The organism is Micromonospora sp. NPDC005163 (genome assembly GCF_053599835.1).
Genome location: NZ_JBSFYP010000026.1, coordinates 57,672 through 103,443 on the forward strand (window position 1 = coordinate 57,672; position 45,772 = coordinate 103,443).

General features: G+C 73.6%; 35 protein-coding genes, 2 pseudogenes and 1 riboswitch (1 of these 38 running past the window's edge). Of the genes and pseudogenes, 27 read left to right on the forward strand and 10 right to left on the reverse strand.

The window, feature by feature from the left end; genetic code table 11:
• Together dapA and ACWD6N_RS19430 are read left to right on the forward strand one after the other, a co-directional pair.
• Positions 1-236, forward strand: the 3' portion of a protein-coding gene (gene dapA, locus ACWD6N_RS19425) for a 4-hydroxy-tetrahydrodipicolinate synthase (protein WP_387325396.1). 691 nt of this gene lie to the left of the window's left edge; only the last 236 of its 927 coding nucleotides appear in the window; its start codon lies beyond the left edge, outside the window; its stop codon occupies positions 234-236.
• A gap of 52 nt (positions 237-288) precedes the next feature.
• On the forward strand, positions 289-1,977 hold the full coding sequence (locus tag ACWD6N_RS19430; protein ID WP_354963216.1) for a ribonuclease J: 1,689 nt from the start codon (positions 289-291) through the stop codon (positions 1,975-1,977).
• 56 nt (positions 1,978-2,033) lie between these two features.
• On the opposite strand, the gene ACWD6N_RS19435 is transcribed toward ACWD6N_RS19430, so the two are convergent.
• Both ACWD6N_RS19435 and ACWD6N_RS19440 read right to left on the reverse strand, forming a co-directional pair.
• On the reverse strand, positions 2,034-3,674 hold the full coding sequence (locus ACWD6N_RS19435) for a YbjN domain-containing protein (protein WP_354963215.1): 1,641 nt from the start codon (positions 3,672-3,674) through the stop codon (positions 2,034-2,036).
• The gene (locus tag ACWD6N_RS19440) at positions 3,671-4,141 is read right to left on the reverse strand and encodes a type III secretion system chaperone family protein (RefSeq protein WP_354963214.1); all 471 of its coding nucleotides are present in this window, start codon (positions 4,139-4,141) and stop codon (positions 3,671-3,673) included. Before ACWD6N_RS19440 ends, ACWD6N_RS19435 begins: the two co-directional genes overlap by 4 nt.
• Positions 4,142-4,254: 113 nt before the next feature.
• Here ACWD6N_RS19440 and ACWD6N_RS19445 point away from each other — a divergent pair.
• Positions 4,255-8,181: pseudogene (locus tag ACWD6N_RS19445) on the forward strand (DNA translocase FtsK 4TM domain-containing protein); the annotation flags it as partial.
• Positions 8,182-8,254: 73 nt separating this feature from the next.
• On the opposite strand, the gene ACWD6N_RS19450 reads toward ACWD6N_RS19445, so the two are convergent.
• Positions 8,255-8,500: a hypothetical protein gene (locus ACWD6N_RS19450; RefSeq protein ID WP_387325392.1), complete on the reverse strand. Its 246-nt coding sequence runs from the start codon at positions 8,498-8,500 to the stop codon at positions 8,255-8,257.
• A 91-nt stretch (positions 8,501-8,591) separates the two neighbouring features.
• The gene (gene sugE, locus ACWD6N_RS19455) at positions 8,592-8,906 is read right to left on the reverse strand and encodes a quaternary ammonium compound efflux SMR transporter SugE (protein WP_354963213.1); all 315 of its coding nucleotides are present in this window, start codon (positions 8,904-8,906) and stop codon (positions 8,592-8,594) included.
• Between the two features lie 60 nt (positions 8,907-8,966).
• Positions 8,967-9,034, reverse strand: a riboswitch (guanidine-III (ykkC-III) riboswitch).
• Positions 9,035-9,135: 101 nt separating this feature from the next.
• Between sugE and ACWD6N_RS19460 the strand changes: the two genes are divergently transcribed.
• The 9 genes from ACWD6N_RS19460 (at position 9,136) to pspM (ending at position 18,225) form a co-directional block, all read left to right on the forward strand.
• Positions 9,136-10,059: an ornithine cyclodeaminase family protein gene (locus ACWD6N_RS19460; RefSeq protein WP_387325530.1), complete on the forward strand. Its 924-nt coding sequence runs from the start codon at positions 9,136-9,138 to the stop codon at positions 10,057-10,059.
• Positions 10,060-10,205: 146 nt separating this feature from the next.
• Positions 10,206-10,772 (forward strand): LemA family protein, encoded by a 567-nt coding sequence (locus ACWD6N_RS19465; RefSeq protein WP_354963211.1) that lies wholly within the window; start codon positions 10,206-10,208, stop codon positions 10,770-10,772.
• 2 nt (positions 10,773-10,774) lie between these two features.
• Positions 10,775-12,664, forward strand: coding sequence for a DUF2207 family protein (locus ACWD6N_RS19470; protein ID WP_450005008.1), 1,890 nt, complete (start codon positions 10,775-10,777; stop codon positions 12,662-12,664).
• A gap of 108 nt (positions 12,665-12,772) precedes the next feature.
• Positions 12,773-14,308: a 30S ribosomal protein S12 methylthiotransferase RimO gene (rimO, locus tag ACWD6N_RS19475; protein ID WP_387325385.1), complete on the forward strand. Its 1,536-nt coding sequence runs from the start codon at positions 12,773-12,775 to the stop codon at positions 14,306-14,308.
• A 77-nt stretch (positions 14,309-14,385) separates the two neighbouring features.
• Positions 14,386-14,976: a CDP-diacylglycerol--glycerol-3-phosphate 3-phosphatidyltransferase gene (pgsA, locus tag ACWD6N_RS19480; protein ID WP_354963316.1), complete on the forward strand. Its 591-nt coding sequence runs from the start codon at positions 14,386-14,388 to the stop codon at positions 14,974-14,976.
• Positions 14,977-15,129: 153 nt separating this feature from the next.
• Positions 15,130-15,723, forward strand: coding sequence for a CinA family protein (locus ACWD6N_RS19485; protein WP_449936265.1), 594 nt, complete (start codon positions 15,130-15,132; stop codon positions 15,721-15,723).
• A 152-nt stretch (positions 15,724-15,875) separates the two neighbouring features.
• Positions 15,876-16,334 carry a helix-turn-helix domain-containing protein gene (locus ACWD6N_RS19490; RefSeq protein WP_089017185.1) on the forward strand — a complete coding sequence of 153 codons (459 nt, stop codon included), beginning with the start codon at positions 15,876-15,878 and terminating at the stop codon, positions 16,332-16,334.
• 200 nt (positions 16,335-16,534) lie between these two features.
• A complete protein-coding gene (locus ACWD6N_RS19495; protein WP_354963208.1) occupies positions 16,535-17,416 on the forward strand; it encodes a PspA/IM30 family protein in 882 nt (293 codons plus the stop codon).
• Between the two features lie 23 nt (positions 17,417-17,439).
• A complete protein-coding gene (pspM, locus tag ACWD6N_RS19500; protein ID WP_354963207.1) occupies positions 17,440-18,225 on the forward strand; it encodes a phage shock envelope stress response protein PspM in 786 nt (261 codons plus the stop codon).
• 59 nt (positions 18,226-18,284) lie between these two features.
• Here pspM and ACWD6N_RS19505 read toward each other — a convergent pair whose 3' ends face one another.
• Both ACWD6N_RS19505 and ACWD6N_RS19510 read right to left on the reverse strand, forming a co-directional pair.
• Positions 18,285-21,989 (reverse strand): hypothetical protein, encoded by a 3,705-nt coding sequence (locus tag ACWD6N_RS19505; protein ID WP_354963206.1) that lies wholly within the window; start codon positions 21,987-21,989, stop codon positions 18,285-18,287.
• A 169-nt stretch (positions 21,990-22,158) separates the two neighbouring features.
• The gene (locus tag ACWD6N_RS19510; RefSeq protein WP_354963205.1) at positions 22,159-22,986 is read right to left on the reverse strand and encodes a DNA-formamidopyrimidine glycosylase family protein; all 828 of its coding nucleotides are present in this window, start codon (positions 22,984-22,986) and stop codon (positions 22,159-22,161) included.
• A 109-nt stretch (positions 22,987-23,095) separates the two neighbouring features.
• Here ACWD6N_RS19510 and ACWD6N_RS19515 point away from each other — a divergent pair, with 109 nt between their 5' ends.
• A complete protein-coding gene (locus tag ACWD6N_RS19515; RefSeq protein WP_387325376.1) occupies positions 23,096-24,346 on the forward strand; it encodes a hypothetical protein in 1,251 nt (416 codons plus the stop codon).
• A 7-nt stretch (positions 24,347-24,353) separates the two neighbouring features.
• Here ACWD6N_RS19515 and ACWD6N_RS19520 read toward each other — a convergent pair whose 3' ends face one another.
• On the reverse strand, positions 24,354-24,614 hold the full coding sequence (locus ACWD6N_RS19520) for a CPCC family cysteine-rich protein (RefSeq protein ID WP_354963203.1): 261 nt from the start codon (positions 24,612-24,614) through the stop codon (positions 24,354-24,356).
• Positions 24,615-24,778: 164 nt separating this feature from the next.
• On the opposite strand from ACWD6N_RS19520, the gene ACWD6N_RS19525 reads away from it, so the two are divergent.
• The gene (locus tag ACWD6N_RS19525; RefSeq protein ID WP_387325373.1) at positions 24,779-25,333 is read left to right on the forward strand and encodes a hypothetical protein; all 555 of its coding nucleotides are present in this window, start codon (positions 24,779-24,781) and stop codon (positions 25,331-25,333) included.
• A 140-nt stretch (positions 25,334-25,473) separates the two neighbouring features.
• Here the strand turns inward: ACWD6N_RS19525 and ACWD6N_RS19530 are convergent, their stop codons facing one another.
• Positions 25,474-30,042, reverse strand: coding sequence for an ATP-dependent helicase (locus tag ACWD6N_RS19530; protein WP_449936278.1), 4,569 nt, complete (start codon positions 30,040-30,042; stop codon positions 25,474-25,476).
• A gap of 178 nt (positions 30,043-30,220) precedes the next feature.
• Between ACWD6N_RS19530 and ACWD6N_RS19535 the strand changes: the two genes are divergently transcribed.
• From ACWD6N_RS19535 to ACWD6N_RS19580, 10 genes are all read left to right on the forward strand, one after another.
• On the forward strand, positions 30,221-30,607 hold the full coding sequence (locus ACWD6N_RS19535; protein WP_354963200.1) for a hypothetical protein: 387 nt from the start codon (positions 30,221-30,223) through the stop codon (positions 30,605-30,607).
• Between the two features lie 151 nt (positions 30,608-30,758).
• Positions 30,759-33,593 (forward strand): Na+/H+ antiporter subunit A, encoded by a 2,835-nt coding sequence (locus ACWD6N_RS19540; RefSeq protein WP_387325367.1) that lies wholly within the window; start codon positions 30,759-30,761, stop codon positions 33,591-33,593.
• A complete protein-coding gene (locus ACWD6N_RS19545) occupies positions 33,590-34,069 on the forward strand; it encodes a Na(+)/H(+) antiporter subunit C (RefSeq protein WP_354963198.1) in 480 nt (159 codons plus the stop codon). The genes ACWD6N_RS19540 and ACWD6N_RS19545 overlap by 4 nt, the downstream gene beginning before the upstream one ends.
• 22 nt (positions 34,070-34,091) lie before the next feature.
• A complete protein-coding gene (locus tag ACWD6N_RS19550) occupies positions 34,092-35,597 on the forward strand; it encodes a Na+/H+ antiporter subunit D (protein WP_354963197.1) in 1,506 nt (501 codons plus the stop codon).
• Positions 35,594-36,208 (forward strand): Na+/H+ antiporter subunit E, encoded by a 615-nt coding sequence (locus tag ACWD6N_RS19555; RefSeq protein WP_354963196.1) that lies wholly within the window; start codon positions 35,594-35,596, stop codon positions 36,206-36,208. Before ACWD6N_RS19550 ends, ACWD6N_RS19555 begins: the two co-directional genes overlap by 4 nt.
• Entirely contained in the window at positions 36,205-36,468 is a 264-nt protein-coding gene (locus ACWD6N_RS19560; RefSeq protein ID WP_354963195.1) for a monovalent cation/H+ antiporter complex subunit F, read from the forward strand. Before ACWD6N_RS19555 ends, ACWD6N_RS19560 begins: the two co-directional genes overlap by 4 nt.
• Positions 36,465-36,827, forward strand: a complete 363-nt coding sequence (mnhG, locus tag ACWD6N_RS19565) for a monovalent cation/H(+) antiporter subunit G (protein WP_354963194.1) — start codon at positions 36,465-36,467, stop codon at positions 36,825-36,827. Before ACWD6N_RS19560 ends, mnhG begins: the two co-directional genes overlap by 4 nt.
• A 183-nt stretch (positions 36,828-37,010) precedes the next feature.
• The gene (locus ACWD6N_RS19570; RefSeq protein WP_387325362.1) at positions 37,011-38,378 is read left to right on the forward strand and encodes a hemolysin family protein; all 1,368 of its coding nucleotides are present in this window, start codon (positions 37,011-37,013) and stop codon (positions 38,376-38,378) included.
• Positions 38,375-39,439 (forward strand): hemolysin family protein, encoded by a 1,065-nt coding sequence (locus ACWD6N_RS19575; RefSeq protein ID WP_354963192.1) that lies wholly within the window; start codon positions 38,375-38,377, stop codon positions 39,437-39,439. Before ACWD6N_RS19570 ends, ACWD6N_RS19575 begins: the two co-directional genes overlap by 4 nt.
• Before the next feature lie 219 nt (positions 39,440-39,658).
• On the forward strand, positions 39,659-40,588 hold the full coding sequence (locus ACWD6N_RS19580) for a sporulation protein (RefSeq protein ID WP_354963191.1): 930 nt from the start codon (positions 39,659-39,661) through the stop codon (positions 40,586-40,588).
• 73 nt (positions 40,589-40,661) lie between these two features.
• Here ACWD6N_RS19580 and leuE read toward each other — a convergent pair whose 3' ends face one another.
• Both leuE and ACWD6N_RS19590 read right to left on the reverse strand, forming a co-directional pair.
• Positions 40,662-41,330 (reverse strand): leucine efflux protein LeuE, encoded by a 669-nt coding sequence (gene leuE, locus ACWD6N_RS19585; RefSeq protein WP_089017168.1) that lies wholly within the window; start codon positions 41,328-41,330, stop codon positions 40,662-40,664.
• Positions 41,330-42,571 carry a bifunctional pyridoxamine 5'-phosphate oxidase family protein/GNAT family N-acetyltransferase gene (locus tag ACWD6N_RS19590; RefSeq protein ID WP_354963190.1) on the reverse strand — a complete coding sequence of 414 codons (1,242 nt, stop codon included), beginning with the start codon at positions 42,569-42,571 and terminating at the stop codon, positions 41,330-41,332. The genes leuE and ACWD6N_RS19590 overlap by 1 nt, the downstream gene beginning before the upstream one ends.
• A gap of 34 nt (positions 42,572-42,605) precedes the next feature.
• Between ACWD6N_RS19590 and ACWD6N_RS19595 the strand changes: the two genes are divergently transcribed.
• The 3 genes and pseudogenes from ACWD6N_RS19595 to ACWD6N_RS19605 all read left to right on the forward strand — a co-directional run.
• Entirely contained in the window at positions 42,606-43,946 is a 1,341-nt protein-coding gene (locus tag ACWD6N_RS19595; RefSeq protein WP_354963189.1) for an aminotransferase class I/II-fold pyridoxal phosphate-dependent enzyme, read from the forward strand.
• A gap of 317 nt (positions 43,947-44,263) precedes the next feature.
• On the forward strand, positions 44,264-44,968 hold the full coding sequence (locus ACWD6N_RS19600) for a UdgX family uracil-DNA binding protein (protein ID WP_354963188.1): 705 nt from the start codon (positions 44,264-44,266) through the stop codon (positions 44,966-44,968).
• 124 nt (positions 44,969-45,092) lie between these two features.
• Positions 45,093-45,772: pseudogene (locus ACWD6N_RS19605) on the forward strand (MFS transporter); the annotation flags it as partial.

Below are 45,772 nucleotides of genomic sequence, written 5' to 3' on the forward strand. Positions count from 1 at the left end.
TGATCGAGGCGTACGACGCGGGGGACATGCCGACCGCGCTGACCCTGCACCGACGGCTGCTGCCGCTGTTCACGGGCATCTTCCGCACCCAGGGCACCATCCTGGTCAAGGCGGGCCTGGCGTCGCTGGGCCTGCCCGCCGGCCCGGTGCGACCCCCGCTGGTGGACGCCACCGACGACGAGATCGCCCAGCTGCGCGCGGACTTCGCGGCAGCGGGCCTGGAGCTACCCGAATGATCGAACGACACGATGGGCGCCGAGTGACGGCGTCGCAGAATGAGGTGAACGCGTGACCGAGGCGCACATCGAGGCGGAACTGCCCCCGCCGCTGCCGGAAGGTGGCCTGCGGATCATCCCGCTCGGCGGGCTCGGCGCCATCGGTCGGAACATGACCGTCTTCGAATACGACGGCAAGTTGCTGATCGTCGACTGCGGGGTGCTCTTCCCCGACGTCGAGCAGCCGGGTGTGGACCTGATCCTGCCCGACTTCGGCCCGATCCTGGACCGGCTGGCCGACGTCCAGGCGATCGTGCTGACCCACGGCCACGAGGACCACATCGGCGCGGTGCCCTACCTGCTCGCCCACAAACCGGACATTCCGCTGGTCGGCTCACAGTTCACCCTCGCCCTGGTCGAGGCGAAGCTGGCCGAGCGGCGGATCCAGCCGTACACGCTGACCGTGCGGGAGGGCGGCAAGGAACGGCTCGGCCCGTTCGAGTGCGAGTTCTTCGCGGTCAACCACTCGATCCCGGACGCCCTGGCCGTCGCCATCCGTACCCCGGCCGGCCTGGTGCTGCACACCGGCGACTTCAAGATGGACCAGCTCCCGCTGGACGGCCGGATCACCGACCTGGCCGGCTTCGCCCGGCTCGGCGCCGAGGGCGTCGACCTGCTGCTGTCCGACTCCACCAACGCGGAGATCCCCGGCTTCGTCACCCCGGAGCGGGAGATCGGGCCGGTGCTCGACTCGATCTTCGCGAAGGCGAAGGGCCGGATCATCGTGGCCTCGTTCGCCTCGCACGTGCACCGGGTGCAGCAGGTCTTCGACTCCGCCGCGGAGCACGGCCGCAAGGTGGCGCTGATCGGTCGGTCGATGGTCCGCAACATGGGCATCGCCCGGGACCTCGGCCTGCTCAACATCCCGGCCGGCCTGGTCATCGGGATCGAAGAGGCGACCACGCTGCCGCCCGAGCAGATCGTGCTGATGTCCACCGGGTCGCAGGGCGAGCCGATGAGCGCGCTGGGCCGGATGGCCAGCGGCGACCATCGGCACATCACCATCGCCCCCGGCGACACCGTCGTGCTGGCCTCCTCGCTGGTGCCGGGCAACGAGACCTCGGTCTACCGGGTGATCAACCGGCTGGCCCGGGCCGGCGCGGTGGTCGTGCACAAGGACGTGGCCAAGGTGCACGTCTCCGGGCACGCCCCGGCCGGTGAACTGCTCTACCTGCTCAACGTGGTCCGGCCCAGCAACCTGATGCCGGTGCACGGCGAGTGGCGCCACCTGCGTGCGCACGCCCGCCTCGGCGTCGAGTCCGGGGTGGCCGCCGACCGGGTGGTGCTCTGCGAGGACGGCGACGTGGTCGACCTGGTCGAGGGCCGGGCCAGCCTGGTCGGGCACGTGAAGAGCCGGTACGTCTACGTCGACGGCCTCGCGGTCGGCGACGTCAGCGAATCCCTGCTCACCGAGCGACGGATCCTCGGCGACGGCGGCTTCATCGCCACCACGGTGGTCGTCGACTCGGTCACCGGCAAGGTCGTCGCCGGCCCGACCCTGTCCGCGAAGGGCTTCTCCGAGGACCCGGAGGCGTTCAACCCGGTGATCCCGCTGGTCACCGAGGCCCTCAACCGGGCCGCCGCGGACGGCATCACCGACCCGCACCAGCTCCAGCAGATCGTCCGGCGAACCGTGGGACGGTGGGTCAACGACGCGTACCGTCGTCGGCCGATGATCGTGCCCACCGTCGTCGAGGTCTGACACCGCGCGTCGCGACGCCCGCCGGCACCTCGTGCGCCGGCGGGCGTCGCCCTTGGTCAGGGCAGCGCGGCGACCGCCTCGGCGTACGCGACGCCGGTGGCGATCGCGGCGTCCACCAGCACCAGCAGCTGCGCCGGCGTCACCCCGTGCGCCAGGTCGGTGGCCACGTCGCCGGCCAGCACCAGTTCCTCGCCGAGGTCGTGCGCGTACGCCTTGGGTAGCAGCCGGTCGTGGTTCCACGCGTTGCAAAAGGCGTACGCCTCGGCGCGCCGCGCCACCGGCAGTCGGCGGACGGCCATCGCCCGGGCGTGCAGCACCTCGCCCCTCTCGCCCGCCCGACGGAACTGAATCACCGCGGCACCCCACCGCCCGACCACCGTTGCGCCCTCGTCCACCAGGTACTGGTCGCCGCGCCGGTCCAGCGCCGACGTGATCATGTCGAGGGTCAGCGCCACCAGCTCCTGCTCGCCCGGCCCGTCACCGGGCCCCTCCGTGGGCTCGTCGTCGGCGGGCAGCGGGACCGGTTCGGCGAGTGGACGCTCGGCCAGCCAGGCAGCCATCCGCCCGGAGTGGTGGCCGGTGCCGTTGCGGGCGTCGAAGCTGCCGGCCAGCTCACTGGCGACCCCGAGCAGCAGCGCGCCGAGGGTCGCCACGTTCGGCTCGGTGGCCGGCCGCCCGTCGTACGGCGGGCGGTGCACCGTCCGCCCGCCCAGGCCGGCCTCCACGGCCAGCCCGCAGACCAGCGCCCCCGCGGCGGCGAACTCCATCGCGGCGAGGTCGTCGGTGGGCTCGTCCAACCGGGGCAGCTGCTCGGCCAGGACGTCCAGCCCGCGTTCCAGGTGCCCGCCCAACGCGCAGAACCGTAGGTGCGCGGCGAGGTGCGGGAACGCCGCGCGCTCGCGCCGGTGCCGCCGGTACGCCCGCACGTGTGCCGCCGCGGCCCGCTCCGGCTCACCGGCCCGCAGATCGGGCAGCAGCACCGCGACCAGCGCCCGCTCGGGCTGGTCGGTGCAGTCCTCCGGCTCGTCGGCGCACTCCCGCAGCTCGGCGAGCGCGGCTCGCCACTCGCCCCAGCCGGCGAGCAGCTCCGCGCGCCGGGCCGGGGCGCAGCCCGGGCAACCGCCGGTCGGCCCGGGACGCGTCCCCGCCCAGCGCTGGTACCAGTGGCGGGCGGTGGGCTCGTCACCGAGGTGATCGGCGATCCGGCAGCGCAGCTCCGCGACGGTCGGCGCGTCGGGCCCGTCCACGCCGACCCGGTGGGCCAGGTCGTCCAGGAGGGACCGGGTCTGGTCCAGCCCGACCCGGGGAGTGCCGAGCAGCGCCTCCACCGCGTACCGCTGGTAGCGCAGTAGCGGACCGGCTTCGGCGTCGGCGAGCAGCTCGGGTCGGTGATCGGCGGCGGCCCGGCAGCGCCGTACCGGCTCGACCAGCCGCCACCGCTCTCCGTGCAGCAGGTACGCCTCGATCAGCGCGAAGCGGGCCTCCACCGCGGTCCGCGCGTCTCCGGCGGCGTCCGCCCGCTCGGCGAGCCGCTCCAGGGCCACCAGCCGCCCCGGCCCGTCGGGCAGGTCCCGGGCGTCGGCGAGCGCGGCCACCAGCGCCGGAACGCGACGGACGGCGACCCGCTCAGCGGGGCCGTTGCGCGCAACGCCGGGATCATCCGTCCGGCTGCCCGTGGACTCCTCCCGGCCGGTCATGCCGGCACCGCCCCCGGCAACCGGCCGACCGCCACGGCGAGCTGGCAGCCGGCCGAGATGCCACAGTCGAGCAGCTGGTCGAGCTGGTGCGGGGTCACTCCGCGTTCCAGATCGGTGATCACCTCACCACAGACCCGAGCACGGCCGTCGTCGTCGACGTGCACGAACGCCTTCGGCCAGAGCCGGTCGTGGTTCCAGGAGTTGCAGAAGGCGTACAGCGCGGGCACCTGCTCGATGGAGAAGGTCGGCGCGACCAGGGTGCGGACCTGGAGCAGCTCGCCGTCCCCGCCGAGGCGCAGGAACCAGATCAGGTTGTCGTCGAAGCGGCCCACCAGGTCGCCGTTGACGGCTCGACCGACCGGCCGGCCGCGCGCGGCGAGCACCGCCGCGACCAGTTCGCCGGTCAGCGGACGCAACGCGTCAGGGTGCCCGGCCAGCGGATCGTCCTCGAATCCCGGCGACGCCATCGGGCATCCCTCCTGAGGCGGATATCACGGCCGGCGGCGCGGTCCGTGCTGCGACGCGCGGACACGACCCGGAAAAGCGGCGATCTGCCGGGTCCCGCCGTTACCGTGACTCTATGGCGGGCCGTACCTCTCAGGCGAGCCGGCGACGCGGCGCGTCGCCGCGCGGTGGCACCAACAGCCGTGCCCGTCAACCGGCGAAGAAGACCCGGGCACCGGTTCGGCGCCGCACCGCGGCCTCCCGGCCCGGACCGGCCGTCTACGTGGGCCGCGCGATCGGTGCACTGTGGATGGGGCTGGCGCACGGAATGGGGTGGGCGGTGCGGGCCGCCGGCCGGCAGGCCGCCTCCGCCCGCGACCTCGACCCTGAGCACCGCCGCGACGGCGGTGGTCTGCTGCTGTTCGGCCTCGCCCTGCTCAGCGCCGTCGCGCTCTGGTTCTCCGGGGCGGGCCCGGTCGGCACGCGGCTCGCCGACACCGTGCGACTGTTCCTGGGCGCGATCTCCGTGGTCTTGCCGGTGCTGCTGATGATCGGGGCCTGGCGTCTGATGCGCCAACCGGCCGATCCGGCACACCGGGGCCGGGGGCTGATCGGCTGGGGCTCACTGCTCGTGTCGACCGCCGCGCTGCTCCAGATCGGCCAGGACCCGGTCGACACGGTGCAGCGTGACTTCGCCGGTGGCCTGCTCGGCGCCGGCGTCGGCGGCCTGCTGGAGCGCGCGGTCACCGCGTGGGTCGCGGTGCCGCTGCTGATCCTGCTCCTGCTCTTCGGCCTGCTCGTGGTCACCGCCACGCCGATCAACAAGATCCCCGAGCGGTTGGGCCTGCTCGCCGGTGGGCTGGTCGCCTCGCCGGACGCCACCGAGGAGGAGGCGGACGGGACGGCCGTCCGGCCGGCGCGCAAGCGACCCGCGAAGCGGATGCCGCCGCCGGTGGACCCGGACGACTTCGACGACCTGGACGGCGCCGACCTCCAGGAGACGATGGTGCTGCCGCGCAAGGCGCCGGCGAAGGTGCCGGCCAGCCGCAAGCCGGCCGAGCCGCCGGAGCACTCGCCCGCGCCGACCCGCGCCGAGCAGCTCGCGTTGACCGGCCTGGCCGGCGACTACACCCTGCCGCCGGCCAACATGCTCAGCGCCGGCGCCGCCGCGAAGACCCGCAGCAAGGCCAACGACGAGGTGATCGCCGCGCTGACCGGGGTGTTCGACCAGTTCGACGTGGACGCCGCGGTCACCGGCTTCACCCGGGGGCCGACGGTCACCCGGTACGAGGTGGAGCTGGGGCATGGCGTCAAGGTCGAACGGATCACCCAGCTGTCCCGCAACATCGCGTACGCGGTCAAGTCGCCGGACGTACGCATCCTGAGCCCGATCCCGGGCAAGAGCGCGGTCGGCGTGGAGATCCCCAACACCGACCCGGAGAACGTCGCGCTCGGCGACGTGCTGCGCTCGCGGGCGGCGACCAGCGACCACCACCCGATGGTCGTGGCGCTCGGCAAGGACATCGAGGGCGGCTACGTGGTGGCCAACCTCGCCAAGATGCCGCACATCCTCATTGCGGGAGCCACGGGCGCTGGGAAGGCACTGGCCCTCGATACACCGATCCCTACGCCTGACGGATGGTCCACCATGGGTGCTCTCCGGGTAGGTGGGAAGGTGTTCGACGAGCAGGGCCGGCCGTGCACCATCGTCGCCGCCACCGCGGTCATGTATGACCGCCCCTGTTACGAGGTGGAGTTTTCTGACGGCACGGTCATCGTCGCCGACGCCCAGCACCAGTGGCAGACGACGACGAGGGCTGGCCGGACCCAGCGAACCCACCGTTGGAAGGATGGTTCCTACTGGTCCGTCAATGATGTGCAGCGGGTGACTGCACGAGCCGACACGGTGCTGTCGGATCTCGATCGACCGGTGTCGACTGACGAGGTCATCGCAGATGTCGGCCAGCAGTTCCGGAACGTGCTGTACCGGATCGTGCGTGGGTTGCCTAAGGAGCCAGGGAACGCCCTGACCAGCTACCTGCGGGGTGGTCGCGAGGTGACCCGGCGGGTCCCTACCTATTCCCGTCATCGGGTCTACCAGGCATTGCGCGAACTTGTCGCAGATCCGGGACGATCAGGTCGGAGGCTCAGCTTTGACGATCGACCAGTCACGACGGCAGAGATAGCAGCCTCGCTACGGGTGGTCGGGCGTAGCGGATCCTGGACCAATCACGCGGTGGCAGTGTGCGGAGCGCTCGACTATCCAGAGCAGGATCTACCGATCGCGCCGTACACCTTGGGCTGCTGGCTGGGTGATGGCACCACCGGGTCGGCGGGTTTTACGTGCGACGAAGAGGAGTTGCTGGACAACATTCGTCTGGACGGGTACGTCGTGACAAAGCATCCCGCCAGCCGGATGCAGTACACGATCTCGAACAGGCCGGAGCGGGACGGGCGAATCGCCGAGGCTGTGGAGCTATTCACCCGGGGCGTGAGCCTCGCTCGGGCGGCCAGGCAGGTCGGGGTCGGCCTTTCCGCGGTGTGTCTGGCGGCCCGCGGTCAGGAAAGGCTTCAGCCGCCGAGCCACATCGAGCCGGGAGCTCCTTCCCGTGACCGATACCGGACGCTGCGGCAGTTGTTCCGCGAGCTCGGTACGAAACACATCCCTGCCAGCTATCTGCGATCTTCTGAGCAGCAGCGGCGAGCCCTGCTGGCAGGTCTGCTGGACACCGATGGCACGGTTTCCGCGCAAGGCGGAGTCGAGCTCGCACTCACCAATGAGCGTCTGGCGCAGGATGCTCTCGAGTTGATCATCGGGCTCGGTTACCAGGCCACAATGACGACCAAGCGGGTGAAAGGTCGGAGTGAGTTGACCTCCACCTGCTATCGGATTCACTTCACCCCGGCTGACAAGGTCTTCCGGCTGACGCGCAAAGCAAGCCGCCAGGTGATCGGTACGCGCGCGACGACCTCGCGGCGTTACATCGTGGACGTGCGGCCGATCCCCTCGGTACCCGTCCGATGCATCGAGGTCGACAGCCCGAGCCACCTGTACCTGGCCAGTCGTGCGTGCATCCCCACGCACAACTCCAGTTGCCTGAACACACTGCTGGTGTCCGTCCTCACCCGGGCCACCCCGGACGAGGTGCGGCTGCTGCTGATCGACCCGAAGCGGGTCGAGATGACCGGCTACGAGGGCATCCCGCACCTGGTCACGCCCATCGTGACCAACGCCAAGAAGGCGGCCGACTCGCTGGACTGGGTGGTCCGCGAGATGGACATGCGCTACGACGACCTCGCCGCCAACGGGGTCCGGCACATCGACGACTTCAACCGCAAGGTACGCAACGGCGAGATCAAGGCCCCGCCGGGCAGTGAACGGGAGATGCGTCCGTACCCGTATCTGCTGGTGATCGTGGACGAGCTGGCCGATTTGATGATGGTCGCGCCGCGCGACGTGGAGGACTCGGTCGTCCGGATCACCCAGCTGGCCCGGGCGGCCGGCATTCACCTGGTGCTGGCCACCCAGCGCCCCTCGGTCGACGTGGTGACCGGCCTGATCAAGGCGAACGTGCCGTCCCGGCTGGCGTTCGCCACCTCCTCGCTGGCCGACTCGCGGGTCATCCTCGACCAGCCGGGCGCGGAGAAGCTGCTCGGCCGCGGTGACGGGCTGTTCCTGCCGATGGGCGCCTCGAAGCCGGTGCGGATCCAGGGCGCCTGGGTCACCGAGCGCGAGATCGCCGATGTGGTGAAGTTCTGCAAGGGCCAGCGCGAGCCGGAGTTCCGCAAGGACGTGCTGGCCCCCGCACAGGACACCAAGAAGAAGATCGACGAGGACATCGGCGACGACCTCGACCTGTTGACGCAGGCGGTCGAGCTGGTGGTCACCTCGCAGTTCGGCTCCACCTCGATGCTCCAGCGAAAGCTGCGGGTCGGCTTCGCCAAGGCGGGCCGGCTGATGGACCTGATGGAGACCCGTGGCGTGGTCGGGCCCTCGGAGGGGTCGAAGGCGCGCGACGTGCTGGTCAAGCCGGACGAGCTGGAGGAGGTCCTGGTCGGCCTGCGCGGCGGCGGGGACTGACCGGGCAACGCGGCGGGCCCGCCGGTGTCCGGCGGGCCCGTGGCGGAAGAAGTGGTCAGTTGTTGATCAGCGCGGAGATGATCACCAGGCTGATCACCGCGGCGACGACGCTGGCCACGGCCGCGTACCAGCCCAACGGCTTGTCGCCGAGCACCGCGCCGACGATGCCGGCGATCACGCCGAGCACGCCGAAGATGATCGGGTTGAGCAGCAGGGCGAGCACTGCGAAGACGAAGCCCACGATGGTGAGGATCCGGGCGGCGTTGCTGCGCGGGCGGGCGGTGCTGGGCATGTCGGCCATGTCTGCCTCCGGGTGAGAGCCTGTCGTGACGGATCGATCTCTACCCACTGTGGGCGCTGCTCACGCGTACCGGCGCCGCGCCGCGCGGTACTCAGTGGAAGATCTTCAAACCGACGACGCCGGCCACCACCAGCAGCAGGCACAGGATCCGGGGCAGGCTCGCCGACTCGCCGAGCGCCAGCATCCCGACCAGGGCGGTGCCGACCGCGCCGATGCCGACCCAGACCGCGTACCCGGTGCCGATCGGGATCTCCCGCAGCGCGTACGCCAGCCCGCCCATGCTCAGCGCCAGGGTCACCGCGAACACCAGCGACGGGATCAGCCGGCTGAAGCCGGCGCTGCGTTCCAGGGCGATCGCCCAGGCCGTCTCCAGCAGTCCCGAGATCACCAATACCAGCCAGGCCATCGTTCACCTCACGGGGAGCGCCCGGGCTGTCGCGCCGGGACGAGTGGAGTCTGCACGTCACGCGGGGCGTCTTGGCCTGACCGGGTACGCCCACCACTCGTCCGGGGCGGCCACGGACGACCGGGCCACCGGCACCGACGCTAGCACCGGCCCCGGTCCGCCGACGGCTCGGTGACCCCCGCCACCTCGCGTTGACCTGCACCTCACTTCAACTTGCAGTATGGCGGTCATGACCCTGCTCTACGCCGACCCCGAGGTCGCCGCCGTGCTGGACGCCGCCACCACGGTCGACGCCATGCGCGCCGCCCTGCTGGCCGCGTACGACGGGCGGCTGGTCGCCCCGCCCCGGGCCACCGCCTCGCTCAGCGGTGGGCGGATGGTGCTCACCGCCGGGCACCTAGTCGACGAGTGGTACGGCTTCCGTTCGTACGACACCTTCGGCCACCCGCAGGGCGAACAGTTGGTGGTGCTGCACGACGCCCGCACCGGCGCGATCCGGGCCGTCGCGATCGGCGAGGAGTTGGGCTCCCGGCGTACCGGAGGGCTGGGTGGCGTGGCGGTCGACGCGCTGGCCCGACCGGACGCGGCCACCCTCGGCGTGATCGGCTCCGGTCGGCAGGCGTGGACCCAGGTCTGGGCCGCCGCGGCGGTCCGCCCACTGCGCGAGGTGGTGGTGCACAGCCGCTCCGCCGCCCGGCGGGACGCCTTCGCCGCCCGGGTCCGCGCCGAGTTGGACGTGCCGGCCCGCGCGGTGGCCGACCCCGGCTCGGCGGTGGCCGGGCGGGACATGGTGGTGCTCGCCACCACCAGCCCGACCCCGGTCCTCTGTGCCGCCGACCTGAGCCCCGGCACGCACGTCAACGCGGTCGGCTTCAAGCAGCGCGATCGCAGCGAGTTCGGTGCCGACCTGCTCGACGCCGCCGACCTGCTGGTTACCGACTCGCCGGCCCAGGCGAAGGACTACCGGCCGCCGATGCTCGCCGCCACGCCCCCGTACGCCGGGCGGCTGCTTGACCTGGGCGGCGTCCTGGCCGGCGCGGTCCCCGGCCGAACCACCGTGGACCAGGTCTCCGTCTTCTGCTCCACCGGTCTGGCCGGGACCGAGGTCTTCCTGCTCGACCGGCTGACCCGGGTGGGAGCCGCGACGCGCTGACCGGTTCGCGAGCTGGCGCGATCGGGACTGACCGAACAGTGGACGGTCGCATAGGCGACCGGGCGGAGTTGCCGGCCCCGGGAACCGATCATCATGGAGGCGACCGCCGCGACGGGGCCGGCGGAGCAACTTGAACGTGAGGTGTCATGAACCTCGGGCTGGTGCTGGTAGCTGTCCTGGTGGTGCTCGTCGTCGTGCTGCTGGTCGTCGCGGTCGGCGGCTACAACCGGCTCGTGCGGTTGCGGGCCCAGGTGCAGGCGTCCTGGGCGCAGGTGGACGTCCAGCTGAAACGGCGGCATTCGCTGATCCCCAACCTGGTGTCGACGGTGCAGGGCTACGCCGGGCACGAGCGGGCGACGCTGGAAGCGGTGACCGCCGCACGGGTCACGGCCACGACGGTGGCGGGTGGTGGGCCGGCGCGGGTCGACGCCGAGGGTGCGTTGACCGAGGCGCTCGGTCGGCTGTTCGCCGTCGCCGAGGCGTACCCGCAGCTGCGGGCGGGTGAGAACTTCGCCGGGCTGCAGCGTGAGCTGGCCGCCACCGAGGACAAGATCGCCTACGCGCGGCAGTTCTACAACTCGGCCGTTCAATCGCTCAACACGGCCGTGCGGACCCTGCCCACCAACGTCATCGCCGGGCTGGGCGGCTTCCGTCCCGAGTCGTACTTCGAGGCGACCGGTCCGGAGCGCACCGATGTCTCCGTCCGGTTCTAGCCGTGCTGGAATTCTCCGACCCGGTCGTCGAGATCGGCCTGCCGGTCGCGGGCCTCGCCCTCTGGGCGCTGGTCTACGGGATCACCCGGCTGGCCAGTCGGCCCGCCGCCGTGGCCTCAGCGCCCGCTGCCATGGAGTTCCCCGGGCAGGAGCCGCCGGCCGTGGTCAGCCTGCTGGCCAACCGCTGGCAGTTCACCGTGGACGCAGCCGAGTCCACCTTGCTCGACCTCGCCGCGCGCCGCTACCTGGAGCTGCGCCAGGCCGGCCCCGATCCCCGGCACACCACGGTGCACCTGACCGGCCGCGCCCCCGACGACCTCAACCGGTACGAGCGGCAAGTCTTCGACCGGGTGGCGGCCCGCGCGGTCGACGGGATGGTGCCGCTGACCGCACTGGGATTCTCGGACGCCAACCGATCCGCCTCGTGGGCCAAACGGCTGCGCCGGTCGATCGTGGCCGACGCCCAGCGGCTCGGGCTCTCCCGTCGGCGGTTCTCTCGGGCACTGGTTGTCCTGCTCACCGTGCTCGGCGCTGTCGCCGCCGGCGGGGTCGCGGGCGGGGTCTGGCACTATGTGGCCCGCTCCGGCGAGGACCCGTTCGCTCCCGTCGCCGCCTTCCTCGTCACCATCGTCGCGCTCGCCGGCCTCGCCGGCCGGGACCTCGGAGAACGGGACACCCCCGCCGGCCGGGCCGCCGCCGCCCGCTGGCTGGGGTTGCGCGCCTGGCTCGCCGGGCACGAGAGCTTCGCCGACCTGCCGCCCGCCGCCGTCACGGTCTGGGACCGCTATCTGCCGTACGGGGCCGCACTCGGCGTCACCCGGGTGGCCTCGCAGGTGATCGATTTGGGCATGGCCGACCGGAAACAGCTCTGGTCGTCGTACGGGGGCGGGTGGCGTCGGGTCAGCGTCAGCTATCCGCGCGGGCTGCCCCGGTACGGCCAGCCGCTGGGCTGGGTCGTCTTCCGGGCGCTGATCGCCGGCCTGCTGGGCTGGACGTTCGCCCGGGTGGTCGGCGGGGTGTTCCTCGCCTCGACCGGGGACTCGTCGGCCGGCTCGACGGGGTTCACAGACCTCCGCCCGGTCACGCTCGGCTTCGTCCTGCTCGGGTTCGCGCTGCTCGGCCTCGCCGGGTATCTCCTCCTCCGGGCGCTGGTCGACCTGGTGGCCCCGGCCACGGTCACCGGCGAGGTGCTCTGGCACCAGGTGTGGCAGCGGCAGACGTCGGACGACGGGCCGGGACGGACGATCAACCATTACCTCGTCATCGACGACGGCCACGCCGAGCGGCTCCGTGCGTGGATCATCCCGGACCAGATCGCGGGGGAGTGTCGGCTCGGTGACGTGGTCACCGCACGGGTCCGGCCGTGGACCCGGCGGGTGCTCGGGGTGACCGTCCAGCGCGCGGCGCCCGAGCAGGCCGACCCGGACGCGTACGCCGAGGAGGAGCCGCCGGCCGGCAGCGTCCTGCCCGCCACGGCGACCCACGGCGCGGTCCAGCCGGAGCGCCTGCTCAGCGCGACGGAGGTGGGCGCCGCGACCGGCCGGCGGGTGTCGTTGGTCAGACCGGCCACGAGCACCGGTCAGGTGCGGGGCATGGCGTCGTTCGTCGACGGCAGCGGGGCGACCGTCCTCGCGCTCCAGGTCACCCGGGGAACGATGGCCCGGTTCAACCTGACCGTCGGGCGGAGCACGGGTGTCCCGCTGCCCGAGGTGGGTGACGAGGCGTACGCCGGGCCGGACCGGGTGGTCGGCCGGCGGGGGGACCTCGTGCTGCTGCTGGTCCGCGGGCCGGGCGCCGGCGAATTCGAGGCCGAACAGCTCGCCGGGCTGCTCTCCACCGCCCTGTCCCGGCTGCCGAGCGAGTCCGCGCCGCAGCACAGCGGGGCGGGCTGAGGAGCGGGCTGGGGCCCGAAGGAGGTGCCGAGGTACGGGCGCAGGAGTGCGCCCGATCTCCCGGCCGCCCGCGTGCACGGGCTTCCCCGGTCGGCCCGGTACCCTCGGATGGTGTCTGCCACCTCCCCTTCCAGCTCGGCGCGTCCGACGCCGCTGGAGCTGTCGTCCGCCGCCGAGGGCCGTCGCGTGGCCCTGCTCACCCTGGGCTGTGCCCGCAACGAGGTCGACTCGGAGGAGCTGGCCGCCCGGCTGCACGCCGACGGCTGGCAGGTGACCACGGACGGTGAGGGCGCCGACGTGGTGGTCGTGAACACCTGTGGCTTCGTGGAGAAGGCCAAGCAGGACTCCATCCAGACCCTGCTCGCCGCCGCCGAGACCGGCGCGAAGGTGGTCGCCGCCGGCTGCATGGCCGAGCGGTACGGCCGGGAGCTGGCCGACAGCCTGCCCGAGGCGCAGGCGGTGCTGAGCTTCGACGACTACCCGGACATCGCCGCCCGACTTAGCGCGGTCGTCGCCGGCGAGCAGGTCACCGCGCACACCCCGCGGGACCGGCGGGAGCTGTTGCCGCTCACCCCGGTTAAGCGGCGCGAGGCCGCGGTGTCGCTGCCCGGGCACGGCAGCCCGGCCCGCACGGCCGTCGACACCGACGAGCACACCCCGGCGCACCTGCGTCAGGTGCTGCGCCGCCGGCTGGACACCGGCCCGGTCGCCTCGCTGAAGCTGGCCAGCGGCTGCGACCGCCGCTGCGCGTTCTGCGCCATCCCGGCCTTCCGTGGGGCGTTCGTCTCGCGTACCCCGGACGAGCTGCTCGCCGAGGCGGAGTGGCTGGCCAAGTCCGGCGTCCGGGAGCTGGTGCTGGTCAGCGAGAACTCCACCTCGTACGGCAAGGACCTGGGCGACCCCCGGGCGCTGGAGAAGCTGCTGCCGCAGCTCGCCGCGGTGTCCGGCATCGTCCGGGTCCGGGTGAGCTACCTCCAGCCGGCCGAGACCCGGCCCGGGCTGGTCGAGGCGATCGCCGGCACGCCGGGGGTGGCCCCGTACTTCGACCTGTCGTTCCAGCACTCGAGCGAGCCGGTGCTCCGCCGGATGCGCCGCTTCGGCTCCACCGACCGGTTCCTGGAGCTGCTGGCGAGCGCCCGGGCGCTGGCCCCGGAGGCGGGCGCCCGGAGCAACTTCATCGTCGGCTTCCCCGGCGAGACCCGCGGCGACGTCGACGAGCTGGTCCGCTTCCTGACCGAGGCCCGGCTCGACGCGATCGGCATGTTCGACTACAGCGACGAGGACGGCACCGAGGCCGCCGGGCTGCCCGGCAAGGTCTCCGCCGCGACGATCAAGCGGCGCTACGACCGGCTCAGCGCGCTCGCCGACGAGCTCTGCTCGCAGCGGGCGGAGGATCGGCTCGGCTCGACCGTCGAGGTGCTGGTCGACTCGATCGTCGATGGCGTGGTGGAGGGCCGGGCGGCGCACCAGGCGCCGGAGGTGGACGGCTCGACGACTCTGGTCGCCCCGGTCGAGGGCGGGGTCGACCTGGCCGCGCTGCGCCCGGGTGACCTCGTGCGGGCAAGGGTGACCGGCACCGAAGGGGTGGACCTGCTCGCCGTGCCGGATGAGATGATCTCGGCGGCGCCCGGCGCGGCACGGTGACGGCGGGCCCGAGCGGAGCGGGGGACCCAGGTGGTGCGGTGTCGGGAACGCCACGGCGGTCCGAGTGGGGCGAGGCGGTGACCGGGGCGACGGAGTCCACGCCGCCTCGGGTGGTTCCCGGGGTGCCGGTGCTCAACGCGGCCAACGCGCTGACCGCGTTACGGCTGGTGCTGGTGCCAGTCTTCGCCGCCTCGGTGATCATGGCCGGGATGACCCACGCCGGCTGGCGGATGGCGGCCTGCCTGATCTTCGCGGTCGCCTCCGCGACCGACCTGGTGGACGGCTGGATCGCCCGCCGGTTCGGGCTAGTCACCTCGGTCGGCAAGGTGGCCGACCCGATCGCGGACAAGGCGCTCACGGGCGCCGCCCTGGTGCTGCTCTCCTGGTACGACCGGCTGCCCTGGTGGGTGACCGCGCTGATCCTCGTCCGTGAGCTGGGGATCACCGGGCTGCGGTTCTGGGTGATTCGGCACGGCGTGATCGCGGCCAGCCGAGGCGGCAAGGTCAAAACGGCGCTCCAGATCCTGGCCATCGCCTGGTACCTCTGGCCGATGCCGGCCGCCCTCGCCCCCGTGGGCCCCTGGATCATGGGCGCCGCCGTCCTGGTCACCGTGGCCACCGGCTTCGACTACATAGCCCAGGCCCTCCGCCTCCGCCGCCCCCGCTGACCCCACCCCGCCCCCACGGACCCCGCCCCCGCCGTCGCCCCGTCGATCATGAAGTTATCGCCGTCCGGCGCGGCGTGTCGGGGCAGTAACTTCATGATCGACGCCACCGGTCGGGGGAGGGTTGGGTGGGAATGGGTGGGGAAGGACGGGTGCATGGAGCGGGATGAGGGTCGGGAACGGCCGGCGGGCAGTCCAGAGGTCGGCAGTCCGGCCGCGGGCGTGGTGCACAGCCTGTCGCAGAGGCACGAGACGCTGGCCACGGCCGAGTCACTCACCGGTGGGCTGCTCGCCGCCTCGATCGTGGAGATCGCCGGGGTCAGCGACGTCTACCGGGGTGGGCTGGTGGTCTACGCCACCGAGTTGAAGTCCGAGCTGGCGGGCGTACCGGCCGAGCTGCTGGCCGAGCGGGGGCCCGTCGACCCGGACGTGGCGGCGGCGCTCGCCGAGGGTGGCCGGCAGCGCTGCGGCGCGGACTGGGGGCTCGCCACCACCGGGGTCGCCGGTCCCGAGCCGCAGGACGGCAAGCCGGTCGGCCTGGTCTACGTCGCGGTCGCCGGCCCGGACGGCGGTGAGGTGCGCCAGCTCGACCTGGACGGGGGCCGGGACCACGTCCGATCGGCGGCGGTGACCGAGGCCTTGCGGCTGCTCGGCGAGCGGATCCACGCCGCGGACGCCGCGGATGCCGCGGAGGCGGCGGGGACCGCCAGCGCCGCCGCGGCGGGAACGGCCGGGGCCGGGCGACGGTGAGCCGGCCCGGGCGAACCGACGGGCGGGGCGGGATGTCGCCCGGGCCTACACCGGGTACGGTTGCGGGAAGGCTTCGGCGCTCGGGGCCGGCGCGGTCCGCCGCGACCGGCCGCGGGACGCCGAGCGAGAGGTATCCCTCAGGGGGAGGTGCGATGGTCCTGCTACGCCGGGTGATCGGTGACGCACTGCGGGCGCGCCGGCAGGGGCAGCAGCGCACCCTGCGCGAGGTGTCCACCGCCGCCAACGTCAGCCTTGGTTACCTCTCCGAGATCGAGCGCGGGCACAAGGAGCCGTCCAGCGAGCTGCTCGCCGCGATCTGCGACGCGCTCGGCGCCCGCCTGTCCGAGCTGCTGCGCGAGGTCAGCGACACCGTCGCGCTGGCCGAGCAGATGCCCGGGGTGCTGGTCCCGATGCAGGACGAGTCGGCCGAGGCCGTGCCCGTCGGCGCCGCCCCCGCCGTTCGCAGGAACACCAACCGGGGCGTTCGCCAGGTCACCTCCGATGGCAAGGTCGCCGTCTCGGTCCGCCAGGAATCGCCGCTCAAGGCCACGCTGCGCAGCACCCGAGTCCGCCCCACCGAGCGCGACCGGGACGTGGTCTGCGCCGCCTGAGCCCGTCCTTCCGGTTGACCATGGGCGAGTTGGCCCCGGCCGCGTAGGGTGGCCCGCAGGAGCTGCCGGTGCCGTCGACCGCCCGGTACGGATGCCTCGTTGGCCTCCGGCTGGGACGATGGAGACCGGCCGGGTCGTGGTCGGCAGGTCCATCCGGCCGGGCCACGGTGGATCGACGCTACTGAGGGGATACGGCGGAGATGGCGAACCCGTTCGTCAAGGGCTGGAACTACCTGATGGCGCTCTTCGGTGCCAAGATCGACGAGCATGCCGATCCCAAGGTGCAGATTCAGCAGGCCATCGAGGATGCGCAGCGTCAGCACCAGGCGCTGGTGCAGCAGGCTGCCGCGGTGATAGGCAACCAGCGTCAGCTGGAGATGAAGCTGTCCCGGCAGATGTCCGAGGTCGAGCGGTTGCAGGGCAACGCCCGGCAGGCCCTGGTGCTCGCCGACCAGGCCCGGGCCAAGGGTGACGAGGCCGAGGCCGGGCGGTTCGAGCAGTCGGCGCAGACCCTGGCCACCCAGCTGGTCTCCGCCGAGCAGGCCACCGAGGACCTGAAGACCCTGCACGACCAGGCGCTGGGCGCCGCCGCGCAGGCCCGTCGGGCGGTGGAGAACAACTCGATGATCCTCCAGCAGAAGCTCGCCGAGCGTACCAAGCTGCTCAGCCAGCTGGAGCAGGCCAAGATGCAGGAGACGGTGGCCCGCTCGCTGGAGTCGATGTCGTCGCTGACCGCACCCGGCACCACCCCGTCCCTGGACGAGGTCCGCGACCGCATCGAGCGGCGGTACGCCAACGCGATGGGCCGGGCGGAGTTGGCCGGCAACTCGGTCGAGGGCCGGATGTTGGAGATCCAGAAGGCGAGCATCGACTCGGCCGGCTCGGCCCGGCTGGAGCAGATCCGGTCCAGCATGGCCGGGGAACAGCTCGGCGGCGCGGCGCAGCGACCGGCGGTGCCGCAGGGCGAGACGACGGGCGCGGCCGGCCCGGCCAGCGACCCGACCGCCGCTGCCCGGCTGGACGAGCTCCGGGCCAGCATGGCCCGCGAACGGGGCACCGGCGACCCGACCGCCGCCGGCTGAACGACCGGCCCGAGGAGGTCAGCGTGGCAGACGAGCGGACGCGGTACTTCCGTCGGCTGGACCGGCTGCGCCGGTCCGCGCGGCGGTGGAGCGTGTTGGCCGGTGGGCTCGGCGGCGCCGCGGCGGTGCTGACCCCGTACGCCGGTCTCGGTCTGCCCGACGCGGCCTGGGCCGGCGCCGCCGGCAGCGCGGTGGCGCTGGCCGCCTGGCGCTGGGTCGACCTGCGCGCGCTGGCCGCCCGGCCGGCGCCCCCCGCGTTGGACCCGGCCGAGGCCGCAGCCCGTTCGCGGGCCCGGCTGGTGGCCGCGGTCGAGCGGCTGCCGGTCGGTTCCGGAGTGCTGGCCGAGGTACGCCGGGTCCGCAGCCGGATCGCGCTGCGCGGCACCAGTGCCGGGCAGCAGTGGGCCCGACTCGATCGGGCAGCGCTCACCCTGGCCGGGATGACCACCCGGCTCACCGGGCTGGCCGAGCCGGCGGTGCTGGAGGCTGCCGCCGCCGACCGGTCGCTGCGTGACCTGGCCGCGCGGGTGGCCAGCGTCGAACGGGCGCTGCGGCTGGCCCCCGCCGACGCGCGGGCGCCGCTGGCCGAGGCGCACGGCGCATTGACCGCCCAGTTGGAGAGCGGGGTCGTGGCCTACGAGCGGCTGGTCGTCGCCGCCGCCGGCTACCTGGCCGAGGACGCCCGACCGGAGACCGCCCACCCGGCCGCCGCCCGGCTCACCGAGGCGACCGACCTGCTGCACGGCGTGGCCTCGGCGTTGGCCGAGTTGCGCGCGGTCGGCACCCCGCTGCGCGCACCCACCCGCTGAGCCCGTACACCCGCTGAGCCCGTACACGCGCTGACCGGGCGCCGCGAACCGGCGCCAGGTCACGGCGGGGTGGTGACCGGGATCCGGGCGGTGTACGGCGAGCTGCCCACGACGTTGAACGACCGGATCCGGTAGTGGTACGTCACACCTCGGGCCAGTCCGGTGTTGGTGAAGCCGCGACCCGTCACCGTGAAGGTGGCCACCTCCCGGCCGAAGGCCGGGTCCAGCGCCCGCTGCACGATGAACCCGGCCCCCGGACCGGCCGGCGTGCTCGCCGCCCAGACCAGGACCACCGTCGCGGTGTCCGGTCCCGGCGCGCTGGCGGTGGCACCGACCCCGCTCGGCGCGACGGGTGCGGGTGGGGTGCTCGCCGCGGCCACCGTCGACCAGGCCGACGCGGCACCCAGGTACGTGGTCCGCACCCGGTAGTAGTACGTGGTGTTCGGGGCGACTGTGACGTCCAGGTGGTTGTCACCGACGCCGATGGCGGTGGTGCCCGGGCCGCTGGTGAAGGTCGGGTTGGTGGCCCGCTGCACGTCGATGCCGGTGGCGAAGGAGCGGTTCGCCCAGCGCAGCGCCACCCGCAGCGGCGCGGCCGGCGGGATCGCCGCGGCCAGCCCGCTCGGGGCGGTCAGGTGCACCGAGGCGGGCACGCTGTTCGACCAGGACGAGTAGCTGACGGCGTTCTCCGCCCGGATCCGGTAGTGGTAGGTGACCCCGGGGGTGACCGTCGCGTCCGTGTAGCGGGTGGCGGTGGCCGCGACCGTGATGGTGGTGACCTCGCCGCCGAACGTCGTGTCGGTGGCCCGTTGCAGCAGGTGGCTGGTGGCCGGCGGGCGACCGCCGTTGCCGGTCCAGGCCAGCCCGATCGCCGGCAGCGCGGTGGCTGAGCCCGGCACCGGCGTGGCGGTCAGCCCGGTGGGCGCCTTCGGCGCCACCCGCAGCACCAACGGCCGGTTCATTCCGAGGTCGCGGTGGCCGGCGAGCTGGCTGTGCCAGCGGTACTCCCAGCCCAGGTTGACCAGTTGGTTCACCACCAGGGCGGGTCGCCCGTCGGCCGGGCTGATCGGGGTCGAACCGGTCCGGGCGCCGGCCGGGCGGCCCGGGTCGAGCAGTCGGACGCTGTCGCCCAGCTTGAACGGCAGCGTCGGTGCGACCGGACGTAGCGCCACCACCACGTCCTCCCGGGGGTTCACCCGGATGATCTCCTTCCAGCCCAGCTCGCTGCCGTGCGGGGGCCGGAGCGTGCCGTCCCAGCCGACCCGGTTGATCAGCTGCACGTCGCAGCCGCCGAAGCGCAGCGCCTCGGTCTGCCGCACGTTGCCGCTGATCCGCCAGAATTGGGTCCCGTCGGTCGGCGCGCCGACCGGCACGGCCGGATCGGCGGCGAAGAGCACCTCGGTGACAGGGTCGGTCGGGCCGAGCGGCAGGGTCGCCGGGACGAGCGGCCCGGCGTTCGGGTGCCCGACGCCGAGCCGGCCGGCCAGCCGGCCGTGGCCGGGCTCGAAGACCTGCTGCGCGGCCTTCACCGCGACGGGCAGGCTGACCGGCCCGGCGACGCCCGCCGGGGTGAAGGTGACCGTGGCGGCGTGCACCGGCACGCTCGTCTCCCGCGCGGTCCGGGTGCCGAACGCCGGGTCGTACGCCGGCTGCGGCACGATCGGCGGGCGCTGGCTGGCCGCGTACGCCAGAGGCAGCCGGCGGCGCAGCAGCGCCAGGTCGTACGTCGGGGCCGGCGCTCCGCTCACCCGGAACTGGAGCAGCGTGCGGGTGTTCGGGCCGTACCCCGGCTGGGTTGGGGGCGGGCCGCCCTCGGCGGTCCGGTCCGGCGCGTCGGTGTGCTGGTCGTAGCGCGGATCGAAGCCGGGCAGCGGTGCCGGGGCATCGTTGTAGAGGATCAGCGTGGTGCCCGGCGGTACGGCGGAGAAGTCGACGAGCACGTCCGCGCGCTCGCCCGGGGCGAGCAGCAGCGTGTGCCCGTCGACGTTCAGCACGGTCGGGTCGAGGCGGTCGTAGCGGTAGCCGATCGGCCGGTTCGGCAGCACGACCGGAGCAGGCAGCAGCCCGGCCTCGTTGCCGATCTGGATGAACGCCGGCCCGGCGGCGCGGGGGTCCGGCACCCCGCCGTCACGCCCGTCGGTCGGCCAGTCCGCCGGCCGGTCCGCAGCCCGCACGGCGGGCACCATCGGCACCTCACCGGCGTCGGCGTCGGCCAAGGCGTCGTCCTCCGTCCACATCGGAGAGTCCGAGCAGGCCCGGTAGAGCTGGAGGTTGAGGCTGCGGTCCAGGCAGGCGTTGAGGATCCGGAACCGGTACGCGCGCGGCCGCACCGCCAGGTACGGGTAGGCGACGCCGTTGACCAGCGGGGTGTCGCCGTACACCTCGGGCACCGCGGACGGGTGCGGCGTGCCGGGGCCCAGCGGCGGCTCATCCGGCGCGCCGACCGGATCGTGGTGCGGGTTCGGCACCGGGCCGGGCCCGGTCAGCGGCGGTCCGCCGGTGACGCCGTCCGCAGCCCGCCAGCCGTCCACCGTCGACCAGCCGTCCATCGTCTGCCAGCTGTCGCCACGGGTGCCGTCCGGGGCGGTGCTGCGCGACCAGGGTCCGTAGTCCCACCGGCCGGTCGGATTGCGCCCGCCGGACCGGTACGGGTTCTGCCGGGGCTGGTAGACGTGTGGGTGCCAGAGGCTGCCCCGGGCGCCCCAGCGTTCCCGGTCCCAGGTCGGGTCCTCGGCGGCCAGTTGGGTGTCGTCCGGCACGAAGGTCTTGTCCTCGATCACCAGCGGCAGCTGGTCGGCCGGCAGCACCCCGTCGGCGATGAGCTGGTCCTCGGCCGGGTCTGTGAGCAGGTACGGCGCGAGCTGCCCGCCGTAGACGGTGAGCCGGGCCAGGCCGAGGGTGTTGTCGTGGAACCACATCAGCCGGCCGCTCTGCTCGTTCGGGTAATAGAGCGTGGTGGCGCCGGCCCCGGGCGGCGGCATGTCCGGCACGTGGGTCAGACCCGTCCCGGTCGGGTACGGGGTGATCTCCCCGGCCGGGGTGATCCACTGCCCCGGGTTGCCGGCGCTCGTCCAGCCTGTCTGCGCACCGGCCAGGTGCAGCACCGCCCGGTTCTGCGGGTACGGCGCCGGGCCGTCCAGCGGGCCACCGCCGGCCCCGTCTACCGTGTCGTCGACCGGCAGGAACAGCTCCCCGGCCCGGCCGGTGGGGAGCTGGTTGATGAACTTCACCCGGACCGGCCGGCCCCGGCGGGCGAGGATCATCGGACCGAGGTGCCAGGGCCGCTCCGGTGGCGCCACCGTGTTGTGGCCCGACGCGTCGGTGCCCAGGTTCAGCTGCCGGTAGCCGCGCAGCCGGGTGGCCGGCAGGTCCCGGTGCAGCCGTTGGACGTACTCCTGGAGGCCGATCTCGTAGTAGTCGCAGCCCGGGAAGCTGATCGTGTCCGGCACCGCCACCGGCAGGTACCCACCGAGGTCGCCGCGGCCCAGCTGACCCGGGGTGGGCAGCACGTCGACGAACTTGCGCAGCCCGGTGCCCGGCACCACCCGCCCTTGCGGATCGCGTGCCGGTCGGGGGCTGTGCGCGAAGTTCGGCACCGGGCCGAAGCAGTGGGGCACGACGGCCGGGTCGAGGCTGGGCGCCGGGGCGGCGTCCTCGGCGGTACGTGCGGCCGGCACGGACGCCACCCGTCCGTTGGCGCCGCCGTTGCTGTCGCGGGCGCTCCGCTCGAACCAGGTGGAGCGGAGTCTGCGGAAAATCGCCATGGCTCTCCCCGGGGTCGGGGCACGAGGGTCGCCACCCCGGCGTGGCGACCTGATCGGGCCCGGCACTCTGACGATCGGTGAGCACTCAACCGCAGCATGCGACTCCGACGGCCGGTTAGGAATTACCCAATCGTCCGTTTCTGGGATGACCCCTGTCCGGGTGGGGTGGTCAGGCGGGCGCGGGAGCCTCCGGGTGCTCCGGTTGGCAGACCGGGCACCAGTAGGTGACACGTTCGCCCAGCTCCTGCTTGCGGATCGCGGTGCCGCAGCGGCGGCAGGGTTGGGCGCGACGGCCGTACACGTAGCTGGTCTGCCCCCGGTGCAGCGATCCGGTGGTGCTCTGCGTCCAGCGGCCCCGGTTGGCGGCGAGCAGCCGCTGCGCCAGAGCAACCGTGCCGGCCAGGTCGGGCACCGCACGCACCGGCGTCCACGGCGACACCCCGCGCAGGAAGAGCACCTCGCACTTGTAGAGGTTGCCCACGCCGGCCAGGTTGCGCTGGTCGAGCAGCGCTTCGCCGATGGTCTGCTCCGGGTGGGCGGAGAGCCGGCGGACCGCCTCGGCCGGCTCCCAGTCGGGGCCGAGCAGGTCGGGGCCGAGGTGGCCGACCAGGCCGTCCTCCTCGGCCGTGGGCACCAGGGCCAGCTCGTGCAGGTGGTAGCCGACCGCGACCGCGCCGGGGCTGCGCAACACCACCCGGATCAGGTGCGCCGGCCGGCCGCTCCAGCGTTCACCCGGCGCGTACGCACGCCAGGCGCCGTCCATCCGCAGGTGCGAGTGCAGCGTCCAGTGCGATCCGTCCACCCCGGGCCGGCCGGCGGGGGCGGTGAGGCGGAGCAGCAGGTGCTTGCCCCGGCTGGCCGACTCGCGGACGGTCCAACCGGTGAGGTCCGTGGTGGCCAGCTGCGGCACCCGGAAGTCACTGCCGGTGAGACGCGCGCCAGCCAGCGCGCGGTGCAGCACGCGCGCGGTGTTCCAGACGGTGTCGCCTTCGGGCACCCCGCCATCCTCCCTCCTTCGAGCAAGATTCGCATGTGTCGCCATTTGTACTCAGGTTCCTCATGATCTCCCGACATGCGAGGGTCAGGAAGTTCTGAGGAGAATGCCCATGGCACGACCCCGATGCCGTAATCGCTCGGTCCTTGTCGCCACCCTGACCCTCGCGCTCACCGCCGCGCTCGTGCCCGCCGCCAGCCCCGTCCCGGCCACCCCCGCCGTCGGCCACCCGCTGACCCTCACCGCCGCCGCCCCGGGCGGCGAACGGTGGAACGCCGACCTGTCCGTCGTCGACCGGGATGACGTCAACGTCCGGCGCAGCGCCGCCGGGCTGCGGCTGCGGGAGGCCCGGGCCGCCGGGCGCCGCCACAGCGCGGTCGCCGAGGGAATGCTGCTGACCGCCCCGCGCGCCCTCACCCGGCCGGCCACCCGGGTCCGCGCCGAGATCACCGCCTCGGTCCCCGCCGGCGCCACAGTGGAGGCGCAGGTCCGGGGATGGCGGGTCAGCGGCTGGACGGAGTGGCGGGCCGCCACCGCCGGCGCGGTCTTCGACCGGCCGGTCAGCCGGGTGCAGACCCGGGTGGTGCTCACCGCGCCGGCCGGCGGCGCCACCGCGACGGTACGCGGCGTCCGGCTCACCGCCGACGCGGCCGCCGCCGTCTCCGCCGCCACCCCCGGCCGCACCTACCGGGTGTACGCCACCCGGATCGGGCTGGTCGGCGAGCTGACCGCCAACAGTCGTACGGTGCAGCCGCGGGACCACTTCGCGGCGTTGCCGTCGCGTCGCGGGCTCTCCCCGCTCAACAGCGGCGACTACACCGTGCGGGTCTGCACCACCACCGGCTCCCGCTGCGAGTACGCCTCGGTCTGGGACGTCGGGCCGTGGAACACCCGCGACGACTACTGGAACCCGTCGGCCGTGCGGGAGAACTGGAAGAACCTGCCGCAGGGCCGGCCCGAGGCGCAGGCCGCGTACCAGTCCGGCTACAACGGCGGGCGGGACCAGTTCGGGCGTACGGTGCTCAACCCGGCTGGCATCGACCTGGCCGACGGCACGTTCTGGGACGGCTTGCGGCTGACCACCAACGCCTGGGTGGACGTGGCCTACCTGTGGACCGGTGGCGGGCCGCGCGGTGTGGTCGGCGACGGGCCGCTCAACATCCGCACCGGGGCCAGCACGTCGTACCCGAGCCGTGGCCTCGCCGCCCGGTTCGCCAACGTGCCGATCCAGTGCTACGTCACCGGCCAGTCGGTGGCCGGCCCCTACCGCACCTCCACCCGGTGGAACCGCCTGTCCGCCGGGCAGTACGTCAGCCACGCGTACATCTCCGCGGTGTACGGCGGTTCCGTGCCGGTCTGCTGACCCGAGCTCAGCCCCGCCGGGCGCCGTCCGGGCGCTCGTCGGGGCGGGCCAGGCGCACCATGTCCTGGTAGCGCGGGTGGCTGGCGCCGTAGACGGCGTAGTTGAGGCGGGCGTGCGAGAGGCTCAGGTCGCCGTTGGGGCCGCCCCGGACCGCGTCGGCATCGGTGTCGGACTGACCGTCGTCGGTCCAGAAGCAGACCGGGCAGGTCCCGCCGCCGGTCCGGGAGGCACAGCAGGGACAGGCCACGGGAACCACGTGTTCACCCACCGGGGAAGCATTCCACAGTCGAGCAGGTTTGCGGTCGCCGAGTCTGCTCCGCAGGGTTGGCGCGTGCCCGCGTCGCTCGGTCGACCGGCTCCTGGCGGATATGGGACACGGCACTGGCCGACCGGCCACTCCCGCCGCCGGGCGGTGTTGGGCAGACTGCCCTGGTGATACATCGGAGCCTGCCCGCCGTCGCCGTCGCCCTCACCGCCGGCTGCGGTAGTGACGACGCCGGTCAGCCGGACGCCGCCTCGTCCGTCTCGGCCCCGGCGGCCACCGGTCCTTCGGACGGGGCGACGCCCTCGACGGACCAGTCCAGCGCCAGCGGTGCCCCTTCCGCGCCCGCCGTCGCCCCGCAGGGGCCGACCGAGCGCCGACCGGCCAGCCCGCCGCCGGTGGTGCTGCCCAAGCTGTCGGCCGGGGCCCCCGGCGCGAAGCAGGTCGTCGAGGCGTTCAAGGCCGCCGGCCTGAAGGTGCCGCACCCGAAGGACCGTTCGGTCGACTGTGGGCCGGACGGGCTCGGCCTGGGGTGCTCCGAGCTGATCGCCACCGACGCCGTCACGGTGTACGTGTTCCCCGACGAGATCAGCGCCGGTGACATCGCGGAGACCTGGAGCGGGCAGTCGTACCGGCGCGGCACGGTGGTGCTCAACTACCTGGAGGAGAAAACTCCCGCCGGGGACCGCACGCGCTACGAGAAGGTCCTCGCCAACCTCGGCTGAGCGCCGAGCCCGTGGCGCCGGGCGTTGGCCGTCCGGCCGGTGGGGTGGGTTTGGCAGCAGGTCGGTGGTTGGCACCGCACGGGAGTTCGCAGCCGATCGTCACCCGCCGCGGGCGGCGCCGGCCCCATCCAGGAGGGCGGTCAGCCGCGTAGGCGTAGGCCGCGCGGGGTGGCCCGGAAGCCCGCGGCGGTCAGCGCGTCGCGCAGCGGCGAGGAGTGCACCGCCTCACCGTCGGCCCGCTCCACCGACATCGCGCCCAACGCTCCGGAGTGGACGGCGTCGGCGAGTGCCTTGCCGGCCGCGGCGAGCGTGTCGGCGTCGTCGGTGAAGGAGAGCAGCGTCCGGCCGCCGCGCTCCACGTAGAGCACCAGGTCACCGGCGACCTGCACCACCAGCGCGCCCGCCTTGCGGCCGGCCCGGTGCCCGGTCGCCGGGGCGGCGCCGTCGCCGGAGTCGATCACCCGGTCCGGCCAGGGCAGCGCCGCGCCGTACGGGTTGGCCGGGTCGGTGGCGGCCAGCACCGTCGCCGGCCCGCCCCGCGCCCGGGCTCCGTCGGCCGGCTCGGCCAGCGCACGCAACCGGTCCACCGCGCCTGGCACCGCGAACTGGGCCGCGCCCAGCCCCTCCACGAAATAGCCCCGGCGGGCCGCGCCGCGCTCCTCCAGCGCCGACAGCACCGGGTAGACCGCGGAGAAACCGCCGACCACCTGCTCGGCCATGACCGCGCCGCGGGTGACCACCCCGTGCCGCTCCAGCAGCACGTCGGCCAGAGCGGCGGCGCGCCGGGTCGGGTCGAGGTCCCGCTCCGGCAGCAGCGACCAGCGACCGGCGACGGTCGGTGGGCCACCCCGGGTGGGCAGCGCCACCCGGCCGGGCCTCCGGTAGCGGGTGCGCGGCGCGGACGGCCGGGAGCGGTGCGCCCCACCGGCTCCGAGCACCGCGCGCAGCGGGGCGAGGGTGTCGTTGGTGAGGTGACCGGCCCAGACCAGGTCCCAGATTGCCGCGGTCAGCGCGGCGTCGTCGGTCGAGCCGACCCGGTCGGCCAGCGGCCGGAAGAACAGCGCCTGCCCGTCGCCGAGCGCGTCGAGCACCGCCTCGTGCAGCGGGGTCCGGGTCAGCGCCTCGTCGGGCGGGGGGAGCAGCAGCGGCGCGGTGTCCGCGTACGCCAGGGTGACCCAGCCGTCCCCGCCGGAGATCGCCCCCGACCCGGCCCAGACCACCTCCCCGCTGGCGCACAGCTCGTCGAGCTGGGCGGGCGAGTAGTCGGCGACACGACCGGGCAGCACCAGCCGCTCCAGCGCGGACGCCGGCACCGCGGCGCCCTGCAACTGCTCCACCGTGGCGGCGAGCGCCTCCACCCCCCGGGCGGACGAGCCGACCTGCTGCCAGCGGGGCAGGAACGTGGCCAGCGCCCGGGGCGGCACCGGCTCGATCTCCCGGCGCAGCGCCGCGAGCGAGCGGCGGCGCAGCAGCCGCAGCACCTCCGCGTCACACCACTGGGCGCCAGCCGAATCGGGGGTGAACTCCCCGGACACCACCCGACCGGTGGCGCCGAGCCGGCGCAGCGTCTGCTCGACCACGAACACGCCGAGCCCGAAGCGGGCCGCGCAACTCGCCGCGGCGAACGGCCCATGGGTGCGCGCGTAGCGGGCCACCAGGTCACCGAGCGGATCGGCCACGGGGGTGAGGTACGCCTCGGCCACCCCGACCGGCAGCGCCACGCCGAGCGCGTCGCGCAGCCGGGCGGCGTCCTCGACACCCACCCAGCGCTGCTCGCCGGCGATCCGGACCTGCAGCACCCGGCGGGCGGCCTCCAGCTCGGTCAGCCAGCTCTCCGGTACGACTCGCTCGGCCAGCTCGGTGTCGCTCAGGTCGCCGAGCACCCGCAGCAGCTCGACCACGTCCTCCGCGTCGCGCGGGCGGCGCTGCTCGGTCAGCCAGCGCAGCTGCCGCTCGGTCTCGGCGAGAACCGTCGGGTCCAGCAGTTCGCGCAGGTCGACCCGGCCGAGCAGCTCCCCGAGCAGCGTGGAATCCAGTGCGAGCGCGGCGGCGCGCCGCTCGGCGAGCGGCGCGTCGCCCTCGTAGAGGAACGCCCCGACGTAGCCGAAGAGCAGCGACCGGGCGAACGGGGACGGCGCGCTGGTCTCCACCTCGACCAGCCGCACCTTGCGGGCGGTCAGGTCGCGCATCAGCCCGGCCAGCGCCGGCTGGTCGAAGACGTCCTGGAGGCACTCGCGGGCGGCCTCCAGGGTGACCGGGAAGTCGGCGTACTCGCGGGCCACGTCGAGCAGTTGTGCGGCACGTTGGCGCTGCTGCCAGAGCGGCTGGCGGCGGCGCGGATCGCGACGGGGCAGCAGCAGCGACCGGGCGGCGCACTCCCGGAATCGGGCGGCGAAGAGCGCGGACGTGCCGACCGACTCCTCCACCAGCTGGGCGATCTCGTCGGGCTCGAAGACCACCACGTCGGCGCCGGGTGGCTCGTCGGCGGTGTCCGGCAGCCGGACCACGATGCCGTCGTCGGAGGGCATCACCTGGGCGTCCACCCCGTACCGCTCGGCCAGTCGGCGGCCCACTGCGAGGGCCCACGGCCCGTTGACCCGGGCACCGAGGACGCTGTGCACGGCCAGCCGCCAGTCGCCCAGCTCGTCGCGGAACCGCTCGACCACGATCGTGCGGTCGTCCGGCAGCGAACGGGTGGCCTCGCGCTGCTCGCGCAGGTAGGCCATCAGGTTGGCGGCGGCCCAGTCGTCCAGGCCGCCGGCGCGCAACGTGGCCAGCGCCGCCTCGTCGCTCTGCCGCAACAGGGTGCGCACCCGGGCGCCGATGGCTCGGCCCAGCTCCACCGGCCGGCCCAGCTGGTCGCCCTTCCAGAACGGCATCCGGGCCGCCTGCCCGGGGGCCGGCGAGACCAGCACCCGGTCGGGGGTGATCTCCTCGATGCGCCAGGAGGAGGAGCCGAGCAGGAAGACGTCGCCGACCCGCGACTCGTAGACCATCTCCTCGTCCAGTTCGCCGACCCGCGCGGCCCGCTCGGCGCCGGCCAGGAAGACGCCGAAGAGGCCCCGGTCGGGGATGGTGCCGCCGCTGGTCACCGCGAGCCGCTGCGCGCCGGGGCGGCCGGTGAGCACGTCGGTCGCCCGGTCCCAGACGAGCCGGGGGCGCAGCTCGGCGAAGGCGGTGGACGGGTAGCGGCCGGAGAGCATGTCCAGTACGGCGTGCAGCGCGGAGTCGGGCAGCTCGGCGAAGGGTGCGGCCCGACGGACCAGCACGGCCAGATCACCGACCCGCCACGGCTCCAGGGCCACCATCGCGACGATCTGCTGGGCCAGCACGTCCAGCGGGTTGCGCGGGTAGTGCAGCTCCTCGATCGCGCCGTCGGTCATCCGCTCGGCGACCACCGCACAGGAGAGCAGGTCGCCGCGGTGCTTCGGGAAGACCACCCCGCGGGAGACCGCGCCCACCTGGTGCCCGGCCCGGCCGATCCGCTGCAGGCCGGCGGCCACGCTCGGCGGCGCCTCGATCTGCACCACCAGGTCGACCGCGCCCATGTCGATGCCCAGCTCCAGGCTGGAGGTGGCCACCACCGCCGGGAGCTGGCCGGACTTGAGCGCCTCCTCGATGTGCTTGCGCTCCTCCCGGGAGACGCTGCCGTGGTGCGCTCGGGCGATCACCGGCGCCGCGCCGGTGGCCGCGCCGGACTGGGCCATCACCTCCGCCGGGGGCCGGTTGCGGACCGGACCGGCGGGGCCCTCCGCCACCCCTTCGGCGGCCAGCTCGTTGAGCCGCGCGCAGAGCCGCTCGGCGCTGCGTCGGGAGTTGGTGAAGACGATGGTCGAGCGGTGCTCGCCGATCAGCGAGAAGACCCGCTCCTCGACTGCGGGCCAGATCGAGGCGCGGCGTGGCCGGGGACCACCAAGGTCGTCCTCCGGCGGCTGCTCCTGTTCGTCCAGGCGGGTCATGTCCTCCACCGGCACCTGCACGCTGACCTCGATGGTCTTCGCGGTGGCGGGCTGCACGACGTCGACCGGGCGGGCACCGCCGAGGAACCGGGCGCAGGCGTCGATCGGCCGGACGGTGGCGGAGAGGCCGATCCGTTGCGCCGGGGCGGGCAGCAGCTCGTCGAGGCGTTCCAGCGAGAGGGCGAGGTGGGCGCCGCGCTTGCTGCCGGCCACCGCGTGCACCTCGTCGACGATCACCGTCTGGACGCCGCGAAGTGAATCCCGGGCGGCGGAGGTGAGTAGCAGGAACAGCGACTCGGGCGTGGTGATGAGGATGTCCGGTGGGGTGCGGGCGAAGGCTCGTCGCTCGTCGGCCGGGGTGTCGCCGGTGCGCATGCCGACGGTGATGTCGGGCGGGGCGACGCCGAGCCGGGTCGCCGCCTGCCGGATGCCGGCAAGCGGGGCGCGCAGGTTGCGCTCGACGTCCACGGCGAGCGCCTTGAGTGGGCTGACGTAGAGCACCCGGCAGCGCTGCCGGGCCTCCGCCGGGGCGGGCTCGCGGGCCAGCCGGTCGAGGGACCAGAGGAAGGCTGCGAGCGTCTTGCCGGAGCCGGTGGGCGCCACCACGAGGGCGTTGCGGCCGGCGGCGACCGATCGCCAGGCGCCGGCCTGGGCGGCGGTGGGGGCGGCGAAGGCGGCGTCGAACCAGGCACGGGTGGCCGGGCCGAACCCGGCCAGCGCCCCGGCCGTGTCTGCGTCTGCCCCGGTCACCGCTCCATCGTGCCCCGCCGGTACGACAACCACGAGCGCCCGACCGTGAAATGTGTCCGAGTCAAAGCCATAAGCACCGGATGCGTGCTTAATGCGTTTAGTCTCACTTAACTGCTTGCTTGTGAGGAGCAACATAAAGTAACTTCACTCGCAACGCGAACCGGGGTGGGGGGATCGGATGGCCGGCGAGCAGCGGAATGTCGCACCCGGCACCGACGTGCTGATCCGCAAGGTCGACAGCCACCTCGCCACGCTCCGTGGCGGCCTGCACGGGCCGGAGCTGGAGCTCGCCGAGCGCCTCGCCCGCTGCCTGCGTGAGCTGGTCATCTCCACCGCGCAGGCCAGCGCCGCCGACCGCGGCCAGGTCCGCGCCGCCGTCCACTACTTCGTGCTGCGCCGGGAGAGCCGCGGCCGGCTGCTCTCGGTGCGGTCGCTCGCCGCCGCGGAGCGGGTGGTCGACAAGGTCGCCCGCCAGCTCGGCCGCGTCGACCTGCTGGCCGAGCTGCGCCGCGACCGCCCCGCCCCCGACGACGCGCTGCCCGTCGGAGACGCCCTGCTGCGCTGACACCGGCGCGCAGCTCGCCCGCCCGGCGGCACGCTCATGACGCGTCGCGGACGAATTCCGGCAAAACGGCCCGACGGGCGATGAACTGGCGTCTGATCGCTGCTAGGCGCCACCGTTGCACTGGCGTCGGCCACCACGACCGGGAGCGCGGGTGCTGGTACTACTCATCCTCCATCTCGTGGCGGCCCTCGTCGCGCCACTGTTCGTTCGGTGGTGGGGTCCGCGTGCGTGCTACCCGCTGGCGCTGGCGCCGGCCGCCGCGTTCGGCTGGGCGGTGGCCCGCACCCCGGCCGTCAGCCACGGCGGCGCGGTGGTCGAGACGTACCCGTGGATCCGACAGCTGGGCCTCGACATCGCGCTGCGGCTCACCACGCTGTCCTGGCTGATGACCCTGCTGATCGGCGGCGTCGGCGCGCTGGTGCTGATCTACAGCGCCCGGTACTTCGCCGCCGGCTCGATCGGACTGGCGCAGTTCGCCGCGGTCCTGGTCGCCTTCGCCGGAGCGATGCTCGCCCTGGTCTTCTCCGACAACCTGCTGCTGCTCTACGTCGGCTGGGAACTGACCACGGTCTTCTCGTACCTGCTGATCGGGCACAGCACCGAACGGCGGTCCAGCCGGTGGGCGGCGGCGCAGGCGCTGACGGTCACCACGCTGGGCGGGTTGGCCATGCTGGTCGGGTTCATCCTGCTCGGCGAGCACGCGGGCAGCTACCGCTGGTCGGAGATCGCCGCACAGCCGCTGCCCAGCGGCGGTTACCTGGTCACCGCCGTGCTGCTGATCCTGGCCGGTGCGCTGTCCAAGTCGGCGGTGCTGCCGTTCAGCTCCTGGCTGCCGGTCGCGATGGCGGCGCCCACGCCGGTCAGCGCGTACCTGCACGCGGCCGCCATGGTCAAGGCCGGCGTCTACCTGGTCGGGCTGCTCGCGCCGGTGCTGGCCGTGGTCGGCCCCTGGCGGCCCGTGGTGCAGGTCGCCGGCCTGGCCACCATGCTGATGGGCGGCTGGGCGGCGCTGCGGCAGACCGACCTGAAGCTGTTGCTGGCGTTCGGGACGGTCAGCCAGCTCGGCCTGCTGGTCGCGGTGACCGGGTCCGGCACGCCGGACGCCGCGCTGGCCGGTACGGCGATGCTGCTGGCGCACGCGCTGTTCAAGGCGGCGCTGTTCCTGGTCGTCGGCGTCATCGACCACACCGCCGGCACCCGCGACCTGCGCGAGCTGTCCGGGCTGCGGCACTGGTCCCGACCGCTGTTCGTGGTCGGGGTGCTGGCCGCGGCGTCGATGGCCGGCGTGCCGCCGCTGGTCGGTTTCGTGGCGAAGGAGGCGGTGTTCGCGGCGTTCACCGACCGGCCGGTGCTCCTCACCGGTCTGGTCGCCGGGACCGTGCTCACCGTCGCGTACAGCGCCCGCTTCGTCTGGGGCGCGTTCGCGGACCGGCCGGGCGTGGCACCGGTCCAGCCGGACCCGATCGCCGGGTCGCTGCTGATCCCACCGGCGGTGCTGGCCGGCGTCGGGTTGCTCGCCGGCCCGGCAGCCGGCCTGCTGGACGGCCTGCTGCGCCCGTACGCCGACCTGTCCGGCGGCGTCCACGCGCACCTCGCGCTGTGGTCCGGACCGACCCCGGCGCTCGGCCTGTCCGCGCTGGCGCTCGCCGGCGGTGGTCTGCTCTTCGCGCTGCGCGGGCCGCTCGCTCCGGTGCTGGCCCGGCTCCGCTGGCCGGTCAGCGGAAAGCAGGGCTACGAGTGGATCGTGGGCCGGTTCGACCGACTGGCCATCGAGGTCACCGGAGCGACCCAGCGCGGCTCCCTGCCGCAGTATCTGGGCGTCATCCTGGTCGTCCTTGTGCTGCTGCCCGGCGGTGCGATGCTCGCCGTCGGCCCGTGGCATGCCCGGATCCCGCTCTGGGACACCCCGCTGCAGACGGTGGTCGTGCTGGTGATCGGGGTGGCCGCGGTGCTGGCGGTCCGCGCCCGCCGGCGGCTGACCGCGATGCTGCTGGTGGGGATGACCGGCTACGGCAGCGCCATGCTGTTCGTCCTGCACGGCGCGCCCGACCTCGCGCTCACGCAGTTCCTGGTGGAGACCGCGACCATCGCGGTCTTCGTGCTGGTGCTGCGCCGCCTGCCCAACCGGTTCTCGGTCCGTCCGCTGCGCCGCAGCCGGTGGGTCCGTCGGGCGATCGGGGTTTCGGTGGGTGTGGTGGCCGCTGGGCTGGCCCTCGTCGCCGCCGGCGCCCGTCGGGCGCCGGACATCTCCGCGGTCTTTCCGGACCTGGCGGTGGCCGAGGGGTACGGCCGCAACGTGGTCAACGTGACCCTGGTCGACATCCGGGCCTGGGACACCATGGGTGAGCTGGCGGTGCTGGTGGTGGCGGCGACCGGGGTCGCCAGCCTGATCTTCGAGCGGTCCCGCACCGGGCCCCGGCCGCGCCGGCCGGAGTCGGCGAGGGCGGCGAAACAGACCGACCGGCCGGTGTGGCTGCGCGGCGGGCCCACGCTGGACGAGGAGCGCCGCTCCATCGTGCTGGAGGTGATCATCCGGCTGATCTTCCACACCGTGGTGCTGTTCTCCCTGTTCCTGCTCTTCTCCGGACACAACGCCCCGGGCGGCGGCTTCGCTGGCGGGCTGGTGGCGGGGCTCGCCCTGGTGGTCCGCTACCTGGCCGGCGGCCGGTACGAGCTCGCCGAGGCGGCGCCGGTCGGCGCCGGCACGGTCCTCGGCGCCGGCCTGGCCCTGTCGGTGGGCACCGGCGTCGTGGCGCTGCTGGCCGGTGGATCGGTGCTGGAGAGCGCCAAGGTCGACCGGTCCCTGCCGCTGGTCGGCGACGCACACCTGGTCACCTCGCTCTTCTTCGACGTCGGCGTGTACCTGGTCGTGATCGGGCTGGTGCTGGACATCCTGCGCAGCCTCGGGGCCGAGGTGGACCGGCACATCGAGGCGACCGGAACCGCCGCCGGTGGACTCACCGTCGACAAGGGGGACCGGCCATGACCACCAGTGGCGCCGGGCCCGTGCTGGTGCTGGTGCTCGCTGTCGGGGTGCTGGTCGGTTGCGGGGTGATCCTGCTGCTGGAGCGCAGTCTGACCCGGATCCTGCTCGGCGTGATCCTGCTCGGCAACGGGGTCAACCTGCTGATCCTGCTGGGCGGTCGGTCCGGTGGGGCGCCGATCGTCGGCACCGGCCCGGTGGACCGGATGAGCGACCCGCTGCCGCAGGCCATGGTGCTGACCTCCATCGTGATCACCTTCGGGTTGACCGCGTTCCTGCTCGCCGTGGCGTACCGGAGCTGGTACCTCACCGGCGACGATGAGGTGCCCGACGACCTGGAGGACCAGCAGATCATCAGGCGGGCCGAGCGCAACGAGGTGGGCACGGCCGACCTCGGCGGGGAGGGCCCGGACGACGATCCGGAGCAGGTCGATCCCGAGCCCGCCCGGCGTCGGCTGCATCGCGGGGACGAGGCGTGATGGCCGGGTCGCGGGGGACGCGATGAGCCGGCTGCTGCCCCTGCCGGTGGTGATGCCGCTGCTCGGCGCGGCGCTGACCCTGCTGCTGGCCGCCCGGCCCCGGCTCCAACGCGCGGTCAGTGTGCTCTGCCTGAGCGGCACCCTCGTCGTGGCGCTCCTGCTGCTGGTGCAGGCGTACCGGTACGGGCCGGTGGTGATGGCGATCGGCGGCTGGCCGGCGCCGGTCGGCATCGTCCTGGTCGCCGACCAGCTCGCCGCGCTGATGCTGGTGGTCTCCTCGTCGGTCATCCTCTGCGTGCTGCTGTACTCGATCGGCCAGGGCCGCAGCGAGATCGGCGAGACCACACCGGTGGTCATCTTCCACCCGACGTACCTGGTGCTCACCGCCGGCGTCACCAACGCGTTCCTCGCCGGTGACCTGTTCAACCTCTTCGTCGGTTTCGAGATCCTGCTGGCCGCCAGCTTCGTGCTGATCACCCTGGGCGGCACCGAGATCCGCATCCGTACCGGGTCGACGTACGTGGTGGTCAGCATCCTCTCCTCGATGATCTTCCTGGCCGGGGTGGGCCTGGTGTACGCGGCCACCGGCACACTCAACCTGGCCCAACTGGCTCAGCGCCTCGACGACCTGCCCGCCAACGTCCGGCTGACCCTGGAACTGATGCTGCTGCTCGCGTTCGCCATCAAGGCGGCGGTCTTCCCGCTCTCGGCCTGGCTGCCGGACAGTTACCCCACGGCGCCGGCTCCGGTCACCGCGGTCTTCGCGGGGCTGCTCACCAAGGTGGGCGTCTACGCGATCATCCGCACCGAGACGCTGCTCTTTCCGGGTGGGCAGGCCGACGAGCTGCTCATGGTCGTCGCCGGACTCACCATGGTGGTCGGCATCCTCGGCGCGGTGGCCCAGTCGGACATGAAGCGGCTCTTCTCGTTCACCCTGGTCAGCCACATCGGTTACATGATCTTCGGGGTGGCGTTGAGCACCGTCGCCGGGCTCGCCGGCGCGATCTTCTACGTGGTGCACCACATCACCATCCAGACCACGCTGTTCCTGGTCGCCGGGCTGGTCGAGGAACGGGCCGGCAGCACCGACCTGCGCCGCCTCGGCGGGCTGGCCCGGATCGCGCCGCTGCTCGGCGTGCTGTTCTTCGTCCCGGCGATGAACCTCGCCGGCGTGCCACCGTTCTCCGGCTTCCTCGGCAAGCTCGGCCTGCTCCAGGCCGGGGTGGCGGCCGGCGGGCCGCTGCCCTTGGTGCTCGTCGCGGCGGGCACGCTGACCAGCCTGCTCACCCTCTACGTGGCCTCCCGGGTGTGGAACATCGCCTTCTGGCGGTCGCCCCGGTTGGCCACCACCGAGCCGGCCGTCCGGCTGCCCACGCTGATGGTCGGGGCCACCATGGCCCTGGTCGCGTTCGGGTTGGCGCTGACCGTGCTGGCCGGTCCGCTCTTCGACGTCACCGTCGACGCGGCCACCGACCTGCGCTCGCGCACCCCGTACGTACGGGCCGTCCTGCCGGGCGGCACACCGTGACCGCCCCGCGCGGAACGGTCCCGGGCGGCGCCGACGAGCCGGCCGCGCCACGGCGGCACGGGCTCGGACGCTGGCGGGACCAGGCGCTGGCGTTCGGCTGGCTGGTGGCGGTCTGGTGCCTGCTCTGGGGCGACATCAACTGGGCGAACCTGGCCGGAGGCTTGCTGGTGGGCGGCGCGGTGCTGCTGTTCTTCCCGCTGCCGGCGGTCACCTTCGCCGGGCGGCTGCGCCCCCGGGCGCTGCTGGTGTTCGCGTTCCGGTTCGGCACCGAACTGGTCGGCGCGAGCCTGCACGTGGCCCGGATCGCGGTGCAGCCCGGCTACCGCCCACGCGGGGCGATCATCGGGGTGCGGCTGCGGGTGCCCACCGACCTGAACCTGGCGCTCACCGCGGAGGCGGTCTCGCTGGTGCCCGGCACGTTGATCCTCGAGGTGGACCGGGGTTCCGGAACGCTCTACCTGCACGTGCTGGACACCCATGGGCCGGCGGAGCTGACCCTCGCCCGGGAGCGCACCCTCGCCGTCGAGCGGCGGATCGTCCGGGCGGTGGGCTCCGCCGCCGAACTGCGCCGCGTCGAGACCGATGCCGTCGAGAAGGGAACCCTCCCGTGATCACGTTCCTGGCCGTCGTTCTCACCGCCCTGCTCTCGGTGACCGCGTTGCTCGCGCTGACCCGGCTCTACCGGGGCCCGTCGTTGCTGGACCGGGTGATCGCCGCGGACATGCTGCTCGCCACCATGGTCGGCGCGGTCGGCGCCGAGGCGGCGGTCAACCGGCACGCCACGACGCTGCCCGTCCTGGTCGTGCTGTCCCTGCTCGGCTTCATCGGCTCGGTGTCGCTGGTCCGCTTCGCCGTTCGGGAGCAGGCATGATCGGGACGATCGCGGACTGGCTCGGCGCCGGTTGTCTGGTGGCCGGCGCGCTGCTCGGCCTGGCCGCCGCGATCGGCGTGCTCCGCTTTCCGGACGCCCTGTCCCGGATGCACGCGGCCACCAAACCGCAGGTGCTCGGGGTGCTCCTGCTGCTGCTCGGCATCATGCTGAGGCTGCGGTCGCCGGCGGACCTCGGCATGATCATGCTGGTGGCGGTCTTCCAACTGGCCACCGCGCCCGTCGCGGCACAGATGATCGGCCGCGCCGCGTACCGGGCCGGCCGGCTGGACCGGGACCTGCTCGACGCGGATGAGCTGGCCGAACGCGGGCCGGGCCGGGGGCCGGCGGGGCCGGGGTGACGGCTTGGGCCACCGCTGTTGAACCGGACGATCGGCGCCTTCGGCCCACCCTCAGCGGAGTCCCAGCCAGCGCCGGTAAAATGAAGGCATGATCGACTCTTCTGCCCAGGAGGGCAGCAGTAGCCAGCCGGGTCGTGCCCGGCATATCCCCGTTCCGACGACCCCGGGAGCCCTGAGCGACCCGTGTTGATCGTCGTCGGTCTCCTTCTGATCATCGTGCTCACCGCCGCCACCGGCTACTTCGTGGCGCAGGAGTTCGGCTATGTCGCCGTCGACCGGGGCAAGCTGCGCCAGCTCGCCGATGACGGCGACGCGGCTGCCGCCCGGGCCCTGACCGTCACCAGCCGGCTCTCCTTCATGCTCTCCGGCGCGCAGCTCGGCATCACCGTCACCGCGCTGCTGGTCGGCTACTTCGCCGAGCCGTACCTCGGTGGCGGCCTCGCCGACCTGCTCGGCGTCGCCGGCGTCGGCGAGGCGGTCAGCCTGCCGCTGTCGGTGGCGCTGGCGCTGGTCATCGCCACCGTGGTCCAGATGGTCCTCGGTGAGCTGGCCCCGAAGAACCTGGCCATCGCCCGGGCCGAGCCGCTGGCCCGGGCACTGAGCCGGTCCACCCTGGCGTACCTCACCGTCGCCGGGCCCGTGATCCGGCTCTTCGACCGGGCGTCGGTGCGGCTGCTCCGTCGGGTCGGCATCGAGCCGATCGAGGAGCTGCCCAGCGGCGCCACGCCGGCCGACCTGGAACAGATCATCGCCGAGTCCCGCGAGGAGGGCAGCCTGGACGCGGAGATGTCCACGCTGCTCGACCGGGGGCTGGATTTCCGCGAGCTGACCGCCGGCGAGGCCATGGTGCCCCGGGTTGACGTGCACACCCTACGGGCGCACGAGCCGGTGAGCCGGGTGGTCGAGCTGCTGGACACCGGTCACTCCCGGTTCCCGGTGCGCGGCGCGGAGGGCGTCGACGACCTGATCGGCATCGTCGGCATCGCCGACGTGCTCGGCGTACCCCCGGGGGAGAGGGCCACCACCCCGGTGAGCGCGGTGGCCGGGCCGCCGCTGCTGGTGCCGGAGACGTTGCCGTTGCCCACGGTGCTCGACCGGCTGCGGTCCGGGCACCGACAGATGGCCTGCGTGGTCGACGAGTACGGCGGCTTCGCCGGCGTGATCACGCTGGAGGACATCGCCGAGGAACTGGTCGGCCCGATCCGGGACGAGGACGACCCGCCGGAGCGCGCACCCGCCCGGCAGGACGACGGGTCCTGGGTGGTGCCGGCCCGCTGGCGGATCGACGAGGTCGCCGACAGCACCGGCATCGCGCTGCCCGAGGCCCCGGAGTACGACACCCTCTCCGGGTTGGTCATGCGGGAGCTGGGCCGGGTGCCGGAGGTCGGCGACCGACTGGAGATCAGCCTGCTGCCCGACGGAGCCGACGCCGAGGACGGCGAGGCCGAACCCCGGGCGCTGGTCGAGGTGCTGGCCGTCGACCGGCACGTGGCCGACTCGGTGCGCTTGCGGCTGACCGACCCGGGCGACCGGCGCGAGGTGTCCCGATGAGTCCGGGGATCGCGCTGTTCAGCTCGGTGATCCTGCTGGCGCTGAACGGGTTCTTCGTGGCCGCCGAGTTCGCCCTGGTGGCCAGCAAGCGGTACCGCCTGGAGCAGGCGGCGGCCAACGGTGGCCGAGCGGCTCGGGCGGCGCTGGACGGCGTCCGCGAGTTGTCGCTGATGCTGGCCGGGGCGCAGCTCGGCATCACCCTCTGCACCCTGGGGCTCGGTGCGCTGGCTGAGCCGGCGATCGAGCACCTGCTCAGTCCGCTGCTGCACGCGGTGGGGCTGCCGGACGCGGCCGGCCACCTGATCGCCCTGGTCTTCGCCCTCGGGTTGGTCACCTTCCTGCACCTGGTGGTGGGGGAGATGGCGCCGAAGTCGTGGGCGATCACCGACGCGGAGCGCTCGGCGACGCTGCTCGCGCTGCCGTTCCGTGCCTTCGCCCGGGTGTCCCGGCCGGTGCTCTCCGCGCTGAACGCGCTGGCCAACGCGATCCTGCGGCTGTTCGGTGTCAACCAGCAGGATCAGCTGGCCCAGGTGCACGGCCCGGACGAGCTGCGGATCCTGCTGGAGCAGTCACGCGAGCACGGGCTGCTCGGCGCCGAGCAGCACCAACTGCTGACCAGCATGCTGGAGTTGCAGGGCACGTCGGTGGCGCAGGTGATGGAGCCGTTCGCCACCATGGTCACCGTCCGCCGGGGCGACCCGGCCGAGCGGATCGAGCAGGTCAGCCGGGACAGCGGCCGGTCCCGGCTGGCGGTGCTGGACGCGGCGGGTGACGTCTGCGGCCTGGTGCACGTGCGGGAGGCGGTGCGGGTGGTCACCACCGGTCGCGTCGCCACCGCCGGTGAGCTGATGACGCCCGCGTTCACGCTGCCCGCGACGTCCTCGGTCACCGAGGCGGTGGCCGCGATGCGGGCCCGGCAGTCCCAGCTCGCGCTGGTGCGCAACGGCGGTGGCCCGGCCCGGCCGATCGGCTTCGTCGCCCTGGAGGACCTGCTGGAGGAGGTCATCGGCGAGTTCGACGACGAGACCGACACGGTGCCGCGCGGGAGGCGGTTGCGATGAACCGGAGGTGTGGTTTCTCTTCGCGGAAGTAGAGGTGACCGGCCGCGATGAACCGGAGGGATGGTCCCTCTTCCCGGAAGTCGGGGTGACCAGGTGCGATGAACCGGAGGGGTGGTTTCTCTTCGCGGAAGCCGGGGTGACCAGGCGCGGGGTCCGCGACAGTTGAGGTGGCCTCGTCGGGGCTGGGGTGGCTGGGGGCGTGGCCTGACAGGGGGCGCGGTGCGGCTGACGGGGGTGTCCCGGGAGTCCGGCTGGACCGGGCTGTCCGTGCAGACCACACTTCCCAACCCGAGTACCCGTCCGGGCCTGCGCCTGCCGGGCCGCGTGACGTTGACGGCGGGGCCGGACGACGTACTGGTGCGGCACATCCGGCTCGGCCTGGTCACCACGGTCGAGCCGGATGATCCGGCCGCCGCCCGGCGCCTGGTGCAGTTTTTTCAGCTGCCGATCGCCGGCCGGTTCGTCGTACCGGCCGGTCGGCGTCGGGCGGTCGACTTCGCGCTGCCGTTGCCGTGGGAGACCCCGGTGACCATCTTCGGCGGGGTGCCGCTGCTGAGCCTGCGGATGGGGCTGCGTACCGAGGTCTCCGTCGACCCGGAGCTGGATCAGGGGGCGATGGTGCCGGTCTTCGTGCACCCGATTCCCACTCAGCAGCACGTGCTGGCGGCGTTCGAGACGCTGGGTTTCATGATCCGCCAGGCCGGTCTGCAGGAGGGTGCGCTGCCGGGGGTGGCGCACACCCTGCCGCTGCACCAGCGGTGGGGGTACTGGGTGGCGCCGCTCTACGCCGGCCCGATCACCGAGCTGGAGGTGATCTTCGTGACCAACTCGGCGGGCCTGGAGGCGATCTTCTGGATGGACCGCCGGCTGGCGCTGGCCGGGATCACCCATCAGAGCATCAGCCGGTTCCGGATCTGGCATGCGGACGCCGACCGGCGGGACTGGATCGCCACCGTGGACGGCTGGCTGCGCCAGGCGATCAACCGGCACGCCGCGGCGGCGGCACACGCCGACTGGTCCGCGCGGCTCGACGAGTCCGCCCACGTCAGCCGCCACCCCGACGAGCCGGTCCGGCCCGGCTACGGCCTCGGCGGCACCGCCGGTAATGCCGGAGTCGGTGGCGGCGGCTCCGGCGGCGACGGCACCTAGCGGGGCCTGTGCCCGTCAACGGTGTTAATAGGGGCCCCCTCCTCTACCGCAGGCGTTAACAGGGGGCCCTTCCTTACACCGAGGCGGTGGCCAGTTTGAGGCTGAAGGCGAGGAAGAGCGCGGCGACGGCGGTGGTGCCGCCGGCGGCGAGGCGGCGACGCTGGCGGAACTGCGTGGCCAGGAAGGTGCCCGCGAAGATCAACGCGGTCAGGTAGATCGCGCTGGTCACCTGGGCGATCAGCCCGAGCAGCAGGAAGGACAGCGCCGGCCAGGCGTAGCCGGGGTCGACGAACTGGATGAAGAACGAGATGAAGAACAGGATCGCCTTCGGGTTCAGCAGGCTGATCACCAGCGCCTTGCGGAACGGGCTGCGCATCGCCGCCGGCTCCGCGGCGTCGATGAGCCGCGGCGTGCTCGGGTCGTTGCGGTCGCGCCAGCGCCGCCAGGCGCCGCGCAGCATGGTCACCCCGACATAACCGAGGTACGCGGCACCGGCGTACTTGATCACCAGGAACAGCGGTGGGTACGCCTTGAGCACCGACGCCACCCCGGCGGCGGAGAGGAACATCAGCACCCCGTCGCCGACGAACACCCCGCCGGCCGCGCGGTAACCGGCCGCCACTCCCCGCTTGGCGGCGGTGGAGAGCACGAAGAGTGAGTTCGGCCCGGGCAGCAGGATGATGGCCACGGTGCCCAGCACGTACGTCCAGATGTCGGTGATCCCCAGCACGCCCGCCATCATCACGCCACGGGTGCCGTCCGGAGAAGCCTTTCCCGCAGCCTGACCTGTGCGTTCGGCCACTCGTCGGTAAGCATGGAGTAGAGCGCCGAGTTCCGCCAACTTCCGTCGGCGCGTATGCGGTTGGCCCGCAGGGTGCCCTCCCGGGTGGCGCCGAGTCGCTCGATCGCCCGCTGCGAGCGCTCGTTGAGCGTGCTGGTCTGCCAGGTGACCCGGGTCGCATCCAGTTCCCCGAAGGCTCGGGTGAGCAGCAGCAGCTTGGCCTCGGTGTTGATCCCGGTGCGCCACCACCGCCGGCCGAGTTGGGTGTAGCCGATCTCCAGAGTTCGCAGCTCCTCGTCCGGCTGGTAGTAGGAGGTGGTGCCGACCACCGTGCCGGTGGCCGCGCAGCGCTGCACCCACGGCACCCGCACGCCCCGCTGGTGAGCCTCCAGCGCGGCGCCGATGTAGCCGGTCATCTCGGCCACGCTCGTCGGTCGCGGGCTGCCGATGTGGCGCCACACCTCGGGGTCGTCGAGTGCGGCGTACAGGCCCTCGGCGTGGCTCGGGTCCAGGGGCTCCAGCAGCACGTGCTCGCCGCGCAGCACCACCGGTTCCAGCCAGGTCGACCGGTTCGGCCGCAGGTACGCCGGCAGCGGCGCGGTGACCCCGGCGTCCGGCTCCGGCAGCCCGGCGGTCAGCCGCAGCGGCAGCACCCCGGCCCAGTGCGGCAGGTGCAGGTCGGCCTCGTCCTCGCGCACCCCACCGGTGCGGGCCCGGACCGACACCTCGCGCAGTGGCAGCGCCAGCACGGCGGTCTCGGCCAGCTCCCGCCGGTTGGGCGGGCGGCTGGCCGCGCTGCGTCCCGCGCCGACCTTCTCCACCAGTGCGGTGAGCATGGCGGTCTTCTCCCGCTCGTCGGTGACCAGTCGGGCGGTGCCCAGCGCGACCACCGAGCGGTAGTTGGCGCTGTGGTGGAACTGGGAGCGGGCGTAGACCAGCCCGTCGAGCAGGGTCACCGTGACGCAGACCGGCAGTCCGTCGCCCCGGGCGGCGAGCAGTGGCCGGCTGCCGGTGGAGCCGTGCAGGTAGAGCGTGTCGCCGATGCGTACGTGCAGGGTGGGCAGCACCCGCGGCTGGCCGTCGACGGTGAACCCGAGCGCGCAGTGGTACGCCTCGTCGAGCACGGCGTGCGCGGCGGCCCGGTCGTAGCTCATCCGGTCCCGGGAACGGCTGGGGATGGTCCGGGCGGTGGGTGGGTACATGCTCGCCCCTTTGTTCTAGTACAATCTCCTGTTTGTGTCAGCACGCTATCAGTTCGCCGGGGCGACGGCCGTCGCGATTTCGGCCAGCATCGAGTCGGGCATCCGCACGGGGGGCCTGCCGCCAGGTGCCGCCCTGCCACCGGTCCGGGTGCTCGCCGTTGAACTGGGCGTCAGCCCGGCCACGGTCGCCCGCGCCTACCAGGAGTTGCGCCAGCGCGGCCTGCTCGCCACCGCCGGTCGGCACGGCACCCGGGTCCGCCCCCGCCCGCCGGTGGCCGCCCGCCGCTCCGCGCTGCGTCCGGCGTCGTTGCCCGGGGCCCGTGACCTGTCCCGGGGTGAGCCCGACCCCCGGCTGCTGCCCGCCCTCGGCCCGCACCTGGCGGCGCTGGCCGCCGAAACCGGCCCGCCGGTCGGCTACTCCGACGCCGGCGTGCTGCCCGAGTTGGCCGCGGCGGCCCGTGCCCGGCTGAGCGCCGACGGTGTGCCGGCCGGGGAGCTCACCCTCACCGGCGGCGCGCTGGACGGCATCGAGCGGCTGCTCGGCGCCCACCTGCGTCCCGGCGACGCGGTCGCGGTGGAGGATCCGGGCTGGGCCAACCTGCTCGACCTGGTCGCCGCGCTGGGGCTGCGCCCGATCGGCGTACCGCTCGACGACGAAGGGCCGCTGGTGGCCGGGGTGGCCGCCGCGTTGGCCGCCGGCGCGCGGGCGCTGGTCGTCACCAGCCGGGCGCAGAACCCGACCGGCGCGGCCGTCTCCGCCGCCCGGGCCGAGGCGCTGCGGGCGCTGCTCGCCGGCCGGCGCGACCTGCTGCTCATCGAGGACGACCACGCCGCCGAGCTGGCCCGCGTACCGCTGCACCCGCTGGCCGGCGCGACCGCGAGCTGGGCCTTCCTCCGTTCGGTGAGCAAACCCTTCGGCCCCGACCTGCGGCTGGCCGTGCTGACCGGTGACGAGACCACGGTGGCTCGGGTGACCGGCCGGACGCGGGTCGGCGCGGGCTGGGTCTCCACCGTGCTCCAGCGACTGGTGCTCGCGCTGTGGCGCGACCCGGCGGTCGCCGAGGTGGTGGAGCGGGCGACGGAGAGTTACGAGCAGCGGCGTGCGGGGCTGCTGGCCGCGCTGGCGGAGCACGGCCTGGCCGCGCACGGCCGCAGCGGCATCAACGTCTGGCTGCCGGTGGCGGACGAGACCAGCGCGGTCACCGCGTTGCGCGACGCCGGCTGGTCGGTGGCCCCCGGAGCCCTCTACCGGATCGCCGCCCCGCCCGCGCTGCGCATCACCGTCAGCCCTCTCACCATTCCGGACCTGGTTCCCCTGGCCGCCGCCCTGGCCCGCGCCGCCCATCCCGCCCCACCACCGGGCTTCTCCACCTGACCCAACGGAGTTGGGCGCGGCTGTCGCCGCCGGGCCTGCGCGGTTGGGTAGGGCAGAAAGCGCGCTATCGCGACGATTCACAGCGGTTGGGGTGGGTATGCGGGCCGCCGGAGGTGGAAGACATGGCTTCAGGTGGCTCGCGCAAGGGGCTCTGGATCGCGGTGGCGGTGGTGATCATCATCATCGTGATCGTGCTGATCGCGATCGCGTCCGGTGGTGACGGCGGCAACGGGTACTGACGCGGCCCGGCCGACGGTGCTGGCGCTCCACCATGGCGTACCCGGCATCGGGCGGCGAACGGGTATATAACAGTCGGCATGGCCGAGCAGACCGGGAGCGCCCCGGGCGCCCAGCGGTTCATCCCGCCGGGCGCGGACACCATCGACGAGCTGCGCGCCGCCTCGGGTGGCTGTCAGGGGTGCGAGCTGTACCGGGACGCCACGCAGACGGTCTTCGGCCGGGGCGACGAGAGCGCCCGGGTGGTCCTGGTCGGCGAACAGCCCGGCGACATGGAGGACCAGAAGGGGCTGCCCTTCGTCGGTCCCGCCGGGCGGCTGTTGCGCAAGGCCGCCGACGACGCCGCGCTCGACTCCTCGCAGATCTATCTGACCAACGCGGTCAAGCACTTCCGCTTCGAGTTGCGCGGCAAGCGGCGTATCCACCAGACCCCCGACCGGGTGCACATCACCGCGTGCCGGCCGTGGTTGGTCGCCGAGTTCGCCCGGCTGCGCCCGGAGATCGTGGTGGTGCTCGGCGCGACAGCAGCCAAGGCGCTGCTCGGCCCGTCCTTCCGGGTCACCCGCCAGCGGGGCGAGCTGCTGCCCTGGCCCGCGTCGGCCCAGCACGCGGAGGACTTCCAGCGGGTGCCGGTGGACAACGCCGGAAAGCGGGCCGACGCGCCCGAGGCCCGCCTGCTCGCCACCATCCACCCGTCCGCGGTGCTGCGCGCCGACGATCAGGACAAGGCGTACGAGGGGCTGGTCGCCGACCTCACCGTCGCCTCCCGCGCCCTGTCCGGCTGACACCGCCCCGCCCTGACACCGCGGCGCCGGAGGGACGAGCGTCGGCTCGGCCGACAGCGAAACCCACTGCCGCTGGTCGGCACGGGTGCGCGAGGATGGGGCACCCCCATCCTAAGGAGCGCCGATGGCCACCGACCTGACCGCGCCGCGTACCGTCCGGCCCGACGTCGCGCCGATCCAGCGCCGTACCCTGCGGCTGCTCTTCACCACCCAGATCATCGGCGGCGTCGGCGTGACCATCGGCATCGCCGTCGGTGCCCTGCTCGCCGCCCGGATCGCCGGCACGGCGGTGGCCGGGCTGGCGCAGAGCGCCGGTGTGGTGGGCGCGGCGCTGCTCGCCGTCCCGGTCACCCGGATCATGGCGCGGCACGGCCGGCGGCCGGGTCTGGTGATGGCGTACGTGGTCGGCGCCGTCGGCGGCGTGCTGGTGGTGCTGGCCGCGGCCACCCGCTGGGTGCCGCTGCTCTTCCTCGGCATGCTGCTCTTCGGCGGAGGCACCGCCGCGAACCTCCAGGCCCGCTACACGGCGGTGGACCTCGCCGAGCCGGCCCGCCGGGGCCGGCAGCTCTCCCTGATCGTGTGGGCAACCACCATCGGCGCGGTGGCCGCGCCGAACTTCGCCGCGCTGGCCGACCGGGTCACCACCGGCTGGGGGCTGCCGCCGCTGGCCGGCCCGTTCGCGTTCAGCGCGGTCGCGTTCGTGCTGGCTGGCGGCGTACTCCTCGGGTTGCTCCGGCCCGACCCGCTGCTCACCGCGCGCCGTCTCGCGGCGGCCGACGCGCCGCCCCCCGCCCTGCCGGCTCC

Excerpts from the sequence above, each read along its gene's own strand:
- ACWD6N_RS19435 (WP_354963215.1), bottom strand. The coding sequence starts at position 3,674 with ATGACCGGCCGGGAGGAGTCCACGGGCAGCCGGACGGATGATCCCGGC.
- ACWD6N_RS19440 (WP_354963214.1), bottom strand. The coding sequence starts at position 4,141 with ATGGCGTCGCCGGGATTCGAGGACGATCCGCTGGCCGGGCACCCTGAC.
- ACWD6N_RS19450 (WP_387325392.1), bottom strand. The coding sequence starts at position 8,500 with ATGGCCGACATGCCCAGCACCGCCCGCCCGCGCAGCAACGCCGCCCGG.
- sugE (WP_354963213.1), bottom strand. The coding sequence starts at position 8,906 with ATGGCCTGGCTGGTATTGGTGATCTCGGGACTGCTGGAGACGGCCTGG.
- ACWD6N_RS19460 (WP_387325530.1), top strand. The coding sequence starts at position 9,136 with ATGACCCTGCTCTACGCCGACCCCGAGGTCGCCGCCGTGCTGGACGCC.
- ACWD6N_RS19465 (WP_354963211.1), top strand. The coding sequence starts at position 10,206 with ATGAACCTCGGGCTGGTGCTGGTAGCTGTCCTGGTGGTGCTCGTCGTC.
- rimO (WP_387325385.1), top strand. The coding sequence starts at position 12,773 with ATGGTGTCTGCCACCTCCCCTTCCAGCTCGGCGCGTCCGACGCCGCTG.
- ACWD6N_RS19485 (WP_449936265.1), top strand. The coding sequence starts at position 15,130 with ATGGAGCGGGATGAGGGTCGGGAACGGCCGGCGGGCAGTCCAGAGGTC.
- ACWD6N_RS19490 (WP_089017185.1), top strand. The coding sequence starts at position 15,876 with ATGGTCCTGCTACGCCGGGTGATCGGTGACGCACTGCGGGCGCGCCGG.
- ACWD6N_RS19495 (WP_354963208.1), top strand. The coding sequence starts at position 16,535 with ATGGCGAACCCGTTCGTCAAGGGCTGGAACTACCTGATGGCGCTCTTC.
- ACWD6N_RS19505 (WP_354963206.1), bottom strand. The coding sequence starts at position 21,989 with ATGGCGATTTTCCGCAGACTCCGCTCCACCTGGTTCGAGCGGAGCGCC.
- ACWD6N_RS19515 (WP_387325376.1), top strand. The coding sequence starts at position 23,096 with ATGGCACGACCCCGATGCCGTAATCGCTCGGTCCTTGTCGCCACCCTG.
- ACWD6N_RS19535 (WP_354963200.1), top strand. The coding sequence starts at position 30,221 with ATGGCCGGCGAGCAGCGGAATGTCGCACCCGGCACCGACGTGCTGATC.
- ACWD6N_RS19545 (WP_354963198.1), top strand. The coding sequence starts at position 33,590 with ATGACCACCAGTGGCGCCGGGCCCGTGCTGGTGCTGGTGCTCGCTGTC.
- ACWD6N_RS19550 (WP_354963197.1), top strand. The coding sequence starts at position 34,092 with ATGAGCCGGCTGCTGCCCCTGCCGGTGGTGATGCCGCTGCTCGGCGCG.
- mnhG (WP_354963194.1), top strand. The coding sequence starts at position 36,465 with ATGATCGGGACGATCGCGGACTGGCTCGGCGCCGGTTGTCTGGTGGCC.
- ACWD6N_RS19575 (WP_354963192.1), top strand. The coding sequence starts at position 38,375 with ATGAGTCCGGGGATCGCGCTGTTCAGCTCGGTGATCCTGCTGGCGCTG.
- leuE (WP_089017168.1), bottom strand. The coding sequence starts at position 41,330 with ATGATGGCGGGCGTGCTGGGGATCACCGACATCTGGACGTACGTGCTG.
- ACWD6N_RS19590 (WP_354963190.1), bottom strand. The coding sequence starts at position 42,571 with ATGTACCCACCCACCGCCCGGACCATCCCCAGCCGTTCCCGGGACCGG.
- ACWD6N_RS19600 (WP_354963188.1), top strand. The coding sequence starts at position 44,264 with ATGGCCGAGCAGACCGGGAGCGCCCCGGGCGCCCAGCGGTTCATCCCG.